This window comes from Pseudomonas sp. RA_15y_Pfl2_54 (assembly GCF_963971015.1).
Taxonomy (GTDB): domain Bacteria; phylum Pseudomonadota; class Gammaproteobacteria; order Pseudomonadales; family Pseudomonadaceae; genus Aquipseudomonas; species Aquipseudomonas baetica_A.
Genome location: NZ_CAXAPN010000024.1, coordinates 57,672 through 107,661, shown reverse-complemented (window position 1 = coordinate 107,661; position 49,990 = coordinate 57,672). Strand labels below are relative to the sequence as shown.

Genomic DNA, 49,990 nt, shown 5'->3' with positions numbered 1-49,990 from the left:
CCTGGATCCCGTAGCGCCGTTGAGCCTCTTTATAACTCAACTCGCCTTTTTCTACTTGGTCGACAACTGACAATTTAAAAGTCAGCGTGTAATCGCGCTGACTACGTTTTGCGCCCGTATCCATTGCACCCTCCTGATAAGAAGCCAGAAGGTGTAAACCTTATTCAGGACGAGACAGCTGCCAGTGAAAAGCCCTGTCCTTTGTGACGGGGCTTTTTGCAATCTGACGTGAGGAACATGGCGGTTCAGATGCCTTCGCGAGCAAGCCCGCCCCCACAGGGGAGCGCATTGAACCTGTAGCGCGCCGCAACGAAATCAGCGCTCAGGAAAATAGTTAGCCTGCTTTCTTTTGTTCTGCGCCCACGCCATGATGCGAACTCTCCCACCGCCGCCCGCGAACGAGTCCTCATGTCTGCTCCGCAAAGCTCTATGGCGATCACCCTGCAGATCGTATCCATCGTTTTCTATACCTTTATTGCCTTTCTCTGCATCGGACTGCCGATTGCGGTGCTGCCCGGTTATGTTCACGAACAATTGGGTTTCAGCGCCATCATTGCCGGGCTGGTGATCGGCTCGCAGTACCTGGCCACGCTGCTCAGTCGGCCGATGGCCGGACGCGTGTCGGACACCATCGGCACCAAACGGGCGATTGTTTATGGGCTGCTGGGGATTGTGTTCAGCGGTGTGCTGACGCTGGTGTCGACGCTGCTGCAAAGCTTTGCGCTGCCGAGCCTGCTGATTCTGATTGCCGGGCGTTTGCTGCTGGGCATCGCCCAAGGCTTGATCGGGGTGGGCACCATCAGTTGGTGCATGGGCCAGGTCGGGGTCGAACATACGGCCCGATCAATCGGCTGGAATGGCATCGCCTCTTACGGCGCGATTGCCATCGGCGCGCCGCTGGGTGTGGTGATGGTCGCCGATTACGGTTTTGCCAGTCTCGGCATCGCACTGTCGGTGCTGGCCATCGGTGCGCTGCTGTTGATCCGCAATAAACCTTCAGTGCCGGTGGTGCGCGGCGAACGGCTGCCTTTTTGGGCTGTGTTCGGACGCATTGCACCGTTTGGCGCCAGCTTGAGTCTGGCTTCGATCGGATACGGCACGCTGACCACCTTTATCACCCTCTATTACCTTAATCGTGGCTGGAGCGGCGCCGCGTATTGCCTGACCGTTTTCGGCGTGTGTTTCATCCTGTCGCGCCTGTTGTTCATCTCTGCCATCAGTCGCTTCGGCGGTTTCAATTCGGCCATTGCCTGCATGACCATTGAAACCGTTGGCTTGGTCATGCTTTGGCTGGCGCCCTCCACGGCGTACGCGTTGATGGGGGCAGGCATGGCCGGGTTCGGCCTGTCGCTGGTGTATCCGGCACTGGGGGTCGAGGCGATCAAACAGGTGCCCAACTCCAGCCGTGGTGCCGGGTTGAGTGCTTATGCGGTGTTTTTTGATCTGGCGCTGGCGATTGCCGGGCCGTTGATGGGCGCGGTGGCGTTGAATCTGGGGTATTCGTGGATTTTCTTCAGTGCGGCGCTGTTGTCGGTGACCGGGCTGGGGTTGACGCTGCTGCTCAAGCGGCGGGCAGAATCTCAGGTCTGAAGTGCTTCGATCGTGATGAACCGACGATATTTATTGATCCGCTGTCTGCATCCCCGCTCGGCTCGGTTTGCCCAAGGTATGGGCGAAGAATCGTCCGGCCTCGGAAATCAGGTTGCGGTGGATGTCTTCACGATCCACGCCATCAGCATCGGTACACAGCGCCGGCATGGCGAGAATCTGCTCTTCGCTGCACGGCGCCATGAACACAAAGTGCCCTGCTCCGGCCAGTAGCTTGAAGTCCGGTGCAGTCGGCAGTTTACGCGCCAGCGCCGCCGCGTTTTTATCGAATGCGACGAGTTTGTCGCCATCGCCGCTGTACAGCAGCACGGGTACATGCACGTCGGCCAACGTTTGACGACCGAACTTCAGACTCAACGGCGCCATCAGCAACAAGGCATGAACACGCGGGTCGGCCACCGGTTGCAAGTCGTCACGATCAACAATGAGCTCGCCCTTGGTGTTGCAGGCGTCCCGATCATCCGGGCGCTCCTGGCAATAGCGGCGCAGGCGATCCAGATCCGGTTGTGCGCCAGAGAGAATCAACGCTGTCTCACCACCCGCCGAATATCCGATGACTCCGACCTGATCCGCATTGACGAACGGCGCCAGCATGCGGTCGCCAAGGGTGGCGGTGATCGCTTCGGAAATCTGGATAGGCCGCCCATAGAGATTGCTCAGGGTGCCCAGTCGGCTGTGATCCTTGGAGTTGTCACCGGGGTGGATCACCGCGACCACCACAAACCCTTTGCGGGCCAGCGAGGTGGCAAGATCGTGCAGCGCCAAGGGGGTGCCGGTGTTGCCGTGGGACAGCATCAGCATCGGAAAACGGCCCATGGCGACCTTGGTGTCTTCGCCGGCTTCAATCGAGTAGCCCTCAAGCAGGCTCATGTGCTTGCGCTCACTGGAGGGATAGAACGCGATGGCGCGCATCGGTTGCAGATCCAGCGGATCGAGGAATGTCATCTCGTGGTAGCCAACGCTCCAGACCGGGTGAACCCCAGGCGCAGCTTGCACTGAGTTCAGGCCGCCCAGCAGGCAAATCAGTAACGCTGCACTAAGACGCATCATGGGGTGCCCCACCCTGTTGTTACTCAATCGAAAGATCCGTTGCTTTGTGAGGCCGGTACGCCGGGAATTCGACGAACTGTGACGACAATGCATCCAGACGCTGATCGTTTGACTGCATAACCTGGGCCAGATTATGTAACAGTCAGAAACAAAAAACTCCGTATTCGGCCCTTGCAGAACCAGAATACAGAGTTTTCGGGGGATTGCCTGAACTTGAGCAGTTCTTTATGCAAGCCTTACGCGGCGGCGAAAAGTTGCTCGCTGATCTTCGCTTGAGCAGCAGTCATGGCGTTGTTGCGCACTTCTTCACCATACGCCAGGCCTTCGGCACGGACGATCTCGATGTCTGTGATACCAAGGAAACCCAACACCAGTTTGAGATATTCCTCGTGGGCAATGCCGCTCGCCTGGCCGGCATGGATACCGCCAGACGTGGAGACGATGACCACCTTCTTGCCACCGCACAGGCCTTCTGGGCCGGCTTCGGTGTAACGGAAGGTCTGGCCGGCAACCGCAACGCGGTCGATCCAGGCCTTGAGTTGGGTCGGCACGGTGAAGTTGTACATCGGCGCGGCGATCACGATAGCATCGGCGGCGATGAACTCGGCCAGCGTCGAAGCGCTCAGATCGGCTTCATGCTGTTGTGCGGCGTCGCGCAGTTCAGCGGTCGTACCGGCAGCAACCAGCGTGGTCGACGAGAAGTGGCTGATGGCGTCAGCGGCCAGGTCGCGATAGGTCACTACGGCGCTTGGCTCTGCAGCTTGCCAGGCGTTGACGACTTGGCTGCTCAACTGACGGGAAGCCGAGTTGTCGCCCAGAATGCTCGAATCGATATGCAGCAGTTTCATGTGGAATCTCCTGGAATGAATCGCCGGTGGCGACGGAATGGAGACAATCCTACGCAACAAACCAATAGCTGATTAGCCGCCAACAATGCGATAGTTCGTCCCACTGATAGAACAGTCGGATCTCAACCATGCAAGACCTCAACGATCTCTACTACTTCGCCAAAGTCGTCGAGGCTGGCGGCTTCGCGGCGGCCGGGCGTTTGCTGGGCATTCCCAAGTCAAGGCTGTCGCGGCGCATTGCTGAACTGGAAGAGCGTCTCGGTGCGCGCTTGCTGCAACGCACCACCCGCCAACTCAATTTGACGGCCGTCGGCGAACGATATCTGCGCCACTGCCAGGCAATGCTGCTGGAAGCAGAAATGGCTGACGAAGCCGTGGCCAGCATGTCCAGCGAGCCGCGCGGCCGTTTGCGGGTGTCATGCCCAACCGGTCTGGCGCGGGAAATGCTGCCGTCGGTCATCAGTGAGTTTCTTGGCAAATTCCCTAAGGTCCAACTGGAAATAGTCCTGCTCAACCGCCGTGTGGACCTGGTCGCCGAGGGTTTCGACGTTGCCCTGCGTGTGCGTGAACCGGGTGATGAAGACCCGCTGTTGGTGACCCGACGCTTGCGCCAGGCGCAAACGGTGTTGGTGGCCAGCCCGGCGTTTATCCAGGGGCAAACAATCAACCACCCGCAGGACTTGAGAAACCTGCCGGTGCTGGGGGCGCTTGAGGCTGATCGCCTGGTGCATGTGCGACTGTTCGATCAGGATGGCGGAAGTTTCGAGTTGAACATGGAGGCGCGCCTGGGCATTGATGACTTTATCGTGCGCAAGACCTGTGTCCTGGCGGGCCAAGGCTTCACCTTGCTGCCAATGATGTACTGCGAAAACGAGTTGCAAAACGGCACGCTGGTGCAGTTGCTGCCCGAATGGTCGCTGACCGGCGGCTGGCTGCAAGCGGTGTATCCGCATCGGCGCGGCGTGATGCCGGCCGTGCGCGCGTGGATCGATCATCTGGTCGAATCGTTCAGTGCCTGTGGGGAGCGGTTGTTATGAAACAAGGAAAGATGAGCGAAGCCGACGTGGCCGCGTTCTGTCTGGCATTGCCGGGCGCGCACGAAGACTACAAGTGGGGTGGCGTTCGGGTGTTTTCGATTGCTGGCAACAAGATGTTTGCCTTGCAAGGGCTTCGCGGCGATTCGCTGGCGTTCAAGGTAGACAAGGATCTGTTTCTGGGCCATTGCGACCGACCGGGGATTCATCCGGCGCCCTATCTGGCAAGGGCCCAGTGGATCATCATGCACCCGCCCTACCCTTTGGCCGCTGAGGAGTTGCGGGGTTTGCTGCAACGTTCGCATCAATTGGTGGTGAGCAAGCTGCCGAAGAAAACTCAAGTCGGCCTGCGGTTGTAACCGAATCCGGCTGAAAACAACCCTTCGAAACTGTGGGGGCGAGCAAGCCGCTCCCACACGACTTCAACGTGTTGTTTAGAGCAGTGCCAAAAGGTTGGAGCCGAGGAAGATCTGGCCGATCCAGAACACCTGGTGCAACAGGACGATCACCCAGAACAAAATCTGATACGAGACCTTGCGTGTCTTGTGCCTGAACACCTGCTGGGCGATCAACGCACCGGGCCAGCCACCGGCCAGTTCAACCGCATGAAGAATGTTCTCCGGCGTGCGCCACGCATCGGCGCGGGCCTTGCGCTTGTCAGCCCAATACATGAAGAACGCCAGCACGCTGACGACGCCATAAGCCGCCAACGGCACCAGCGATATCCCGCGCCCCCCCATCGACAGCGAGCCGTACAACGGCAACGCACAGACGACAGCCAGAACAACCAGTTTCAGTTTCAGGTTCTGAATACCGCCGCCCGAAGGTCGACCTTCGGGGCGGCGTGCGCGGGTATCACTCACGGCTTGGCCGCCGACCAGTCCACCCAACCAAACTGCCACGTTGCCAGAATCACCAGACCAAAGACGATTCGATACCAGGCAAACGCTGCATAACTGTGGCTGGCAATGAACTTGAGCAAACCGCGTACCGCAATCATCGCGAAGATAAACGCAGTGACGAAACCGATGGCGAACACCGGAAAGTCGGCCGGCACAAACAGATGGCGGTACTTGAAACCGGAGTAAACCGCAGCACCGACCATGGTTGGCATGGCGAGGAAGAACGAGAACTCGGTGGCGGTTTTGCGTGACAGGCCGAACAGCAGGCCGCCAATGATCGTCGAGCCGGAGCGCGAAGTGCCGGGGATCATTGCCAGGCATTGCGCAAAACCGATTTTCAGCGCGTCGGTCCAGCGAATCTCATCGACCGTTTGCGCGTGCACTTCATGCTGTCGCTGTTCAGCCCACAACATGATGACGCCCCCCACCACCAACGCCGTAGCCACGGTGATCGGGTTGAACAGATACTGATGGATCAGATCGGCAAAGATCACGCCCAGCACAACGGCGGGCATGAAAGCGATCAGCAGGTTGGCGGTAAAGCGCCGCGCGCGGGGCTGAGTCGGCAAACCGACCACCACGTCGAGGATCTTGCGACGAAATTCCCAGACCACTGCGAGGATAGCGCCAAGCTGAATAATGATGTTGAACGCCATGGCCCGCTCGCCGCCAAAATTGAGCAGGTCGGCAACGATGATCTGGTGTCCGGTACTGGAAATGGGCAAAAACTCCGTCAGCCCTTCTACAACGCCTAGTATCAGTGCCTGCAAGGCAGTCCAAAGATCCATCAATCCCCCAAAGAGCGATGCGCTCAGGCATGCTCCGATAGTATTTTCTAACGTTCACTGCGATCAGCGTGGCCGGATATTGCGGTACCGATTCCGCGCGCTCAGGATCCACACGAAAGGGTCAAAATTCCGTGAAATATTAATTTGGATTCAGGTTTTCACGCGCGGGGCCGAAATCCTAACAGACAAGCCTTATTAGCGCTGCCGCGTTATACGACTTGGGTCGCGTATGCCCGCTCACGAAATCGTGGTTGGATGCTGGCGGTCGTTTATTACAAGAAAAAGAATCAGGAGTGACAGCGTTATGAACAGCTTGCGCAGTGTGTCGATCAGCCGACGCTTGTGGCTCATCTTGATTGTGGCCGTGGTCATGTTGCTAACCTTGGGCGTGTTGATGCTCAAGCAGATTCACGATGACCTGTATCACGCCAAAGCCCAGAAAACCCAGCATGTGGTACAGACCGCCAGCGGATTGCTGACCTATTACCATGACCTGGAAACCGCCGGCACTCTGACCAGAGAAGCCGCGCAAAAACAGGCAGTCACCGCCATCCGTGGCCTGCGCTACGACCAGAGTGACTATTTCTGGATCAACGACCTCACGCCCGTGATGGTCATGCACCCCACCAACCCCAAGCTTGAAGGCCAGAATCTCTCGGCGATCCGCGATCCGGACGGTTTTGCAGTGTTCAACGAAATGGTCGCCATCGCCAAAGCCAAGGGCGCCGGCATGGTCGATTACCGTTGGCCAAAACCCGGTGCCACCGAGCCTGTTGCCAAAACGTCCTACATCAAGTTGTTTGAGCCTTGGGGCTGGGTGATTGGCTCTGGCGTGTATGTCGACGATGTGCAGGTCGAGTTCCAGGGGCAAGTCATCAAGGCGTCGGTCGTCGGCCTGGCGATTTCGCTGATCATGGCCCTGCTGGTGATTCTGATTGCCCGCAGTATCGTGCGGCCATTGCAGGAAACCGTAAGCGCCATGGCCAACATCGCCAGCGGCGAAAGCGACCTGACCCGCAGCCTCGATACCCACGGCAAGGATGAGGTCACGGAGCTGGCTCGTCATTTCAACGCGTTCACTGCCAAATTGCGCCGGGTCATCGGTGACTTGCAGGTATCGGCCAGCGCCCTCGGCCAGTCGTCCTGCGAACTGGGCAACGATGCCTCGCAGGCCCAGGAACGCAGCCAGCAACAATCGCAACAGATGGAACTGGTCGCCACCGCGATCAACGAGGTGACTTACGGTGTGCAGGATGTGGCTAAGAACGCGGAGCATGCCGCCGCCGAAATGCGCGACGCCGAGGCGCAGGCACAACAGGGCCAGATCAATATCGACGGTAGCCTGCAACAGATCGACAAGTTGTCCGGCACCATTGATCAAGCCGTTGAAGTGATTCGTACCCTGGCTGACGAAAGTACCCAGATCGGCAGCGTGCTGGAAGTGATTCGTTCGATTGCCGAGCAAACCAACTTGCTCGCGCTCAACGCGGCCATCGAAGCGGCGCGCGCTGGCGAACAGGGCCGCGGATTCGCCGTGGTGGCGGATGAAGTGCGCTTGCTGGCGCAGCGTACGCAGAAGTCGACAGCGGAGATCCAATCGATGATCGAGCGACTGCAAAATCACTCCGAAGCGGCGGTCAAGGTGATCGGCGACAGTAGCAAGGCTTCGCAACTGACCATCGAACAGGCCGGGCTGGCCGGTGCCAGCCTGAACGCCATTGGCCAGGCATTGCGCAATCTCAATGGCCTGAACGCGTCGATTGCCAGTGCGACACTGCAACAGGCGCATGTGGTTGAGGACATCAACCAGAACGTCACGCAAGCAGCCGGGTTGTCTCACAGCACCGCAATGGCGGCAGAGCAGTCGAGTGCGGCGAGTGCGCGGCTGGGGCAATTGAGCGAACAACTGAACAGCCTGCTGCGCCAGTTCCGCGTCTGACAACCATGCCCCTGAGGGAGTGAGCTCGCTCCCTCAGGTCAGGCGGCGCAGCGCTTAATGCCTCGGTCGTGTTTTTGGGTACAATCCGCCCCCCTTCAACTCCCCCAAAGGAACCTACATGTCCGGGCTTGAACTGTTTGCTGCCGCCCTCGGTGTGATCGCCGTTTGGCTGACGGTCAAACAGAACCCGTGGTGCTGGCCCATCGGTTTGGTCATGGTGTTGCTCTATAGCTGGATCTTCTTTGAAGTGAAGCTGTATTCGGACATGTTGCTGCAAGTGATCTACGCCGCCCTTCAGATCTACGGCTGGTGGCAATGGACGCGTGCCGGGACGATGCATGACGGGCGCGAAGTGACCCGCCTCGACACCCGCTCGATTTTCCTTGGCCTGTGCGCTGGCGCGGTTGGCAGTGTGTTGCTCGGTGCGGCCATGGCCCACTGGACCGACGCTGCACAACCGTGGCTGGACGCAGCACTCACCGGTTTCAGCCTGGTGGCACAGCTGTGGATGGCGCAAAAACGCCTGCAATGCTGGGCTCTGTGGTTCGTGCTTGATGTGATCTTTGTCGGATTGTTTATCTACAAAGGGCTTTACCTCACCGCCGCGTTGTACGGCTTGTTCACCCTGCTGGCGGTACAAGGCTGGCGTGAATGGCGGGCTGATCCGGCGTTGCGCACATGAAAGTCGTGGTTCTGACCGGCCCCGAGTCCACCGGCAAGAGCTGGCTGGCGGCCGGCCTTCAGCAGCATTTCGGTGGCCTGCGCGTCGACGAATACGTACGCTTTTTCATCGAACAGAACCCTCGGGAGACGTGTCTGGCCGATATCCCCGAGATCGCCCGCGGCCAACTGCAATGGGAGGATCAGGCGCGGGCGCAGCAACCGCCACTGCTGATTCTCGACACCCACCTGTTGAGCAACATCCTGTGGAGCCAGACCCTGTTCGGCGATTGCCCACCCTGGCTGGAGCCGCAGTTGCTGGCCCGGCATTACGACTTGCACCTGCTGTTGTGCCCGGAGCAGATCGACTGGACCGATGACGGGCAACGCTGCCAGCCGGATCTTGGCGAGCGTTTAGGGTTTTACCAGGCTACCCACGACTGGCTTGAGCAGCACCGGCAACCGTTTCAGATCATTCAAGGCCATTGGACCGAGCGCCAGGCGCAAGCCTTTGCTGCGGTCGAGCGATTGCTGGCCGAATCAGCCGACTCATAGGGACGCCGGCCTCATTGCCACCGTCTCGCGGGCCAAGGTGTCCGTTTCTGAAACACTTGCCTGAGTGCAAAGCGCCCGTCTCAGTGGCCTTCACCGCGTTGTCATCCCAGTTGTTAAGCGGCTGAAACACATTGGCGCAAACCCTTCTTCCAGAGCTTTGTATCGACTTTGGTCGGATACTTGCCAGCCGGCCTGTTTCAACGCTGAAACAGTTCCTGTGTCAGCGTCGCATCCATTCCCAGTAACCCATTGAAATTCCAGAACAATCATAAAGCGGCACAGGATTCGCTATCTCCTTCACAACGCTGACTAGGGCCAGCCCACTGAAGAAGGAATTGCAGCCGTGGGGAATTTCAAAAAAAGCTTGACCTGCCTTCTGCTGATCGGATCAGCCGCCAGCACCATCCTCAGTTTCAACGTTCAGGCCGAAGGCAATGGCGTGATCGTCCTCAATCGCGATGTCCAGCCGATTCCTATCGGGCGCAATGGTGGCAAAGACCCCTACCCGACCACCGTCAACGCCAACCCATCGGCGCGAATCAACCAGACTCTGAGCAATACCGAACTGAGCGACGGTGACTTTGCCAGCGTCGCCAGCGGCTCGTCGATTCGCGGCAACATCACCGCACCCAATTCGAATCTGCCCGGCATGAACACCCTGACCAACCCCAGCGGTATGCCAGGCATGAGTGCCGGCCATGGCGGCGGTGCCGGCGGCTCGATCTCCAACACGGTCAACCGTGCGATGAGCACTGGACTGGCTCCTTTGACCCGCATGGCTGGAGGCCAATGAGATGAATCGCTCCCTGCTCCTGCTCGCCTTCATCGGCTGCACCAGCGCTATGGCGGCCGACCCTGGCTCGGTAAACAACGCCAACATCCAGGATTCTGGTGTGCAGTACCGCGGCAACTTCAACGTCAACCAGGCAGCCGGTGACCAGATGCAGCAAGCCAATACCAAAGCCATCGCGATTGGCACCGACGCCAGCGCCAGCACCATCGTCAGGCAGCGAATCGACACGCCGGCCGACCGGTCGATGAATGCCAGCGCCACCATTGGCGGCACCTCTTTCAGTAATGGCAACGGAATCCTGGGAGTAAACCAGGGCGCCGGGGCCAACAACCAGATGGCCAACGTGACGCGCGTCAGCATCAGTGCTGCCCCGCAGAGCGTTGACGATAGCGCCCTTTCTCAACAGAACGTGGCGTTGTTACCGAGCTCAGGAGCAACTGGTACCTCACCCGGCAGTCGCCAGGTCACGACAAGTGATCAGGCCTTCACCGGCAGCCGAGGGGTCATCCAGGTGAACCAGAGTGCCGGGGTGGGGAACCGTATGGCTAACACCCTGAGCATCCGGGTCGCAGACTGACCCAAACAAAAAAAGCAGTGCAATTAGAAAAGTCCCAACACTTAACCAACTAATAAGCACGGAGAAACACCATGAAACCTACAATGGCTCTTAAACCACTGGTTTTCGCTCTTGCAGCAGTAATGGCAATGGCAGCTCAGGCAGGCGGTAACGATCATGGTAACAACGGCGGTCATGGTCACCAGCCTCCTCCACCAAAAGGCCCAACCCTGGAGCAGCTCCTGCAAATCACTGCCGGTGCCGGCGCCGCTGTACTGGATACACAGAACAGCGACGGCAACGTGGTGAAAAACCAGGGCACCAAAAACAACGCCACCACCGACAACTCGCTCAACGGTTCCAACGGCAACATGGGTGCCAACACCGCAGCAGGCGACGGTAACCAACAAGACAACGCTGCCGCTCTGGCGACCGCCGACGAAAGCTTCATCTTCGGCACTGCTGTTGCTGCCTCGAGTGCAACTCAGGTCAACAACAACAACTACGTAAAAAATTCGTCGACCGTCAACAACGCCACACTTAACAATGCAGGCAACAACGGCTCCGGCAACATCGGCGTCAACGTGACGGCTGGCAACTTCAACCAACAGAAAAACAACCTGGCTATCGCTGTATCGGGCGGTCGTGTCGCTCAGGCCGCAGCCGCGGCCAACCAGTCTTCCACTGGCCTGGTGGTCGAAAACAAAGGTGTGCAAACCTACAAAAAAGACACCCTCACCGGCACTTTTGCAGCCGCTGGTGTGTTTAAAGCCAAAGGCACTGCAACCATCGAAGGCGATGACAGCCACCACGGTGGGTACGGCAACAAAGGTGGTCACGGTGGTGGCAATGACGATCAAAAAGCCAAGTTCGAAGCCGTGGGTACTTTTGGCCTCGCTGGCGTAACCACTCAGCAAGTGTTGACCAAAGATGGCTGGAAAAACCCAGTCACCAACACTGCCAACATGACTGGTTCGATGAACAACTTCTCCGGCAACGGTGGAGCCAACGTCTCGGCCGGTGTGGGCAACCAACAAAGCAACTCGCTGTCCATCGCTGCAGGTTGCAAAGCCTGCATGTAATCGCGATCGAAACGAAAGCCCCGGCAACGGGGCTTTTCCTCAGTCCGCAAAGGCGTATCGATCATGCGTAAGACTGCCCTTATCGCTCTGCTTTGCCTGTCCGGCCTGTCCCAGGCTGCCCAGATGCCTGTGGCTGCCCTTCCCGGCGGCACACTCGTCTACAAGAACGTGCAAAGCATTCGTGAGCGCAAGTTTTCCGACATCGTCGAACAGAAAACCGATTTCAGTTGCGGCGCCGCCGCACTGGCCACGGTGTTACGCCAGGCCTATTGGCTCGACGTCGATGAGGAGCACATCATCAAAGGCATGCTGGTCAATTCCGACCCGGACCTTGTTCGCACTCAAGGTTTTTCCATGCTGGACATGAAGCGCTACGTTGAAAGCATCGGCATGCGTGCCAGGGGTTACCGGATTCCGCCCGAGAAACTCGAAGCGGTGACCATTCCGGTGGTGGTACTGATGGAGATTCGCGGCTACAAGCATTTCGTGGTGTTGCAGCGTGCGGACAAGGATTGGGTTTACATCGCAGACCCGGTTTTAGGCCATAAACGCTACGGCCACGATGACTTTGTCAAAGGTTGGAACGGCATTGTCTTCGCCATCGTCGGTCCCGGATATGACAAAACCAATGCGTTACGAAGCCCTCCGACACCGCTGACCGCCAAGAACAAACTCGATGGTTTCAACCCTGTCCGAGACGCCGAGTTGATGGATTTCGGATTCATACAGAGCGACTTCTTTTAATCGCCGATAAAAGAATGGGACTGGACGTCCCGGGAGCAGCAGATGAAAACCTCATACTGGCTGGCCGCTGCCTGCCTGGCAGCGAGCGTTTCAGGCTACGCCAATGCAGGATTCAAACCCATCGAAGTCAAGGACCAGGAGCTCGCCGAGCTGCGCGGTCGTTATGTCATGCCGGGGCGAATCATCAGCTTCGGTATTGTCATGAGCAGTACCTGGCGCAATGCCAGTGGTGACCTGATCGGGGCATCGACCTCAATGCAACTTCAAGCAGCAACCGTTAAACCCGAATTCTATGTTCAGACCATCAAGGAGCACGGCAACGGCAGCCCCCTGACAGCCGGCACCGGCACGATTACCGGTGGCGCCGCCCTCAACAGCAGCCAGGGCGTGACGCAAAGCGTGCGCGCCGCTGGCGACAGCAACACGGCCTACAATAACGTCGCAATCAATGTCTCAGAGGCTTCCAGGGCTCCAGCGCTGGTACCCGCTCAAGGGCAGGCGTTGATGGCCGGACAAACCATCACCGGTGGTAATGCTGCCGGGAATGTGGCCGTTTCGGCCACCGGCAGTGGCATTCAAATGGCTATTCAGGCCTCCGGAAATCAGGGTACATCCCTGCAACAGGTCGCCCAGGGTGGTTTGCTGCAAAACACCCGCTTGCTCGGCAGTGCCAACGTGGTCAACAACATGACCCAACTCAACGTAGTTCTGAACAACAACGGCATGAGCGCCGGCGCATTGGACTGTAACCTGAGTCAACTCAGGGCCCTACGCAATATCGGATATTGAACTACGCTTGGTCTCGATCATTGGGTTTAAAGGGACGGCTTATTCATGTATCGATCAGTATCACTGCGTACAGCGGTTTGTTTGAGTACGCTTCTTCCCGCCGCCATGCTGCAAGCAGCACCCGACGCGGACGTCGCGACACTCAAGCAAGAACTTCTGGAACTCAAACAACGATACGAAGTACAACAAAAGGCCCTGGCGGTGCTCGAACAACGAGTCCGCCAGGTTGAGGAGCAACCCGTAGCCCCACCTCCCAAGCGCCTGGTCAAATCGCCTGCAGACATGAAACGCAATGCCGTTGCAAACCGCACTGGCTCTGCCACTGCATCCGGAGGCGCTGCAGGTGGCAGTGGTTACGGGCAGTCGCTGGCCGACGATTCACAACCGGCGCAAAGCGTATCCAACCTGTATGACGAAGCCAGTGGCTTTTTTGGCGGCGGTAAATTCAGTCTCGAAACCGGCATTACCTACTCGCGCTATGACACCCGTCAGTTGATCCTGAATGGTTTTCTCGCACTGGATTCGATTTTTCTGGGCAACATCAACCTTGACCGTATCAAGGCCGATACCTGGACGCTGGACGTCACCGGCCGCTACAACTTCAACAATCGCTGGCAGTTTGATCTGAACGTGCCAGTGGTGTACCGCGAATCGACCTATCAGTCCGGTGGCGGCAATCAGGGGGCTGCCGGCGTAACAACCGAGCAGGACGTTACGCGAGATCCCACCATTGGCGACGTCAACTTCGGTATCGCCTATAAATTCATGGACGAGTCCGTCAACACCCCGGACGCCGTGGTCACCTTGCGCGTGAAGGCGCCGACCGGCAAGGACCCGTTCGGCATCAAGTTGCGCCAGACCGACGCCAACACCAACCTGTTCGTGCCTGACACCCTGCCGACCGGCAACGGCGTCTGGTCGATTACGCCAGGCATCTCGCTGGTCAAAACCTTCGACCCGGCGGTGTTGTTCGGCAGCTTGTCCTACACACATAACCTTGAGGAGTCGTTCGACGACATCAGCTCGACCGTCAACCAGAAAACCCCGGGCAAAGTGCGAATCGGCGACAGCTTCCAGATCGGCGCCGGTGTAGCCTTCGCCTTGAACGAAAAGATGAGCATGTCGTTCTCGGTATCTGATCTGGTGCAACGTCAAAGCAAGCTCAAACAAGACGGTGGGGATTGGCAGTCGGTGGTGTCCAGTGATGCCAACGCCGGCTACTTCAACATCGGCATGACCGTTGCGGCCACCGATAACCTGACCATCGTTCCCAACCTGTCTATCGGCTTGACTGATGATGCCCCGGACTTTTCCTTCAGCCTGAAATTCCCGTACTACTTCTGACCGCTCGACCACGAACAAGGCCCGCTGCGATTACGTCGCAGCGGGCCTTGTTCGTTTCCCCCGCCCTAGCGGATCTGATGCTTGTGCAACAAGCGATAAAAAGTCGGCCGCGAAACGCCAAGCACCTTGGCCGCGATACTGAGGTTGTCGCTGTGCCGGTTCAACACATCGCACAGCGCCTGGCGTTCGGCACGGGTTTTGTAGTCTTCCAGCGTCCCCATCGGAGTGGCGATTGCGTGCTGGCTGATCAAACCCAGGTCGCGCGCTTCGATCTGCCGACCTTCAGCCAATACCAGGCCTCGACGCACGCGGTTGGCCAGTTCGCGAACGTTGCCCGGCCAGTCGTGTTTGCCCATGGCAATCAGCGCATCTTCACTGAAGCTGCGCGGCCGGCGTCCGGTTTCGTGACTGTAGAAGTGGGAAAAGTGGTTGGCCAGCATCGACAGATCGCCGTGGCGCTCACGCAGGGGCGCGGTGGCGACTTGCAGAACGTTGAGACGGTAATACAGGTCTTCGCGAAAGAGCTTCTTGTCGATGGCGGCTTCGAGATCGACGTGAGTCGCCGCCAGAACGCGCACATCAACCGGGATCGGTTGACTGCCGCCAACCCGTTCAATGTGTTTTTCCTGAAGAAAGCGCAGCAGATTGGCTTGCAGTTCCAGCGGCAGATCACCGATTTCATCAAGAAACAGCGTGCCACCATTGGCCGCTTCGATGCGCCCGACCTTTCGCTGATGAGCGCCGGTAAACGCACCTTTTTCGTGTCCGAACAGTTCGGACTGGATCAAATGTTCAGGAATTGCACCGCAGTTGATCGCCACGAACGGCTTGTTGTTACGCTGGGATTGACGATGCAGCGTGCGTGCAACCAGCTCTTTACCGGTGCCGCTTTCGCCGCGGATCAATACGGGCGACTCGGTGGGCGCCAGTTTGCTGAGGAGTTTGCGTAGTTCGCGTATCGGTTTGCTGTCGCCGAGCAGTTCGTGTTCCGGCTGATCGATGTGGACCGTGCCCTGCCCGCGCAAGCGCGCCATGCCGAACGCGCGGCCGAGGGTGACCTGCACCCGCGACACGTCAAACGGCAAGGTATGGAAATCGAAAAACCATTCACAGACGAAGTCACCGACGTTCTGCAAGCGCAGGACTTCCTGATTGAGCACAGCGATCCATTCAGTGCCGCTGCGACTGATCAGTTCCTTGACGGCTTCGGGACGTTCCAGGTGAAAAGGCTGCAAACGCAGCAAGCCGACATCACAGCTACGGTCGGCGGCGTTTTCCAGGCTGCAGCTGTCGACATCCCAGCCTGCCGCGCGCAAACCGGGTAGTAAGCGGTGACAGTCGTCGCAGGGATCGACCACCAATAAACGTCGTAATGCGGGCGCTTCACTCATGACTGTTCCTTGGCGCCAAATTTAAGGAATTTATTTTAAAAACAGTCATTTGGCAGACCTGGCTGTAACACTAGCAAGAATTTGACGGCGCCTTGTATCGATTGCTTATAGATCTACCGGCAAATACGTTATAAGAAATGTAATTATTAGCTAGCTATCGACTTGGTCTCTTTCAGCAAACTTTCAAGTTCTCCAGAAAATCCGAGTGCATAAAAGAAATTTGAAATTTCTTTGTTTCAAGTGTGACCTGCTCCCCGGTTGCGTGCATCAGTACAAGTAACCAGCCGATCGGTGAGCCCAACCGACGGCCTATCACTTGACTGGGCACTAAAGAGAGAAAACCCCATGACCGCCCCGCTCCGTATCAACGAAGCTCTTTTGATTGCCAACCACGCGTTTCAACCTTTCCAGTGCGTGGCCTGGGCCCCACAAGACGGCAATGGCGAATTGAGCCTGACTGTTATCGACCGCACCAATTCACGTATCGGCCGTAAACAGATTCCGAGCACCGCCTACTCCGACCCGGCACAGCTGGAACAGTTGCTGCAGCAGGCTCGCGCCGAACTGAGCGAAGAAGGTTACGCGTTACAATCGTGGTCGATGCCACATTGATAGCCGGGTAAGGCGGATGACTTTGAGGTCATCCGCTCTCCTGTTCTTAGTTGCTGTTTCTATTTTACTCCCCATACTTCTGTACAACTTTCAGCCACGCGCGGCAACGTAACTGCTTGGCAGGCTTGCCATTGGTTCAAAAAGACACTGTTCTGGCACAGTGTGACCCTCTACCTGTTAGTTCTTACAGTTGTACTTCCCTCTGTTCAGGGATTGAATGTTCCGCTCATGCAGTTACCCGACCGGCACCCGGTTCTGGTCAACTCGCAAGGAGATGCGTGCATGTCAACGTTGAATACTTATCTGCTCCCGACGCCATTTAATAATGCCGGTCAACTCGACAGGACATTTGCCGCCAACGGAGTCGCCCAGGTTTATTTTCCCGACAGTGTGTCCAGCCTGACTCAAGAGGTTGCCCTGGATGCGCAAGGGCGGATTCTTGTGGCAGCCAAAGTCGGCCTTGCACAAGGCAGCCGTTTCGGCCTTGCTCGGTTGCTCGCCGATGGTTCCACCGATCTATCATTCGGTGATCAAGGCTGCGTGATCGGCACCTTTGCACCTGGTTTCGAGGCCATGGGCGGCAAAGTGCAGGCGTTGCCCGATGGACGCATCCTGCTGGCCGGCCTGCACTATGAAAACACCCATCGCACACTGCCCGCCGTCGCTCTGTTCGACGCTCAAGGCAGACCGGATCAAACGTTTGGGGATAATGGCCGCAAAGTTGTATGCCTGCCGGGCGATTTGTCCATGGGCTCCCGTGACCCCTGGCTGCCTCCGGGCGTACCGGGTGCTGAGGCCTGCGATTTAGCGGTACAGGCCGACGGGCATATTCTGCTGATCGCCAACCACCATTTCGAACTTGCTGACCATGCCGGCATGCTGATTCGACTCAAACCCGACGCCAGCCTGGATGAAACCTTCAACGGTCGCGGCTTCGTGATGATCCGCCATCTGTTGCTCAATACCTGGCTCAGTAGTCTGCTGCTGCAGGAAGACGGGCGGATCGTGGTGGGCGGTTCAATCGATTTCCCTCAGCAAGGCCTGTTGGCGCGCTATCTGCCCGATGGTCGTCTTGACGAGCGTTTTGCAGTAGACGGCTTCATGACCATCAAGGCTGATGGGCGAAGCGCTCAGATCAGTCGGGTCCTTGATTCCGAAGACGCCCTGCACTGTTTCGGCAGCAGTTTCGACCCGCTCCGCTGCCTGGCTTTCAGCCTTCACCCCAATGGTCGCCCCGACCTGCATCGCAATAACGGCCAGCCGCAACTGCTGGACATCGGTCCCAGCGGCTGCCAATGGAGCGCCGCCCAGCGCATGGCAGATGGCCGAATCATCGCCGCAGGTGCAACCATTGGCGGGATCGAAGCAGATTTCATCGTGGCCCGCTACCACGCCGATGGCCGCCTGGACCCAAGCTTCGGCCATGGCAATGGCTGGCTGCGCACCCGTCTGGGACACAGTCTCGACACGGCAAACTCACTGGCTGTGCAAGCGGATGGCGCTATCCTCGTCGGTGGTTATTCGCTGAATGGCCGTTACCGGGCCGTGATCGCGCGGTATCTGAACGCCTAAGAGCTTGATCTTCGTTCTCACATCCGGCAACTTGCGCGCTTCTCAAGACAAGGAGCAACCGATGTCCGGTTCAATGGCCCAGGCGTTCGCGCATAACTTTCTAGGGCATTCACCACGCTGGTATAAAGCGACCATCGTTGGATTCCTGATCCTTAATGCTGTCGTGCTGTTCACTGCCGGCCCCGTCGCGGCTGGCTGGCTGCTGGTGATCGAGTTTATCTTCACCCTGGCCATGGCCCTCAAGTGCTATCCGTTGATGCCCGGCGGTCTGTTGCTGATTGAAGCTCTGCTGCTGAAGATGACCACGCCGCAGGCACTTTATGATGAGCTGGTGCACAACTTTCCGGTGATCCTGCTGCTGATGTTCATGGTGGCCGGCATTTACTTCATGAAGGATCTGCTGCTGTTTCTGTTTTCGCGGCTGTTATTGGGCGTACGTTCAAAAGCGCTGCTGTCCCTGATGTTCTGCTTCCTGTCGGCGTTTCTTTCAGCGTTTCTCGATGCATTGACCGTCACAGCAGTGATCATAAGCGCGGGTGTCGGTTTCTACGCGGTCTACCACCGCGTTGCCTCGGGGAACGATCCACGGCAGGACAGTGAAATCAGTGATGACCAACACCTGCCCCCCCTGCAACATGACGATCTGGAACAGTTCCGCGAGTTCCTGCGCAGTCTGTTGATGCACGGCGCGGTGGGCACGGCGCTGGGTGGCGTCTGCACATTGGTCGGCGAGCCACAGAACCTGCTGATCGGCCATGAAATGGGCTGGCACTTCACCGAGTTCTTCTTGAAAGTCGCCCCGGTATCCGTGCCAGTGCTGGTGGCAGGTCTTGTGACCTGCGTTTTGCTGGAGAAGCTGCGCTGGTTCGGTTACGGCACACTGCTGCCGGAGAACGTGCGCGCCGTCCTCGCCAACTATGCCGCCGAGGACAACGCCAAGCGCACGAATCGTCAACGCGCCGCCCTGCTGGTGCAAGGCGCCGCCGCGCTGATCCTGATTGCCGGGCTGGCTTTCCATGTCGCGGAAGTCGGCCTGATCGGCCTGATGGTGATCGTGTTGATCACCGCGTTTACCGGGATCACCGACGAGCATCGTCTGGGCAGCGCGTTCAAGGACGCCATGCCGTTCACTGCCTTGCTGGTGGTGTTCTTTGCCGTGGTGGCGGTGATTCACGATCAACACTTGTTTGCGCCGCTGATCGAGTGGGTGCTGGCGCTGCCGGCTGACCAGCAACCGGGCATGTTGTTCATTGCCAATGGCGTGCTTTCGGCGATCAGTGACAACGTGTTCGTGGCAACCATTTACATCACCGAAGTGAAACAGGCATTCCTGGCTGGGCACATGACCCGCGAGCACTTTGAGACGCTGGCGATTGCGATCAACACCGGCACCAATTTGCCGAGTGTTGCGACACCGAATGGTCAGGCGGCGTTTCTGTTCCTGCTGACCTCGGCAATTGCACCGCTGGTGCGTCTGTCTTATGGCCGAATGGTGTGGATGGCAGTGCCTTACACCGTTGTGATGGGTTCCCTGGGCTGGTACGCCGTCAGCTACTGGCTGTAAACACATAACTGTTGTGGGAGCGGGCTTGCTCGCGAACGCGGTGTGTCATTCGACGATACGTTGACTGAAACGCCGCGTTCGCGAGCAAGTCCGCTCCCGCTTTTTTATGCGTGAATCAGCGAGGCAGGATGTATTTTTCGATCGCTTGGGCGACGCCATCTTCGGTGTTTGGCGCAGTGACCACATCAGCCTGACGCCGCACCGCCTCCTCCGCCTGCCCCATGGCAATCGACAATCCTGCGCAATGGAACATCGCCGGATCATTCCCACCATCCCCGATCGCGGCTGTCTGTTCCAACGGGATGCCAAGATGCGCGGCGATCGTCGCCAGCGCAGTCCCCTTGTGGGCTTCCAGCGCCGTGACGTCCAGATACACCGGTTGCGAACGCGACACCTGTGCCTGACCTTCAACCCTGGGCAGCAAACGCGCCTCCAGTTCGATCAGCAGTTCGGTGTTATTGCTGGTGGCAACGATCTTGTCGATACGCTCCAGATACGGCTCGAAACTCTCGACCACGACCGGCGGATAGCCCAGGCCATGCTGTTCGCGCGGGACCATCGGGCCGTGCGGATCCTTGAGTAACCAGTCGCCACCACTGAACACCCAGATTTCGACATCGGGCTGATCGGCGAACGTTGCCAGTGCCTGCAGCGCAGCGGTGGCCGGAAGATAATGCGCCACCAGCAGGCTGCCGTCAGGATTGACGATGGTGCCGCCATTGAAGGCCGCCGTCGGCAGATCGACGCCCAACGCCTCGATTTGCTGCAACATGGCTTTGGGTGGGCGCCCGGTGGCGAGACTGAACAGTACGCCTGCTTCGCGCAATGAACGAACGGCCTCGATGGTGCGCTGGCTCAATGTGTGATCGGGCAGCAACAGTGTGCCGTCCATGTCACTGAGCAAAAAACGGATGGGTTGTTGCCGCGCGTCGTTCATCCGAGACCGTGCCAGACGCGACCATCGCGAGTCAGTAGATCTTCGGCGGCGGTCGGGCCGTCTTCACCGGCGGCATACGTCTGCACGCTGGCGTCCTGTTGCCAGGCATCGAGGAACGGCTGCACGGCGCGCCAGCCGTTCTCGATGTTGTCGGCGCGCTGGAACAGCGTCTGGTCGCCGGTCAGGCAGTCGTAGATCAGCGTTTCGTAGCCGGTCGACGGTTGCATCTCGAAGAAGTCCTTGTAAGCAAACCCCAACTCGATGTTGGCCATGTTGAGGGCCGGGCCCGGGCGCTTGGCCAGCAGGTCGAACCACATGCCTTCGTTGGGCTGGATCTGGATGCGCAGGTAGGTCGGTTGCAACTCGTCAACCTCTGTATCGCGAAACTGCGCATACGGCGCTGGCTTGAAGCAGATGACGATCTCAGTGTCGCGCACGCTCATGCGTTTGCCGGTGCGCAGGTAGAACGGCACGCCGACCCAGCGCCAGTTGTCGATCATGACCTTCAGCGCGACGTAGGTTTCAGTGCTGCTGTCGGGTGACACGTTGGCTTCCTGGCGATAACCGGCCAGCGGCTTCCCTGCGACTTCACCGGCGCTGTACTGCCCACGCACCGAGTTTGCCCTAGCCTCTTCAACCGTCCATGGCCGAATGGCACCGACCACTTTGGCCTTCTCGCCACGCACCGCATCGGCGCCGAACGCCGCCGGGGGTTCCATGGCGACCATCGCCAGCAACTGGAACAGGTGATTGGGCACCATGTCCCGCAAGGCGCCGGTGTGTTCATAAAAACTGCCACGGGTTTCGACACCAACCGTTTCGGCGGCGGTGATTTGTACGTGGTCGATGTAATGATTATTCCAGAAGGCCTCAAACAGGCTGTTGGAAAACCGGCTGACCAGAATGTTCTGCACGGTTTCCTTGCCCAGGTAATGATCGATCCGAAAGATCTGTTTCTCGGACATCACCTTGAGCAAGCAGGCGTTCAACGCTTCGGCCGTTTGCAGATCGGAGCCAAACGGCTTCTCGATCACCACCCTTCTGAATGCTTCGGGGGTTTCTTCAAGCAATTTGGCGACACCCAGGCGGCGCACCACTTCACTGAAGAAACGTGGCGCGGTGGCCAGGTAGAACACCGCATTGCCGGTGCCGCTGTCGGCAATTTTTGCCGCCAGCGCGCTATAAGTGCTGTCGTCCAGGAAATCGCCCTGAACGTAGCTGATACCTTTGGCGAGCTTGGCCCACAAGGCCGGATCAAGCATCTGATCGCCCTTGCCGACTTTCGCCGCCACTTCGGTACGGATGAAGTCTTCGAGCTTTTGCGCGAAGGCTTCATCGGTAATGGCGTTGTGGTCAACACCGACGATCCGCAGACCCTCATCAAGCAAACCGTCGCGACTGAGGTTATACAGCGCCGGCATCAGCAAGCGCTTGACCAGGTCGCCGTGAGCACCGAACAAAAACAGCGTGGTCGGTGGTGCGGGTTCTGCCTTGGATTTTCTGCGGATCGTATGGGTCATTTCTTTGGAGTCTCCACATGGCCGCCGAAGCCGAAGCGTTGGGCCGACAGGATCTTGTCGCCAAAGGTGCCCTGACCGCGCGAGCGGTAGCGCGAGAACAGCGAGTTCGACAGCACGGGCACCGGCACCGCTTGTTCCATGGCCGCTTCGATGGTCCATTGACCTTCGCCGCTGTCTGCGACGGAACCGGAGAACCCGTCGAGTTTCGGGTCACCGGCCAAGGCGTCGGCGGTCAAGTCCAGCAGCCAGGACGACACCACACTGCCACGACGCCAGACTTCGGCGATGTCGGCCACGTTGAGGTCGAAACGCTGATCTTGCGGCAGACGCTCGCTCGACTTGGTCTTGAGGATGTCGAAGCCTTCGGCAAAGGCCGCCATCATGCCGTACTCGATACCGTTGTGAATCATCTTCACGAAGTGCCCGGCACCGGCCGGACCGGCGTGAATGTAGCCGTGCTCGGCACGCTGATCGTCGGACTTGCGATCCTTGGTGCGCGCAATATCGCCCATGCCCGGCGCCAGGGCGGCGAACAATGGATCGAGACGCGTCACGGTTTCGGCGTCGCCGCCGATCATCATGCAGTAGCCGCGCTCCAGGCCCCAGACGCCACCGGAGGTGCCCACGTCGATGTAATGCAAGCCTTTCTCGGCCAGGGTCTTCGCCCGGCGAATGTCATCCTTATAGTTGGTGTTGCCGCCGTCGATGATGGTATCGCCGGCCTCAAGCAGGGTGCTCAGGGTTTCGATAGTGTCTTCGGTCGGCGCACCGGCCGGCAGCATGACCCAAACCGCACGCGGCTTGGCCAGGCCGGCGACCAGTGCCGGCAAATCGGCAACGCCCGTAGAGCCCTCGGCGGCCAGGGTGTCGACAAAGGCGGTATTGCGGTCGTAAACAACGGTGGTGTGACCGTTGAGCATCAGGCGCCGCGCAATATTGCCGCCCATGCGGCCCAGTCCAATAATCCCGAGTTGCATGTGCTGATGCTCCTTACTGCAAATAAATGTGTGTCATTGGTTATAGCCCAACGCGACTGATGGAGGTTAGTCCAGAGCGTTGCGATGAAGTTTCCGGGCATTGTGCCCGATCCAGACTGATAACGCCTTGAATCGTGGCGAAGACACACCGACCATGAAAAATAAAAAAGTTCCATTCACCGACAAAAGAAACCAAAATTGGCGCCGATAGTAAGTCAGCACCCCGAATCGGGGACGACTTACAGTTGAGACACGCCATTTGCGAGGTGAGCAATGGGCACAGTACACACAGCAATGCCGCCACAAACCCTGTACGTGACAATCCGTCGCGATGAACTGCGTCAATTGAAAAACGAACGCGACCAATTGAAGCAGGAGTTGGCGCAGTTGCGCCTGCTGACCCAAGGTGCCCAGCCGCAACCTTTGCCGGTCGTTCAGCGTAACCCCCAGGCCTGAATCCCCGCCCCCGCCAGCCCCCCGGGAACGGCAGACGCTGTTCCCGAAACGACCTGCCCCGCACCACGCCAGATCCTCACAAACTTTTCACATTCCCTTGGTAATACTGCGCCCGTTCTGGCCGTACGTACGCGTGCGGCCTTCGTTCGTCGGCTACAGGGATGCTCCGGCGGTGGTTGTCACGAGTGAGCTGGAGCGCCGAATGGCATTGTTCAAACGCAGCAAAACGACTGCGACAGGTTTTGATTGGGCCGGACTTCTCTGGCTGTTCGTGTTTTTCTGGTACTTCTCGGGTATCACCCAACTGCTGATCCAGTTGACCGGCACATCCGGTTTCTCCGGGTTCCGCCAGGCCTTCTTCATGAGCGCGCTGTGGCTGGCGCCAATGCTGATGTTCCCCAAGCGCACAAAAATGCTCGCTGCCATTATTGGCGTAGTGTTGTGGGCCTGCTCGATGGCGAGTCTGGGCTACTTCTTCATCTATCAGCAGGAATTCTCGCAGAGCGTCATCTTCATCATGTTCGAGTCGAACGTGTCCGAAGCCGGCGAGTACATGACCCAGTACTTTGCCTGGTGGATGGTTCCGGCGTTCCTCGCTCACACCGCATTTGCCTATTTCCTTTGGACGCGTTTGCGTCCGGTGCACATGCCCCGTGGCCGCGCGTTCGTGGCCGCAATGGCGATTCTGATCGCCGTAGTGGGTTATCCGCTGGTCAAGCAGACCCTGCGCATGGGCAACGTTGCCCAGGGTTTCGAGAAGTTCGAATCCCGCATCGAGCCTGCCGTGCCATGGCAGATGGCGGTGGCGTATCACCGTTATCTCGACACATTGGCCGACATGCAGGACATGCTGCACAGCGCCAGCAAGATTCCTCCGCTGCACAACCTCAAGGCTGCGAATGCCGATCAGCCTTCCACGCTGGTATTGGTGATCGGTGAATCGACCAACCGTCAGCGCATGAGCCTGTACGGCTACCCACGCAATACCACGCCTGAGCTGGACAAACTCAAGGATCAACTGGCGATCTTCGACAACGTCGTCACCCCTCGCCCATATACCATCGAGGCGTTGCAGCAGGTACTGACTTTCGCTGACGAATTACATCCGGATCTGTACCTGGCCACGCCATCGCTTGTCAGCATGATGAAACAGGCGGGTTACAAGACCTTCTGGATCACCAACCAGCAAACCATGACCAAGCGCAACACCATGCTCACGACTTTCTCCGAACAGGCCGACGAGCAGGTGTACCTGAACAACAACCGCAATCAGAACGCCGCCCAGTACGACGGCGACGTGATCGAGCCATTTAACAAAGCATTGGCCGACGCTGCACCGCGCAAGCTGATCGTCGTGCATCTGCTCGGCACCCACATGAGCTACCAGTACCGCTATCCGCCGAGCTTCGACAAGTTCCAGGATCGCAACGGGGTGCCGGCCGGTGTGCGTGACGATCAGGTGCCGACCTACAACAGCTACGACAACGCCGTGCTGTACAACGACTTTGTGGTGTCGAGCCTGATCAAGGATTACGCCAAATCCGATCCGAATGGTTTCCTGCTTTACCTGTCGGACCACGGTGAAGACGTGTTCGACTCGGTGGGCCACAAGACCTTGGGACGCAACGAAAACAAGCCGACCGCGCCGATGTACACCATTCCGTTCATGGCTTGGGCCTCGCCGAAATGGCGCGAAAACCATGACTGGAACCTCGCCGGCGACCTTCAGCGCCCTTACAGCAGCTCGCATCTGATCCACACTTGGGCCGACATGGCAGGTTTGAGCTTCGATGAGCTCGACCGTAGCAAGAGCCTGGTCAGTGACAGCTTCAAACCTCGTCCACTGCTGATCGGTAACCCCTACCAGCGCCAGCAGAAGGCATTGATCGACTTCAGCCTGATGAAGCCGAAAACGCCCGAAGGTCCGACACGCGCAGTGGTTAAGCAATAAAACCGAGAAGGGGCCGAGACTGGCCCCTTTTTCATGAACGAAATATCCACAAATAATAATAATTCGCGTTTATCACTAAATAGCAGTTCCTCGCTTCGTCTTTGAACAAACGGATTTTTTCTCAAAGACAAGGAGTCGGCTGCGATGCTTGCGCCCATCACCCGTTCCATAACCCTCACTCTCGGCTTCTGTGCAACCGCTCTGAGCCCCGATCTTTTGGCTGAGCCCGAGCCCGATAAAGCCCCGCCGCCAGCGTCTGCGCTGGAACTGGCATCGACCCACGTCACCGCCCAAGGCCTGGGTCGCACCACCGAAAACACCGACGCCTACACCACCGGAGCCATGAGCACCGCGACACGGCTTAATCTGTCGATCAAGCAAACCCCACAATCGGTGTCCGTGGTCACCCGCCAGCAGATGGATGATTTCAAGCTCAGCACGTTATCCGAAGCCATGAGCCAGACCACAGGCATTGTGGTGCAACACAACGACTCGGACCGTGTCAGCTATTCGTCACGCGGTTACTCGATCAACAATTTCCAGATCGACGGGATGCTAAACACCTTTGATCGCATGAAGACCGACGCCGACACCATCATCTACGACCGCATTGAAGTTGTGCGCGGCGCCACAGGCCTGACCACCGGCGCGGGCGATCCCTCGGCGACCATCAACATGGTGCGCAAGCGCCCGACGGCGCAATGGCAGACGCTCGCGGGGGTCAGTGGCGGCAGTTACGACGATTACTACAGCTACGTGGATGTCGGCGGCCCGCTGGCCTTCGAGGGTCGCTTGCGTGGGCGCACCGTGCTGGCTTATCGCGACAGCCAATCGTTTCGCGACAAGTACGCGCTGCAACGCGAAGTCGGCTACGGGATTATTGAGGCGGATCTGAGCGAATCCACCGTGCTGGCGGTGGGTTATGACTATCAGGACAAACAGGTGCAGGGCTCGTCCTGGGGCACCGTGCCCTACTGGAACGCAGACGGTAGCAAGGCCAGGCTCGGTCGATCGACGAATATGGCGACATCCTGGAGTTCGTGGCCGCTCAAGGACAAGACCGCATTCGCCACCCTTGATCAGGAACTGGCGGGAGGATGGCACCTGAAAGCCGCTTACACTCACCGCCAAAGCGACGTAGACGGCAAGGTCTACTACGGTGGTGAAGGTTTTCCCGAGGCTGACCGCAGCGGCATGGTCGCCTATAGCTCGCACATGATCGGCACGCAGAAAATGAACGTCTATGACTTCAACGTTTCAGGCCCTTATTCGCTACTCGGTCGCGAGCACGAAATGATGTTCGGTTACGGCGAGGCCCAGCACCGCTCCTACTCCCCCAAAACCGTCAATGGTCCGCGCGTTGCGGATTACGGCAGCCTAAGCGACTGGAAATACATGGGCGATATCGCCAGGTTCCCCGATACCGTCACCGGACTGACCGGTTCCAAGGGCAGCACCCGTCAGAAGGCTGGCTACATTGCTACCCGCTTGAGCCTGACAGACGAACTGCAGGCCGTGCTCGGTAGTCGTTATGGCAGTTGGGAAGGCAAAAATGCCGATCACTACTATGACGGGAACCTGCAACTGACCAGCGTTGACACAACCCGCCAACACCAAAACGACATCTGGACGCCCTACGCCGGCCTGCTCTATGACCTGACGCCGCAATACACCGCCTACATCAGCTACACCGATATTTTCAAACCACAGAGCAACCGTGACAGCAGCCGCAATTATCTGGAACCGGTCGTTGGCAGCAACTACGAAGTGGGACTCAAAGGCAGTTTGCTCCAAGAACGCCTCAACATGGCAACGGCGCTGTTCTGGAGCAAGCAGGACAACGTTGCCGAAGTCGACAATTCGGTGCCGCCAGACCCCGTCACCCGCGAGCAGTTCTACAAATCCGGCGGCAAGGGCAACAAGGTCAATGGCTTCGAAGCCGAAGTCTCCGGCGAAATCCTCAACGGCTGGAATGTGACCGCCGGTTATACCTACACCCACTCGGCCAACGGCGAAAAAAAGCGCACCCATGAAAACCAGCCACTGCACCTGCTGCGGCTGTCCACGGCATATCGTTTGCCGGGCGAATGGCAAGCGTTGACCGTAGGCGGAGCAGTGAATTGGCAAAGCCGTATTCTCGGCGATTCGAATCGCCCGGTCAGGCGCAATGCTGCGGGTGACTTCGTCACCGAAAATGCCCGAATTCACCAGGGCGCTTACACCGTGGTCAAGCTGATGTCGCGCTATGCAATCGACAAAAACCTCTCGGCCTCGCTGAACGTCGACAACCTGTTCGACAAGAAGTACTACGAGAATGTGGGCTTCTACAACGGTGTGTTCTGGGGCGATCCGCGCACGGTGACGTTGAGTCTGGACTGGAGGCTCTGACGCTGATTGGCGGGACGAGGGGCTTGCTCCCTCACCCAAAATCTACTGTGAACAGACTGCCGCCCAAGATCTGATAGTCCCGTTCTGGCTTGGAGATGGACAGTTGGGCGCCCTCTCGAGGCGCCTTTTTTTACGACTACAGTTCCTTGATCCAATACAGCATGCGCCCATGAGCCGGGTCGAACATGCCAGGGGCGAAGCCGAATTTGCTGTAGGCGTTCTGTGCCACGGCGTTGCCTTCCAGCACTTCGAGGGTGATCTTGCAGCAGCCGCGCTGCCGGGCAATTTCCTCGACTTTGTGCAGCATCTTCTGGCTCAACCCCAAGCCGCGAAATGTGCTGATCACTGCCACATCGTGGACGTTGATCAAGGGTTTGCAGGCGAACGTGGAAAACCCTTCAAAACAGGTCACCAGCCCTGCCGGCTCGCCACCGACAAACGCCAACACGCTGAATGCGTGCGGGCGGCGCGCCAGTTCTTCGGGTAGCCGTCGCAATAATTCAGGATCGAGCGAATGGCCGCCACCCATCGGGTCTTCGGCATAGTGGTTGAGCACCACGCCGATGGCCTCGGCATGCAGTGGATTGGTGTAGCTGGCTTGAAGCACAAGAATTTCTGCGGAATCCATTTCCATCCCCGAACACACAAAAGCCCCGGCGCGCAAAGTGCGTACTGAAAGGCTGCTGCGACATTAGCGCGGGGGCCTGCGCGGCGACAACCGGCACGTCAAAAATTATTGTTCAGAGCCCCAGGATCAACTCTTGTGTCCAACCGGCTTCGGCGAAATCCTGCGCACGCAACCCGGCATCGCCCACGCAAAGGAATTCGTTCGAATGATGGATGGCGGCGGGGTCATGGTGGCGCCCTTTTCATTCAAGCGTCGGCAAAACGCTGCAACTGCATCTCCTGCAAGCGACTGAGCGTGCGGCGGAACGGGAACTGCAGATAGCCCTCGGTATACAGCGCCTCCATCGGCACCTGCGCCTCGACGTACAGCGGCACCTTGCGGTCGTAGCACTCGTCAACCAGGGCGATGAAGCGCCGTACGCCATCGTCGTGAACCGACAGCTGCGGCAATTGCCGATCGCCCGCCACTACCCGCTCGGCGCCATCTTCGGTGCCACGAGCGATACGGCCCTCGCGTTTCTGCGCGCTGAGGTTCGGCACGTCGCTCACCACAATAGCCCGGTAACGGTCGCACAGCGTGATGAAATCCATGGCGGCGAAGGGTTGCTCGCACAGATCAGCGTAACGACACCACAACACCGTTTCAGTGCTTTGCACCACGTTCAACAGCCGATGGCCGACCGTCACGGGATCAGTACGAGAGGATTGCCCCTCCGTCAGCACTTCAAAGACTTGTTTCAAGGCGCTGGCCTCGCCTTGTATAGCGACAAAATAACGCTGCTGGATCGCGCCCGGATGCAAGCGATGATCCTCGGCGCCGTTCACCGCCACCACTTGCATATGCGTTTTGATCGCGGCGATTGCCGGGACAAAACGGTCGCGATTGAAGCCGTCGGCGTACAAATCATCCGGCGGCAGGTTGGAGGTACAGACAATCACCACGCCTTCGTCGAACATCACCTGAAACAGCCGACCGAGAATGATCGCGTCGCCGATGTCGTTGACGAACAACTCATCGAAACACAGCACCCGCACCTCGGCGGCTAACTCTTTAGCCAGCGCCCGCAGCGGATCGGCGATCCCGGTCAATTGAAACGAGCGCTGGTGCACCCAGCCCATGAAGTGATGGAAGTGTTGACGCCGCGCCGGCACTCGCAGGCTCTGATAAAACTGATCCATCAGCCAGGTCTTGCCGCGCCCGACCGGCCCCCACAGATAGACGCCAGTGACCGAACGCGCATCGGCATGCAGGGCTTCATGGCATTTTTGCAGCGCAAAGACGGCATGTTCCTGAGCTTCATCCTGGATGAAGCCCTTGTGTTCGATGGCATGCTGCCAGGCGCTTAGAGGGGAGTCGAAAGTCATGCGCGGGAGTATGCCACGATGGCCTTCTGCATCCTGTGGCTTTTTCTGTGGGCGCGGGCTTGCTCGCGCCCACAGGGGCCATTGATGTTTTAGAGGTCGACTTTGTGTTTGGCGGCGTACAGGCAGAGCATTTCCATGGCCAATGTCGCTGCCGCCAAGGAAGTCACTTGCGCATGATCGTAAGCCGGGGCCACTTCAACGACGTCCATGCCCGTTTCCAGCACTTCGCAAGTATCGAAGGTGTCATAGCGCACATGAATGCCGGTTTCCCGCTCAAAACGCTGCAAGGTTGCCGGCGGCACGTAATCGGCCCAACTATAGAGGTTGAGGGTCTTGTCCTCAGCGTGGGCATGGATGGCCACGGACAACAACAGCGCGGGGAAACACAGCCTGGATAGGGGAGGCATGATCAGCCAGCAAATGGCCAAACTGGAAACTCGCTTGGGTTATCGCCTGTGCAGCCGTGGCAATAGCGGGTGCAGCGTCACGCCCAAGGGCGAGCAACTGCTGATCGCCATCCGCACGTTGTTTGAATCGATTGAAGTCTTTCGTCATCAATCCAACGGTGTTGCCGGGCGCCTGATCGGTGAGGTGCGTTTGGGCATTTGCGAGGCCGTTGATCAATCGGTCTTGCAGCGGGTCGCCGAAACGATCCGACGCTTTCGCGAGCGAGATGAATCTGTGCGCATCGAGTTGATCAGCGCGATGCCCGGCGAGATGGAGCGTTTGCTGCTGTAACAGCGGCTGTGCGCAACAGGTCACCCGCTGTTTACCGACGATGCCCCCAGCGATGCGCAGATTGCCTTTGAAGAGGATTTGCTCCACGCGTTTGCTTGAATCGATTTGGCAGGCGCCCCACAAAAGCTGACCTTTCAGGCAGTTTTATTGCGTTGCCCTCGCCGCCCTCTTCCGGCATTCTGCGCCTCCATTTTCTGACCCGGCCCCGCCTCACGGCGCGCAAAACACCATGACCGCCTCTGAAAAAGCCCCGCGCAACAACGATCTGATCTACGGCCTAAACGACCGACCGAACCTCACCGCCACGGTATTTGCCGCGTTGCAACATGTGCTGGCGAGCTTCGTTGGCATCATCACGCCGACCCTGATCATGGGCGGTGCTCTCGGTCTGCAAAGCGAAATCCCCTACCTGATCAGCATGGCGCTGTTCGTCTCCGGCCTCGGCACTTTCGTGCAAGCCAAGCGATTCGGCCCGGTAGGCTCAGGTCTGTTATGCCTGCAAGGCACCAGTTTTTCTTTTATCAGCGTGATCCTCAGTGCCGGGTTCATGGTCAAGGCACGGGGCGGTGGTACTGACGAGATTCTTTCAACGATCTTCGGTGTGTGCTTTTTCGCCGCGTTCATTGAAGTGGTGCTGAGCCAATTCATCGGCAAGTTGCGCATGCTGATCACCCCGGTGGTGACCGGCACGATCATCACGCTGATGGGCCTGTCGCTGATCAAAGTGGCGATGACCGACATTGCCGGCGGCTTCGGCGCGGCGGATCTGGGCGCGGCCAGCCATCTCTTTCTGGCGGCGCTGGTACTGGGCACCATCGTGGTGCTGAACCGGGTCGATGTGCCGTTCCTGCGTTTGGGCGCGATTGTGATCGGCCTGACCTTCGGCTACGTCGTCGCGTGGCTGATGGGCACCGTCGATTTCGCCAGTTTGCCCCAAGTGCCGCTGGTTAGCGTGCCCGTGCCGTTCAAGTACGGTTTCAACTTCGATTGGGTGGCGTTCGTGCCGGTGGCGGTGATTTTCCTGGTGTCACCGCTGGAGGCGGCGGGCGATCTGACCGCCAACTCGATGATCTCCCGGCAGCCGGTCAAAGGCCCGCTGTACATCCGCCGGATCAAGTCCGGGCTGCTCGCCGACGGTCTCAACTCGGCCATGGCCGCCGTGTTCAACAGCATGCCGATGGTGACGTTCGCCCAGAACAACGGCGTGATTCAGCTCACCGGCGTGGCCAGCCGCTATGTGGCGTTCTTTATTGCCGGCCTGCTGGTGGTGTTGGGGTTATTCCCGATGATTGGCGCGGTGCTGCAACTGATGCCCAAGCCGGTACTCGGCGGCGCCGAACTGGTGATGTTCGGCACTGTGGCCGTGGCCGGGATCAAGATCCTCGCCGAGGCTGGCCTGCATCGGCGCAACATGCTGATCGTGGCGATCTCCCTCGGCATGGGCCTGGGCATCGCTGCCGTGCCGCAAGTCCTGCGCGAGTTGCCACAAGCACTGCGCAACATCTTCGAATCGCCGATCACCGTCGGTGCGTTGTGCGCTATCGTGCTGAACATCTTCCTGCCGGAAGAATTCATCGAACTGGAAGAAGATGACTTCGACCCGGAAGCCTCTATTCTTCAGGTCATGGAAAACCCGGACGTTGCGGCCAAAGGTGAACCTGCCTCACTGGCGGCTGTCGCACAGTTGAACCGCTAAACGCTACGCCTGCGAAAAAGGGCTGAGCCGGCAACGGTTCAGCCCTTTTTTGTTGAGAGACTGTTTATGCGCCGCCTCCACGCCGTCATCCTGTCCCTGCTTGTGCTTTCCCTCAGTGCCTGCGCGCTGTTCCCCAACCGCGACCCGGTGAACATCAATGTGGTCGGTATCGAACCGCTGGCCAGTCAGGATCTGGAAGTACGCTTCGCCATCAAATTGCGCGTGCAAAACCCTAACGAAACCGCGATCGACTACAACGGCATTGCCTTGGATCTGGAGGTCAACGGCCATTCACTGGCCTCCGGCGTGAGCGACCAGAGCGGCTCGATTGCGCGGTTCTCCGAAGCCATCGTCAGCGTACCGGTCAGCGTTTCGGCGTTTTCCGTTCTGCGCCAGACCCTCGGCCTGAGCCAGACGCAAACCCTCGACAACCTGCCCTACGTGCTGCGCGGCAAGCTCGCGGGCGGCTTGTTCGGCACCATGCGCTTTGTCGACAGCGGCAAACTCAGCCTGCCCAAGACCAGCGCCGCGACGTGGTAAAAATGCGTTAACCTGGCACGTTGAACAAAGACACTCATTGAGGCCGCAGTTTCATGGAAGAAACACCGACGTTAAACACCGAACGGCTGGTCCTGCGCCCACTGCAACTGGCGGATGCAGAAGCCGTGCAGCAAGCATTTGCACATTGGGAGGTGGTTCGCTACCTCAATGCCGCCGTCCCGTGGCCGTACCCCGAGGATGGCGCCCTCACCTACCTGCGCGACATTGCGTTGCCGGCAGCAGCGGCCGGCACGCAATGGCACTGGTCGATTCGGCTGAAGTCCGCCCCCGAACAATTGATCGGCAGCATCAGCCTGATGGATCAACAGGACAACAACCGAGGGCTCTGGCTGACGCCGCAGTGGCAAGGTCAGGGCTTGATGACAGAGGCCTGCGCGGTGGTCAACGATTACTGGTTCAAAACCCTTGGGCGCCCACTGATGCGTGTGCCAAAAGCGGCACCGAACATTGGCTCGCGCAAGCTCTCAGAGCGTGCCGGGATGCGCCTGATTCGTACCGATGAAGATGATTTCGTCAGCGGCCGCTTCCCCCAGGAAACCTGGGAAATCACCCGCGAAGAATGGCTGCACCCGCGATAACCCCGAACACAACACAAAACCCCTGTGGGAGCGGGCTTGCTCGCGAAGACGGCGTAACAGACAACATCAGTGTTGAACGTAAACACGCTTTCGCGAGCAAACCCGCTCACACAGGTTTTTTATCAGACGGTGAAACGCACGCCAGGTTTGGCCCGTTCGTCCACGCTCAGCTCGAAGATATCCGGCCGGGCGTAATGGCCAACCACATCGTAGTCATATCGCGCGCGCACCAACTCGTCAGTGTCGATTTCGGCAGTGAGCAACCCCGCCTCGCCGCGCAATGGCCCCGCCAACACATCGCCCATCGGGCCGACGATCACACTGCCCCCGGCAATCAACGGACGATCCGCCGGCCAGTTGGCAATCTCCACGCCCAGTTCATTCGGTGAGGCTTGCACCTGACAGGCGCTGACCACAAAGCAACGGCCCTCATGGGCGATGTGGCGCATGCTGACCTGCCACATCTCGCGCTCATCGACGGTCGGGGCGCACCAGACCTCCACGCCCTTGGCGTACATCGCCGTGCGCAGCAACGGCATCATGTTTTCCCAGCACACCAGCGCACCAAGCTTACCGACCTGACTGTCGAGCACCGGCAACGTCGAGCCATCGCCCTTGCCCCAAATCAGCCGTTCCGTGCCGGTGGGCATCAGTTTGCGGTGTTTGGCGAGCAGCCCGGCCTGCGGATCGAAGTACAGCGCCGTGCAATACAGCGTGCTGCCGGCGCGCTCGATCACGCCGATCACCAGATTGGCCCCGGTGCGCGCAGATAACCCGGCGAGCGCTTCGGTTTCCACCCCCGGCACATCGATGGCGTTGGCGAAATATCGCGCATACGCCTCGCGACCTTCGGGCAAGCGATACCCCAGTTGCGTGCCAAAAGCCTCACCTTTTGGATACCCGCCGAGCAAAGCTTCGGGCATCACCACCAGCGCCGCGCCGGATTCAGCGATCGCCGCTTCCCAACTGAGAATCTGTTCCAGGGTGTCGCCTTTGCCACCGGGCAAGGCGCCGATTTGCAGCGCAGCAACGATTGATTTAGGCATGAAGCTCACTCCATCAAGATCAGGTGTTGCTGATTCTCCAGCGCGGCGCGATCATGAATAAAGCCCCGTTTACTGCTGAATGATATGAGCCATATGAATATCACCACCGTCGACCTCAACCTGCTCAAAGTCTTCGAAGCCCTGCATGAAGAGTCGAGTGCCAGCCGCGCGGCGCTGCGTCTGGGCGTGACGCAATCGGCGGTCAGCGCGGCATTGCGCCGTTTGCGCGAGGTCTATGGCGATCAATTGTTTGTCCGCACCGGGCGCGGCCTGGCGCCGACGCTCAAGGCCAATCAACTGAAACCGGTGGTCAGCGAGGCGCTGAACAAATGCCGGCAAAGTCTGGCGATGGTCGATCCCGCAGCCAATCAGTATGAAGGCCGTTCCGTCACGGTGGGCCTGTCGGACGATTTCGAGATCGCCTACGGCCGGCGCTTGATCGAAGAAATCGCCCGAAGCGCACCGAAACTGCGACTGATCTTCCGTCAGACCCACAGCCAGATCGTCGCCCGCGCCCTGATGGAGCGCAGCATCGACCTGGCGATCACCGCTGGCGGTTTTGCCGAACGCCTGCTCAGCCGTCAGGTGTTGGGTGAAGGGGGTTATGCGTGCCTGGTCGATCCGGTGAGCCTTGCGCCCGGCCAGCAACAGATTGCTCTGCAAGAGTTTGTCGCCCGCGAGCACATTCTGGTGTCGTCCGGTGGTTTTATCGGGATCACCGATGAAGGGCTCGCGGCGCTGGGCTTGAGTCGCCGGGTGTGTGCCTCGACAACGCATTTCGCGGCGCTGCCGTACCTGCTCAAGGGCAGTCAGGCGGTGGCGACGATCCCGGCACATGCCGCCGAGCGCATCGCCGCACTCAGCGGTCTGGCGCTACTGGCCTGCCCGCTGGCCTTGCCGCGTTATCCGATTGAACTGGGCTGGCGCACCAGCACACAGATCGATCCCGTGGTGGTCAAGGTCCGCGAGGCGATTGCAGCCTGCTTCAGGTAAAACGCGTTACTTGTTGGCGGCCATCAAGCGGTTGACTTCACTGCGCACCATATTGGCAAACTCCGGCGGCGACATGCCGTCCAGCTCAGCCCGGACCCACTCGGCCCATTTGCCCTTGCGCTTGGCGCGTTCGCCGAACAAACGCGCAGCTTCGCCTTTGGCTTTGCCCAGATTGTTCTGCCAGAGTTCGAACAGACGGGATTTCTCGTCTTCCAGCGCGGCGCGCTCTGCGAGGGATTTGTCGGCCAGATTGAAACTCATGGGGAATTATCCTGCTGCGTAAAATGGCGACATCTTACACGCTCGGCGGAAATCTCCCGTGCAGGTTTTTGTCACTGAGCTAAATTCAGTGCAACTTTTTAGCTGACGCCGGACTCCATTGATCACTGTCCATTCACCTGCAAGGAGTCACCCAATGGCCCGCAAATCCGCCGCGCAAAACGCCGAGGATCAAATCAAGGATCAAGCCTTCAGCGAACTTCAGGCGCTGATCGAAGAGTCCGACAAACTGCTCAAGAGCAGTGCTTCACTGGTTGGCGAGGAAGCGGAGAACTTGCGCGGCCAAATCACTCTGAAACTGCAGCAAGCGCTGGATTCGGTATCGAGCGTGCGCGATCGCACCAAACCGGCCATCGATGCCACCGAGAACTACATCGGTGGCCATCCGTGGCAGACCGTGGCCATCTCGGCCGGTTTCGGTCTGGTGGTCGGTTTGTTGCTCGGTCGCCGCTAAGCCCCGTGCGACATGAAAAAGGCGAGTCTGGTGACTCGCCTTTTTCATGTCGGCGCAAAACTCAATAACCGGCCAGTTCCCGCAACTGCGCCAGGGTTTGCTCATCCAGCACAATGCCCTCGGCCTGCGATCTGGCACGCTGCAAATGCCGACGATCACCCGGCAATCGTTTAAGCCCGACACCGTGCATCTGGCGCACCAGTTCCTCGCTGCGTTCGGCAAATCCTTGACCGGCCGCTTTGCTCGGGTCAATCACGATCAGCAACTGCCCGGTCCACGGCGTTTTGGCGCCGGGATGGTTTGACCAGTCGAACTCGAATGAGAAATTGCCGCCGGTCAGCGCCGCTGCCAGTAGCTCCACCATCATCGACAACGCCGAACCCTTGTGGCCGCCAAACGGCAACAACGCCCCGCCTTCGAGAATCGCCCTGGGGTCCTGAGTTGGCTGACCCAGGCTGTCCACGCCCATACCTGCCGGTAGCCGTTCGCCTTTGCGCGCAGCGATCTGCACGTCGCCATGAGCAATTGCGCTGGTGGCCAGGTCGAAGACAATCGGGGCAGCGCCGGCCCGTGGCGCGGCAAAGGCAATCGGGTTGGTGCCGAACAGTGGCCGATCAGCGCCGTGGGGCACCACACAGGTCATGCTGTTGACCACGCTCAGTGCCACCAGACCTTCTTCAGCGAAGGGTTCGACATCCGGCCACAGGGCTGCAAAGTGATGCGAGTTGCGAATCGCCAACACTGCGATCCCCGCGCTACGGGCCTTCTCAACCAGCAACGGCCGGGCGGCTGCCAGCGCTGGCTGGGCAAAACCGTTGCCGGCATCGACGCGCACGAAACCCGAGGCGACGTCTTCGACCTGCGGTATGGCATGTCCGTTGACCCAGCCGCTTTTCAGGGTCGAGACATAGCCCGCAATCCTGAACACGCCGTGGCTGTGGGCACCATCACGTTCGGCCCCGGCGCAGTTGGCGGCCAGCACCTTGGCGACCTCCGTCGACGTGCCATGGCGCAGAAAAATCGTTTCAAGCAATTGCGTCAGCGCTTCGAAAGTTAACGAGGTCGAGGCAGCAGAAGACACAGGGTTGAGTGGCGCAGACATCTGAAGCTCCAGAATGATGATTGGAGGGAACAACAGCGTACCGACAACTTGCGAACCGATTAACCACGCCCAAGCGCCCCCCTGTCAACCCTGCAACAGCATGACCCGCGCTCGCGCTCGCAATGCGATAACTATCTACCGCCTCTGCCCGCAGCACACCGCTTAGTCTCTGGCCTCATTTTTTGCGCCCAGCGCGCCCTACCGAGACCCGATGATGCCTGAGACAGCCGCCCCACTGCTGTTCCCCGAAACCCTGAACTTTCCCGGTCTTTGGGAAAAAACAGGCAAATCCCACAACCTCAACAGCAAAGACTTCAGATGGCTGGCCCATGTGAAACTGGCCACACACGCGCTACGCAGCGAGCAATCGCCGCCGATGCTCGCCCGAGACATTCGCATCAGCGCCGGCACGGCTGCGCCCATCAGGCTGGCCGGCAGTTTCATCATCAGCGAAACCCCCGACGACAAAGGCGTAATCCTCTACACCCCTTACGATGGCATCCAGAAATACGACAGCCTTGCGACCCTAGAGGCGTTACTCGAAAAACGCTTGGAGGAAGCCAAAGAAGAGGATCAGTTGCTGGCTTTTCTCGCTTTATCCCAGCGCAGAGAAGTGGTCGAACAGAGCAGCCTTACGCTGAGCTACGAAACAATCGAGGGGGATATTTTCGATAGCCAGAAGAGCGCCATTCTGGCGTGCCAGAAATTGAACGCGGCGGCCATGCTTGGCGAATTGAAGCGTTTGCCCTCGCTCACCTCCCTGATAGAAACGATCCTCGATGATCTGTTGAAAGCCGGTTTCCCCAACCTGAAGCAGAGGCAAACCCGAGTCAATTTTTACACGGACGCCGCCGTCACCAACCCTGACACCGCCTCAGGTTCGGAACCGGCCCGGCACTGGCATGACTCAACAAGCCTGAGCGAAGCCGTGCTGATGCTTTACCGGCATCGAAGCTGGCCGCCGGATCAATTGCATGAGTTCTCCAACCCCGGGCATGTGCCGGTCAAAGGTGATCAGATAATTTGGGAAGAGGCGCTGCAACAGGCATCGGGCAAGTTGCAGATGCTGCTGTTTCACGAAATGGAAGGCTATTGGAACGCTCCCGCTACGCAGGGATCAACACGGCGTGTCTTCTTCGGTGAAGCACTGAAAGAACAGGCACGCGCCGAATTGATGATCAAGCGCGAAACCGGCACCCTCGACGCCAGTCAATTCGCCACCCTGCACCAGATGATTCAGCCGGCGGCCTTGTCGACCCCTCGCCCGATCCTCGAAAAAGTGCGCCTGTGGGAGTACGAGCCCAACTATGTCGAGTTGGCGGGCTCTTTGATGATCAGCCACACAGACGCCTGTCTTTACACACCGACCATGGGTTTGCAGGTGCTTGAGGATTACAACGACCTGAAAGATACCGTGTTGAGCAAACTGCGCGCGCCTGGGCACGAGGACGAATTCTACGGCTTGTTGAACCTTGAAGAGCGTCAACGCTTTATTGGTTTCGACCGGCCTCAGGTGAGTGGCGAAAGCATCGGCGGCGATATTTTCAATGTGTTGTTCGAGGCCATCATCACCAAACAGAGGCAAAGCATCGAATTTGCCTTGCAGGTTTACCGCCACAGCGATGGCTGCGTTGATATCCATGCCATGTTCGATAAAGCCCTGGATATCCGCTCGATGATCAATGAGCGGTTGCTGGCGCTGGATGCCGGTAAACGGTGGTCGACAAGGCCGGTGCTGGCCGGCGTGCAACAACCGTCCAGGGTGCTGGCACACAGGGCCCGGGAAGTCGCGAGAACATGCGACGGCATCGATGCCTTGCTCACGGGCTCCTTCAGGGGGCAGCCCGCCACCGCAAAGGAGCAGCGCAGTTACCTTGAGAAAATGAGATCACAGTTGGCCCACTCGCTGTTTGTCGGGGTAACCGGTGAAGCCGCGTTGCGGGTGCTCAGTGGCTCGCTTAAAACGGCCGAGCAGGCAATTGTCGATACCGTGTTCCATCCCGATCAGCCTAGCCGTGACAATAGACGTTCACTCAATGGATTTCGCCCCGACGCCTGGTCACTCAGCCTGGAAAGTCCCGGTGCGAAAGAGCCTTTGCCTTTGGCTCATTGCGTTCTGCTGACAGAACGTGGCGGGCTCGACGACCTGCACTCGGGAAGGGTGATTGTGTGGACACCCGCACTGGGGCTGGAAGTTTTGCCCAATATTGCTGTTGCGCGGCAGGCGCTGGGCCGAAGACTGAAGGACAGCGTGGCGCGTCTGGCTTTTCTGGAAAACCTTGCGCCCCAGGCACGCCAGCACCATCAGGCGTACACCCTGGGTCCCTTACGGTTGATCGAGGACAATATTCTGCACAACCGCGCACAATCTGGCATTGAGCACTTCCTTGCACGTTGCGATGCGGTACGCGAACGCCTGAAGGACCGCGCCGGACTCGCCCCAGCCCTGGCCACGCTCAAAAGAACGGCAATCGATACCAACCTGCTGCGAACGATTCACCTGGCAACGGCCATCAACCAGCAACAATCGCTACCCGCCTGGCAGGGTATGGCACCCGTGGACGAGCAACAGTTGCATCTCGAACTGCTTGAGCAATGGCGCCGCAGCGTGGTCGATCACAAAGACTACCTCAGCGGCCTGCCCTCTCTGGCCGATTACGTCAGTCAGACGTTGAAGGCATTGCTCGACGCTCGATTCAAAGGCAACCCGCTCGAGCCGCAAGACATCGAGATCATCCCCAATCTGGCCTTGGCGGGCCCTGCCCTCGCGCTCACCGATTTTGCGTTGAACCACATCAACATCGCCCAGGGCACCGGCTTCAAAGTCGCCGCAAGGACGACAAAACCGCTCCCTGCAGGCCTGGATCAAAATACCGTCCGGCAACTGTTGTTGTCGCTGGCGATTCCGACGACTTTCGCCAGAAAAATTACCGATGCGCTCTCCGGTGACCCTGCTCAGGCCCAAGCACGCAAAGAGCGCTTCATTCGGCAGACGCCCTGGCAACTGTTGCAACATGCACATGGATTGAAACTGCAACAGCAATTGTCCGCCAGCGCCTTCGATTACCTTTGCCAAGTGCTGGACATACCGGACGGCATAGCACGGGCAACCGTTGAGGGCGCTCATGCCACGGCATATCCGTTGTCGCTGGTCAAAACAGCAGGCGCAAGCGCTGTCGAAGCGCTTGGTCTTTACATCATTGGCCCGGGCGGCGGTCAGCCGGGGCCAATGGTCCTTTATGCGCCCTATGCGCAAGAGCTTTTTCGCGAATTCGCCGATGAGAAGAGCCTGATCGCGGCCGTGAACACGCCAGGCAGCTTTCAGGATCTGGTGATTCGCCGGCTGCCGATCGAACAGCAATCGGTATTTCGGGGGCTTTGGCAGGCGAGCGTCGGCGAAACCAGCGAAATGACACTGTCGGGCCGTGCCATTACCGGCAACCTGTTGCACAGGCTCTTCAGTGACAATCTCAAACTGCTGCCGCAATTGTTGAGTTGCCAGGCGCTCAGCCATGCTCAAGACGACTGGGAAGCGGCGAAAAACCTGTTCAGTCATGGCCCCCATCCGATCTCGGGGTTGCTGCCGGGCAAGCTCTCGTACGTGACATTCCTTTGGCAGGCATACAAGGATTTCAAGAATTCGGCTGAAAACCTGCAGGATCATCATTGGACGCAAGCCCTGAAATCATTTATCGACGGCGCAGTGCAGATGATCAGTCTGGGCCGCCTCACGAGCGAAAGCGCCGCCTCAGCAGAATCCGCGCTCTCCATTCTTTCCTCAACCAAAACAGAGAGCACCGCCGGTAACGTTGACGCATTGTCGAACTCGCCCGCTCTGGTGGCCCCGGCGTGGTCGCAGATCCGTTTAACGTCACCCAGGCGCACCGAGCTACAGGCGTTTGAAACCACGGCTGTGGCGCTTGAGGACCTCAAGCGTGACGCGAAAAACGGCACGTATGAGGATCCGATCACCAAGCGCACGTATACCGCTATCGACGGCAAGGTTCATCGTGTCGACCAACCCGGGGCGGTCTGGCAGATTCTTGACGATGAAAAGCCCGGTCCGTCGTTACGGTTGACCGGCTCGCGACTCTTGCTGGCGCCCGATCGCCATGCGGTGCACTACGGCAAAGCAATCTCCAGACTGCACAAGCGATACACCCTGGAGTTGGATCGCAGGGTCATGCTGAACATCGAAGCCATCGGTATGAAGGAGATACGCCGCAACCATCCCCAGAAAGCGCAAATACTGCAGCACGCTGTTGATCTTGCCCGCTTCTATGCATTCAACAGCCTGCACAATCTGGCCCAGTTGAAAGCCAACGTTCCTGGCACCCGCCTGGATGGATTTCTCAAAGTGTTTTTCGGCGTGGCCCAAGTCGATAGCGGTTTACTGAGCAAACTCAACAAGGCGATCGTGCCCATTTGCCGGGCGTTGGTGGATCCCGACGATGATCTGTTGAACACAGATCGCTTCGTTGTGGGCTCCAATGCTTTCCAGTCCTGCGTCATTGCGTTTGTGCTGAACAACGACCACCGCAAAATGGTTCACTTCACCGAAAACTTTTTCAACCCGCAGTTGAGCTGGTATGCACCGTCCCTCATCGAGCCTTTCGACATTGATGGCCACGCCCAAGCAGCGACACTGATCCACGAGTTTGCCCACCAGTATTCCAAGGCCAAGGATATTGCCACCCTGGAGGCACGGCGCCCGTTTCACGACTTGATCGAAACCCTCACGGTGTACGGCCAGACTATCGAGCAGGAGTTGGTAGACCTCCAGACCCAGGCGCTGTCGCTCACGACCCCGCGCGAAACGCTGTTTGCACGCTGGAGCAGGAAAAAAGGTTCATTTGTCAGTCTGGATAAAATCCCGGGGGCTGAGGACATCAGCAAAGACATTCTCGATCTGACCCTCACCCCGACCATGGACGAGGCGCGCGATGCGTTTCTTGATAGGCACTCAGCGGATGTGCGCATCGATGTGATTTTGCGCAACGCCGACTCCATCGCCCGCCTCGTTTGCGAGATGGGTCGGCAACTGGATCCGGTGCCGCGCCCCTGAAAAAGCACAAAAAAATGCGCAGGGATCGAAACCTGCGCACGCCTTCACAGCCATCATTCGGGTACGCGAATCAGTCCTTCTGGTTGGGTAGCCGAGAAAAAATAGTTTCCGTTTTGATGGGCAAATGCCATGACTGATGTTCTCGGCCACTTCCCGTCAAGGTTAGAATGTGCGAAATCAGGACGACTCAATGACCCAAGACACTCTCTCGGAAGCCGAATACGATGCCGTCACCGATGCCGCTGCGCACTGGTGCATGCGCCTGCACGCCGCTGACTGCACAGATGAAGAGCGTCGCGCTTTTGAGCATTGGCACGCCGCGCATCCGCTGCATGCGTTCGAGTATGAGGCCATGCTGGAGATTTGGGACGTTGCCGGACACCTGCCACGCCCCGAACCTGCCGTTGCTCCGCCGATTGCCCAGCCAGCCCGCTCGTGGCGTCAATACGTTATAGCGGCGACGGTCTGCGCGCTCACGTTGCCGCTGGCGGCCTACACCGGATGGAATCTTGGCTGGTTGCCCAACAGCTATCAGCATCTCTCAGCCACCGACAATGTCCGCCAGGTCACGCTCAGTGACGGCAGTCAGCTCGAACTGAACCTGAACACTGATCTGACCTTCAGCAATTACAAAAACGAACGGCGCGTCACCCTGAAAAAAGGTGAGGCGTACTTTGCGGTCAGTCACGACCTGTCTCGCCCGTTCATCGTACGTGCCGGCGAGGGCCGGATTCGGGTAACCGGTACGCGTTTCAACGTCTGGAAGTATGAGGATCAAGTGCGGGTCAACCTGATCGAAGGCTCGGTGCTGGTGAGCAGCAACACCGCATTACCGGGCGATGGTTTGCGTCTCGGACCGTCCATGCAGGCACGCTACAGACACGGCGACTACACGCCGCAGGTCAGCCAGACCTACCCCAACGACACATCACTGGCCTGGCGCAGCGGCAAACTGGTGCTGGACAACATGGCTCTCGATGACGCGTTGCCGCTGATCAACCGCTATCTGGCCAAGCCGTTGATGCTCGCCGACACCCACACCGGTTCGATTCGGGTGGGCGGCATTTACAACATCAAAGAACTCGACAACCTCGCCCACTCACTGCCCAAAGTCTTGCCCGTCTACCTGACGCGCAACAAGGAAGGCAACCCGGTAATCAATTCGATGCCCAAGCAACCGCCAAAAAGCTGAAGGCCGCGCCCTTGCGAGTGCGGCCTTCATGCCTGGCTCAATTAACGCTGTGCTTATTGCGCAGCCACTTCTGCGGCCTTGCCCAGCGAACCGTGAATGGTTTGCACCTGATATTGCGCATCCCCCTGAATCTGCTGTTCGGTAAACGGAAGCACACTCCACCGTTTCTTAGAGAACGCCTCGGTCTGGTCCCGCGAATACTTCGATGCCGGGTCGCTGGACAGCGAGAACGCCAACAGTCCCTGCGCGTGCGGACCTTTCTCATCGAAGGTCACGACTTGCAGATAACTGGTGCCACTGACCACTTCAAGTTTGCCGTCTTCGCGGGGCACGCTCTGGATGGCATTGTAGATTCCCAGCGTACCCGGCCCGCCATGAATCGGCGTCTGCTGCCCACCACTGCTGGCCACTTGAATATCACCCCAACGGGTTTGCGGCGTGAGGCCCATCTTGTCGACCGATGCGACCGACGCCAGCATCGCTTCACGCAGAGCCTTGGCCACTGCAGGCTGCTCGACAGCCAGACCGCGCGGTGTGTGTTGTGCGTCTTTCGGATCGAAGGCCACGCGCCAGATATCCCCTGACGTCTGCAACGCTTGCATGATGTTCTGGAAATGCACCAGACCCAGGCCCGCATCCAGATTGGCCCGACCGTCCCACGCCTTGAGGCTGGCACACAGCGGTTTCAGTGTTTGCGCATCGGCACCAAGGTCGGTGGCGCAGAACGCCAACAGATCCGGTGCAACCTGGCTCGCCAGATAGACCTGATCATCCATTACCATTTGCTGCAGATCCTGCACCGCCACCGACCCTTTTTTACTCAGGCCAGCCAGACGCTCCAGCGCAAACCGGGACCGCAAGCCCAACGGCTGGCCTTCCTGACTGATCAGCGGTGAGAAACCGGTGAGCGGTTGCGCCGGGTTGGCCAGCCAAGCGGAATCGTTGGAGTGCTGGACGAAGTCCTTGCGCAGCAATTGCGGCAATTGGCTGGACGCATAAATACCCTTTTGCGCTGATTTCGGATCAATGTCCCAGGCGCAATCGCTGTTGGCGCCGTCCAGCACGATCATCTTGGTACCGGCTCGCGGGTCGCTGCACCTGGCCAGTTTTTCACGGCTGACGTTCGGCACCACGGACAGGTTCATGTACAGCGTTTGCCCCTTGTCATCCGCTGCGAGCGTATTGACCCACGGGATTCCCTGGATCTTGTGCACCGAGTTCTGCAATTGCTCGAGCGAGGAAGCCTGGTTCATTGCATACCATTGCTTGAGCACACGATCGTTATCGAGGTTGGCATCACGCAGGCTGTAGGCAAACTGATTATCCCAGTCGAGCTTGCCCGGCCACTGCACGATCGGCCCGAACTTCGAGCTATAGACGTCACGTACGACCGGCACTACCTGCCCATCAGCCTGTTTGATCTGCACGGTCACCGTCTGCTTGCTCATCGGCACTGATTGACCGTCGAGCAAATAGTGCGTCGGGTCTTTCGGATCGAGTTGCAGCCGATACAAGGTGAAGTGCCTGGAAGCGTCGACTGTGTGAGTCCAGGCCAGGTGCTGGTTGAAGCCAATGTTGATCATCGGCAATCCCGGCAAGGCCGCGCCCATGACATCGAGCTTGCCAGGAATGGTCAGGTGCATTTGATAGAAACGCATACCGCCAACCCAGGGAAAGTGAGGGTTGGCCAACAGCATCCCGCGACCGTTGAAGGAGCGTTCACTGCCCACCGCCACGGCATTGCTGCCACGGTCCAGTGCGAAGCGCTGCAGGCGGGCGTCGGCCAACGCGTAGGCGTGACTGACGTGTTCAACCCGAGCCGTGGCAAGGGGCGGCGTGGCGCCCGCCAGGGCTTCGGCGAACTGGCCGACACCCCCCTCGACCAACAGGCGACGCGTCAGTTTCACCAGGTCTTGAGGCGTGATATCGCGCACCCACTCGCCCTGACATTGTTGCGGCAGGCCCTGCTCACGGCGCTGGGCTAGATAGCGGTTATAGCCGGCGGCATACCCCTGCACCAGATCCCGCACCTGAACAGGTTGCGCCCGCCAGAATTCGTTGACCGCTTCAGGTGTATTGAGCCAGGTGAAAAACACATCGCTGACACGGTTTTCGCGCTGTTCGACGGTGAACTGCTCCGGCCCGAAATAGCGTGAACGCTGACCATTGACCGTTACGATCTCGTTGGCCAAAAGACACAGGTTGTCCTGCGCATAGGCGTATCCGATCCCGAAACCGAGACCACGTTCGTCTTGCGCACGGATATGCGGCACGCCAAAACCGGTGCGCCGGATTTCGGCGCTGGTATCGAGGGCCGGGCTGAACGCATGGGCCGACAGGCTCAGCCCAAGAAACATACCGGCAGAGGTCAGTCTGGTTAAGTGCCTGGAAATAATCACGCTCGCTCCTGATCAAAATACCGAAGAGCGGACCCGGCGTTGCTGCGCCAGGCCTGTGAAGGGCCGAGGGTCCGTTCTGGAAACACCCATGCGTCCACGCGCGATGAGCCTGTCATGAAGACGAACCTGTAGAAAAAAATTTAGCCCTCGCAACAGCGCTTATGTGCCGTGATTACACAGAGAGGACGAATTTCCGACAAAATTTCTACATTTTTTCTTTCATGATTTGTCGCGTTGATACGTCTTGTTTGAAAGACCGTCAAAAACCTTTCCCGATCAGGCTCTGAAAAGGAGTAATCGCATGTACAACTCGCAACTACCAACGGACGGTAGCCAGGCCCCACAAGGAGCTTCCATGAGCCCCCACGCGAGCGATTTCGGGCAACGCGTCGACCGTCACGGCAATGAACGTATCCGGTTACTGCTGAAAAGCTTCGGTCTGCGCACCAGCCTGATCCGTCTGAAAGTCATCGACGCCCTGCTGGTTGCGGCCCAAAATGATCGGCATCTGGGCGTGCGCGGCGTCCACAGCCAATTGCTGGATCTGGGTATTCCGCTGTCGTTTCTCAGTGTGCGCGAAGTCCTCAAGCGTCTGTGCGCCGAGGGTGTGATCACCTTCAATGCAGACAAGAGCTACAGCCTGCATCCGCAGGCTGCTGCCGTTCTCAACAACGATTGATGCGTGCGGCGAGCGCCGTCAGGGTTTGACCTTGCGGCGCATCACGCCGTTGATCACGACCACGACCACCGCCACGCCGATGGCGATGTACTGAAATGTCTTCTCACTGATCATGCCGGCGTTTTGCAGCCAGGACAGGCCGAGCATGATTGCCAGCACGGACACGGCGATCACAATCGAAAAAATCAAGCGTTGCTTCTGGGTCATTGCGGCTTCCTGAAACTTTGGAATGTATCCGGTTTGTATCCGCTTGCATGCCATGCGCTTACCGTTTTACGGGGATGCGCCGCTGCAAACGGGGTCTCATATTACAGCCACTGAAGAGTTTTGGCTTCATGACGGCGTAACCATGAGGATTTTTGAAATGCTGCGTCGAATCACCTGGCTGATTCCCGTTCTTGCCCTGCTGACCCTGAGTGGTTGCATCATTTTCCCCCACGGCGGCTGGCATGGTGATCACCATCGCCATTACCAGGGAGGCCCTGGCTATTATCAACATCGTTAGAAGGAAGTCGTTCACCCTGCCCGTTTACCAATAATTGCGGCAGGTGGAAGCGCACAAAACCGACCCTGTAAACAATGCCCGCCATTCAGCGGGCATTGTTTTATAACAACTCGCCGACAACTTAGTGCGCCTCACAACTTTTCTGATCCATTAAATAACCTGCAAGCATTTGAAATTTAATGTCTCAGCAAAGCGCTAGGTGACAAGAGCACCTCCGCCTAGTCTCTGCAAACTTTTCCGCGACTATAAACAAGGAAGTCCATGCAGAGAACATTGATTAAAATCGCCCCACGACAAGTTATCGGATTCTGTCTGGCCCTTACGGCTTTTGAGTTACTGACTTATATGGCCAGTGACTTGATCATGCCGGCCATGTTGAACGTTACCGCGCAACTACAGGCCGATGCCCGTCATGTACCCAATGCTTTCAATCTTTATCTACTGGGGGGTGTTTGCCTGCAGTGGTTGATCGGAGCGCTATCCGATCACTGGGGACGACGGCGCGTGTTGTTGATCGGCTGCGCGCTGTTCGCCGCCGCTTGCACAGCCGCTTTCACCATCCACAGCATAGAAGCGTTCAATGTGCTGCGACTGGTGCAAGGCATGGGCGTGGGTTTTGTTGTGGCGGTCAGTTATCCGGCGCTTCAGGAAGTGTTCAGCGAGGCCGATGCTGTGCGCTTGATGGCGCTGCTCGGCAACGTTGCGCTGTTGTCGCCGCTGCTGGGGCCGATACTCGGCAGTCTATTGCTGGAATGGCTGACTTGGCGCGATCTGTTTCTGGGCCTGGGTCTGGCAGCCGCCGCCGTGTGGCTGGGGCTCTATGCCTACATGCCGGAGACCGTCGGCGTTGTGCGCCGAGATGGCAGCCTGCAAGCGCCGGTGCCCTTCTCCTTGCGCCAGATCCGCCGGCGCTACCTTACCCTGCTCGGCAACCGGAGGTTTCTCGGCGCAAGCCTCGCACTAGGGTTGATGAGTCTGCCCTTGATCGCCTGGATCGGCCTGGCACCGTTGCTGCTGATCCAGTTGCAGGGCCTGACGCCGCTTGAGTACGGACTATGGCAAATCCCGATTTTCTCTGCCGTGATCGTTGGCAACCTGATTCTCGACCGCTTGCTGGTCACTCACGCGTTACCACAGTTGATTCGTCTGGCGCTTTGGCCGTTCTGCCTGGGCCTGCTGACACTGATAGGTTGCGCACTGTCTGGCGCAGGTGTGGGGCCAGTGGTGGCCGGTCTGTCGCTGTACGCCGTTGGACTGGGTATCAGCAATGCCGCGCTGTATCGCCTGGCGCTATTCAGTACTGACGACAGCAAAGGTCTTGTCTCAGCCATGATCGGCATGCTTTCCATTGCCGTGATGGGTGTCGGCGGCTCGATCATTGCGGCGATCGGTGGCGGCACACGTCTCGAACTCTTCGCCATTTGCGCCGCGCTCAGTGGCCTGATGTGCCTGCCCTTGCTTCACGGGTTCTTGCGAGCCGCAAAGAACTGTTTCGCCCCTCCTCGATAAAGGACTATTGATGATCCACTTACCCTCAAGCGACGCGCACTGCGCGTTGACACAGCCCTATTGCCCGGACTCAGTACCCTCGGGGCTGTTTGACCGGGCCATGGCTGAAATCAGCCGGTATCACTGCCAGCAGACGCCGGGCTACGAACACTGGTTGAACGCCAACGGGATCGAGGCCAGCGATCTGGACAGCCTGGATGACTGGTCACGTCTGCCGCCGATCTTTGCCAACTTCTTCAAACAGCAAATGCTGCTCAGCCGCGCTGGGGAGCAGGCTCTGGAACTGACGTCGTCCGGCACCAGTGGCCAGAAAAGTCGCATGCGCTATGACGAACGCAGCCTGTCTGCGGCCCAATTCATGGTCGCGCAGATCTTTCGTCACTACGGCTGGGACACCCCGGACACCCCGTGCAACTACCTGCTGCTCAGTTATGAGCCGCAAGGTCGCATCACACTGGGCACCTCATTCACTGATCAGTTTCTATGCCGTTTCGCTCCAGCCAATCGCGTGGTCTACGCCCTGCGCAGCAGCGGGGACGGCCATCAGTTCGATCTGTTTGGTGTCATTGCCGCCTTGCAGGCGTTTGCCGAAGAAGGTCTGCCAGTTCGCATCCTCGGTTTCCCGGCATTTCTTTGGCAAGCCCTTCAACAGATGCAAGGCAGTGGTGCGGCAAATCTGCAACTGCCCATCGATTCGTTGGCATTTTTTGGTGGTGGCTGGAAAACCCAAGCGGCCCAAGAGATACCCAAACAGCAGTTATATGCGCGCATCCAACGGCAATTGGGCATCGCAACGTCGCGCTGTCGCGATGGTTATGGCGCTGTCGAACATGCAGTGCCTTATATCGAATGTGATCACCACCATTTCCATGTGCCGGTCTATTCAAAGGTGCTGATACGCAACCCGGCGGACTTTTCTCTTCAGCCTTATGGCCAGCAAGGTTTGCTGGGATTTGTCTCGCCCTATATCTCGTCCAGCCCCGCGCACGCAGTGGTCATGAGCGATCTGGCCACGCTGCACCCTGGCGCGAGTTGCGGCTGCTCACTGGCCACGGACTGGTTTGAATTACACGGCCGGGCAGGCACGTCGGCAAGCAGGAGCTGCGCCATGGCGGCCTCCGAATTACTGGGAAGTCACTGAT

The 49,990-nt window shown here is 58.5% G+C and carries 45 protein-coding genes and 3 pseudogenes; 31 read left to right on the top strand and 17 right to left on the bottom strand.

The window, feature by feature from the left end; translation table 11 throughout:
• Nucleotides 1-124, bottom strand: a pseudogene (locus AACY50_RS18340) (IS3 family transposase); the annotation flags it as partial.
• Between the two features lie 284 nt (nucleotides 125-408).
• Between AACY50_RS18340 and AACY50_RS18335 the strand changes: the two are divergent.
• Complete coding sequence (locus AACY50_RS18335; protein ID WP_339465695.1) at nucleotides 409-1,590, top strand: MFS transporter; 1,182 nt, start codon at nucleotides 409-411, stop codon at nucleotides 1,588-1,590.
• A 30-nt stretch (nucleotides 1,591-1,620) separates the two neighbouring features.
• Here AACY50_RS18335 and AACY50_RS18330 read toward each other — a convergent pair whose 3' ends face one another.
• Both AACY50_RS18330 and AACY50_RS18325 read right to left on the bottom strand, forming a co-directional pair.
• Nucleotides 1,621-2,658, bottom strand: a complete 1,038-nt coding sequence (locus tag AACY50_RS18330; RefSeq protein ID WP_339465697.1) for an alpha/beta hydrolase family protein — start codon at nucleotides 2,656-2,658, stop codon at nucleotides 1,621-1,623.
• A 236-nt stretch (nucleotides 2,659-2,894) separates the two neighbouring features.
• The gene (locus tag AACY50_RS18325) at nucleotides 2,895-3,506 is read right to left on the bottom strand and encodes an FMN-dependent NADH-azoreductase (protein WP_339465698.1); all 612 of its coding nucleotides are present in this window, start codon (nucleotides 3,504-3,506) and stop codon (nucleotides 2,895-2,897) included.
• A gap of 128 nt (nucleotides 3,507-3,634) precedes the next feature.
• On the opposite strand from AACY50_RS18325, the gene AACY50_RS18320 reads away from it, so the two are divergent.
• Together AACY50_RS18320 and AACY50_RS18315 are read left to right on the top strand one after the other, a co-directional pair.
• Nucleotides 3,635-4,543, top strand: coding sequence for a LysR substrate-binding domain-containing protein (locus tag AACY50_RS18320; protein WP_339465699.1), 909 nt, complete (start codon nucleotides 3,635-3,637; stop codon nucleotides 4,541-4,543).
• Nucleotides 4,540-4,899, top strand: coding sequence for an MmcQ/YjbR family DNA-binding protein (locus AACY50_RS18315; RefSeq protein ID WP_339465701.1), 360 nt, complete (start codon nucleotides 4,540-4,542; stop codon nucleotides 4,897-4,899). The genes AACY50_RS18320 and AACY50_RS18315 overlap by 4 nt, the downstream gene beginning before the upstream one ends.
• A 75-nt stretch (nucleotides 4,900-4,974) precedes the next feature.
• On the opposite strand, the gene AACY50_RS18310 is transcribed toward AACY50_RS18315, so the two are convergent.
• Entirely contained in the window at nucleotides 4,975-5,403 is a 429-nt protein-coding gene (locus tag AACY50_RS18310) for a DUF1294 domain-containing protein (protein ID WP_339538954.1), read from the bottom strand.
• Nucleotides 5,400-6,230 (bottom strand): undecaprenyl-diphosphate phosphatase, encoded by an 831-nt coding sequence (locus AACY50_RS18305; RefSeq protein WP_339465704.1) that lies wholly within the window; start codon nucleotides 6,228-6,230, stop codon nucleotides 5,400-5,402. The genes AACY50_RS18310 and AACY50_RS18305 overlap by 4 nt, the downstream gene beginning before the upstream one ends.
• Before the next feature lie 229 nt (nucleotides 6,231-6,459).
• On the opposite strand from AACY50_RS18305, the pseudogene AACY50_RS28825 reads away from it, so the two are divergent.
• The 10 genes and pseudogenes from AACY50_RS28825 to AACY50_RS18260 all read left to right on the top strand — a co-directional run.
• A pseudogene (locus AACY50_RS28825) lies at nucleotides 6,460-7,311 on the top strand (cache domain-containing protein); the annotation flags it as partial.
• 123 nt (nucleotides 7,312-7,434) lie between these two features.
• The gene (locus AACY50_RS28820; protein WP_401138962.1) at nucleotides 7,435-8,169 is read left to right on the top strand and encodes a methyl-accepting chemotaxis protein; all 735 of its coding nucleotides are present in this window, start codon (nucleotides 7,435-7,437) and stop codon (nucleotides 8,167-8,169) included.
• Between the two features lie 118 nt (nucleotides 8,170-8,287).
• Nucleotides 8,288-8,851 carry a nicotinamide riboside transporter PnuC gene (gene pnuC, locus AACY50_RS18295; RefSeq protein ID WP_339465706.1) on the top strand — a complete coding sequence of 188 codons (564 nt, stop codon included), beginning with the start codon at nucleotides 8,288-8,290 and terminating at the stop codon, nucleotides 8,849-8,851.
• Nucleotides 8,848-9,384: an AAA family ATPase gene (locus AACY50_RS18290; protein WP_339494391.1), complete on the top strand. Its 537-nt coding sequence runs from the start codon at nucleotides 8,848-8,850 to the stop codon at nucleotides 9,382-9,384. Before pnuC ends, AACY50_RS18290 begins: the two co-directional genes overlap by 4 nt.
• Before the next feature lie 343 nt (nucleotides 9,385-9,727).
• Entirely contained in the window at nucleotides 9,728-10,177 is a 450-nt protein-coding gene (locus AACY50_RS18285; RefSeq protein ID WP_339465709.1) for a hypothetical protein, read from the top strand.
• Between the two features lies 1 nt (nucleotide 10,178).
• Nucleotides 10,179-10,754 (top strand): adhesin, encoded by a 576-nt coding sequence (locus AACY50_RS18280; protein ID WP_339465711.1) that lies wholly within the window; start codon nucleotides 10,179-10,181, stop codon nucleotides 10,752-10,754.
• A gap of 71 nt (nucleotides 10,755-10,825) precedes the next feature.
• The gene (locus tag AACY50_RS18275) at nucleotides 10,826-11,815 is read left to right on the top strand and encodes a heme utilization protein (RefSeq protein WP_339465713.1); all 990 of its coding nucleotides are present in this window, start codon (nucleotides 10,826-10,828) and stop codon (nucleotides 11,813-11,815) included.
• Nucleotides 11,816-11,878: 63 nt separating this feature from the next.
• Nucleotides 11,879-12,559, top strand: a complete 681-nt coding sequence (locus AACY50_RS18270; RefSeq protein WP_339465715.1) for a C39 family peptidase — start codon at nucleotides 11,879-11,881, stop codon at nucleotides 12,557-12,559.
• Between the two features lie 42 nt (nucleotides 12,560-12,601).
• Entirely contained in the window at nucleotides 12,602-13,348 is a 747-nt protein-coding gene (locus tag AACY50_RS18265) for a hypothetical protein (protein WP_339465716.1), read from the top strand.
• Between the two features lie 45 nt (nucleotides 13,349-13,393).
• On the top strand, nucleotides 13,394-14,692 hold the full coding sequence (locus tag AACY50_RS18260; RefSeq protein WP_339465717.1) for a hypothetical protein: 1,299 nt from the start codon (nucleotides 13,394-13,396) through the stop codon (nucleotides 14,690-14,692).
• 65 nt (nucleotides 14,693-14,757) lie between these two features.
• Here AACY50_RS18260 and AACY50_RS18255 read toward each other — a convergent pair whose 3' ends face one another.
• The gene (locus AACY50_RS18255) at nucleotides 14,758-16,083 is read right to left on the bottom strand and encodes a sigma-54 dependent transcriptional regulator (RefSeq protein WP_339465718.1); all 1,326 of its coding nucleotides are present in this window, start codon (nucleotides 16,081-16,083) and stop codon (nucleotides 14,758-14,760) included.
• Nucleotides 16,084-16,428: 345 nt separating this feature from the next.
• Here AACY50_RS18255 and AACY50_RS18250 point away from each other — a divergent pair, with 345 nt between their 5' ends.
• The 3 genes from AACY50_RS18250 to nhaB all read left to right on the top strand — a co-directional run bounded on the left by AACY50_RS18250 (nucleotide 16,429) and on the right by nhaB (nucleotide 19,831).
• A complete protein-coding gene (locus AACY50_RS18250) occupies nucleotides 16,429-16,695 on the top strand; it encodes a hypothetical protein (RefSeq protein WP_221731656.1) in 267 nt (88 codons plus the stop codon).
• Between the two features lie 282 nt (nucleotides 16,696-16,977).
• Nucleotides 16,978-18,267 (top strand): hypothetical protein, encoded by a 1,290-nt coding sequence (locus AACY50_RS18245; protein WP_339538953.1) that lies wholly within the window; start codon nucleotides 16,978-16,980, stop codon nucleotides 18,265-18,267.
• Between the two features lie 61 nt (nucleotides 18,268-18,328).
• On the top strand, nucleotides 18,329-19,831 hold the full coding sequence (nhaB, locus tag AACY50_RS18240) for a sodium/proton antiporter NhaB (protein WP_339538952.1): 1,503 nt from the start codon (nucleotides 18,329-18,331) through the stop codon (nucleotides 19,829-19,831).
• A 115-nt stretch (nucleotides 19,832-19,946) separates the two neighbouring features.
• Here nhaB and AACY50_RS18235 read toward each other — a convergent pair whose 3' ends face one another.
• The 3 genes from AACY50_RS18235 to gnd are packed head-to-tail and all read right to left on the bottom strand — an operon-like array spanning nucleotide 19,947 to nucleotide 23,265.
• On the bottom strand, nucleotides 19,947-20,768 hold the full coding sequence (locus AACY50_RS18235) for an HAD family hydrolase (protein WP_339507667.1): 822 nt from the start codon (nucleotides 20,766-20,768) through the stop codon (nucleotides 19,947-19,949).
• Nucleotides 20,765-22,288 carry a glucose-6-phosphate dehydrogenase gene (gene zwf / locus AACY50_RS18230; RefSeq protein ID WP_339465722.1) on the bottom strand — a complete coding sequence of 508 codons (1,524 nt, stop codon included), beginning with the start codon at nucleotides 22,286-22,288 and terminating at the stop codon, nucleotides 20,765-20,767. Before zwf ends, AACY50_RS18235 begins: the two co-directional genes overlap by 4 nt.
• Nucleotides 22,285-23,265, bottom strand: a complete 981-nt coding sequence (gnd, locus tag AACY50_RS18225; protein WP_339465725.1) for a phosphogluconate dehydrogenase (NAD(+)-dependent, decarboxylating) — start codon at nucleotides 23,263-23,265, stop codon at nucleotides 22,285-22,287. Before gnd ends, zwf begins: the two co-directional genes overlap by 4 nt.
• Nucleotides 23,266-23,538: 273 nt before the next feature.
• Between gnd and AACY50_RS18220 the strand changes: the two genes are divergently transcribed.
• The 3 genes from AACY50_RS18220 (at nucleotide 23,539) to AACY50_RS18210 (ending at nucleotide 28,060) form a co-directional block, all read left to right on the top strand.
• Nucleotides 23,539-23,721, top strand: coding sequence for a DUF6026 family protein (locus AACY50_RS18220; RefSeq protein ID WP_221731650.1), 183 nt, complete (start codon nucleotides 23,539-23,541; stop codon nucleotides 23,719-23,721).
• 202 nt (nucleotides 23,722-23,923) lie between these two features.
• Nucleotides 23,924-25,672 (top strand): phosphoethanolamine transferase CptA, encoded by a 1,749-nt coding sequence (locus AACY50_RS18215; RefSeq protein WP_339465728.1) that lies wholly within the window; start codon nucleotides 23,924-23,926, stop codon nucleotides 25,670-25,672.
• Nucleotides 25,673-25,816: 144 nt separating this feature from the next.
• The gene (locus AACY50_RS18210) at nucleotides 25,817-28,060 is read left to right on the top strand and encodes a TonB-dependent siderophore receptor (RefSeq protein WP_339538951.1); all 2,244 of its coding nucleotides are present in this window, start codon (nucleotides 25,817-25,819) and stop codon (nucleotides 28,058-28,060) included.
• 136 nt (nucleotides 28,061-28,196) lie between these two features.
• Here the strand turns inward: AACY50_RS18210 and AACY50_RS18205 are convergent, their stop codons facing one another.
• The 3 genes from AACY50_RS18205 to AACY50_RS28815 all read right to left on the bottom strand — a co-directional run bounded on the left by AACY50_RS18205 (nucleotide 28,197) and on the right by AACY50_RS28815 (nucleotide 30,459).
• The gene (locus AACY50_RS18205) at nucleotides 28,197-28,688 is read right to left on the bottom strand and encodes a GNAT family N-acetyltransferase (protein WP_339465732.1); all 492 of its coding nucleotides are present in this window, start codon (nucleotides 28,686-28,688) and stop codon (nucleotides 28,197-28,199) included.
• A 245-nt stretch (nucleotides 28,689-28,933) separates the two neighbouring features.
• Nucleotides 28,934-30,052: a cell division protein ZapE gene (gene zapE / locus AACY50_RS18200; RefSeq protein ID WP_339538950.1), complete on the bottom strand. Its 1,119-nt coding sequence runs from the start codon at nucleotides 30,050-30,052 to the stop codon at nucleotides 28,934-28,936.
• An 89-nt stretch (nucleotides 30,053-30,141) separates the two neighbouring features.
• Nucleotides 30,142-30,459: an arginase family protein gene (locus tag AACY50_RS28815; RefSeq protein ID WP_445261493.1), complete on the bottom strand. Its 318-nt coding sequence runs from the start codon at nucleotides 30,457-30,459 to the stop codon at nucleotides 30,142-30,144.
• Nucleotide 30,460: 1 nt separating this feature from the next.
• Between AACY50_RS28815 and AACY50_RS18185 the strand changes: the two are divergent.
• From AACY50_RS18185 to AACY50_RS18170, 4 genes and pseudogenes are all read left to right on the top strand, one after another.
• Nucleotides 30,461-30,787: pseudogene (locus AACY50_RS18185) on the top strand (LysR family transcriptional regulator); the annotation flags it as partial.
• Between the two features lie 232 nt (nucleotides 30,788-31,019).
• Complete coding sequence (locus AACY50_RS18180) at nucleotides 31,020-32,486, top strand: nucleobase:cation symporter-2 family protein (RefSeq protein ID WP_339496148.1); 1,467 nt, start codon at nucleotides 31,020-31,022, stop codon at nucleotides 32,484-32,486.
• Nucleotides 32,487-32,552: 66 nt separating this feature from the next.
• A complete protein-coding gene (locus tag AACY50_RS18175; protein ID WP_339465738.1) occupies nucleotides 32,553-33,026 on the top strand; it encodes an LEA type 2 family protein in 474 nt (157 codons plus the stop codon).
• A 53-nt stretch (nucleotides 33,027-33,079) separates the two neighbouring features.
• Nucleotides 33,080-33,625, top strand: coding sequence for a GNAT family N-acetyltransferase (locus AACY50_RS18170; RefSeq protein ID WP_339465741.1), 546 nt, complete (start codon nucleotides 33,080-33,082; stop codon nucleotides 33,623-33,625).
• Nucleotides 33,626-33,747: 122 nt separating this feature from the next.
• Here the strand turns inward: AACY50_RS18170 and AACY50_RS18165 are convergent, their stop codons facing one another.
• The gene (locus tag AACY50_RS18165; RefSeq protein WP_339538949.1) at nucleotides 33,748-34,671 is read right to left on the bottom strand and encodes a carbon-nitrogen hydrolase family protein; all 924 of its coding nucleotides are present in this window, start codon (nucleotides 34,669-34,671) and stop codon (nucleotides 33,748-33,750) included.
• A gap of 84 nt (nucleotides 34,672-34,755) precedes the next feature.
• On the opposite strand from AACY50_RS18165, the gene AACY50_RS18160 reads away from it, so the two are divergent.
• Nucleotides 34,756-35,664, top strand: coding sequence for a LysR family transcriptional regulator (locus tag AACY50_RS18160; protein WP_339465745.1), 909 nt, complete (start codon nucleotides 34,756-34,758; stop codon nucleotides 35,662-35,664).
• A 6-nt stretch (nucleotides 35,665-35,670) separates the two neighbouring features.
• On the opposite strand, the gene AACY50_RS18155 is transcribed toward AACY50_RS18160, so the two are convergent.
• The gene (locus tag AACY50_RS18155; RefSeq protein ID WP_038363082.1) at nucleotides 35,671-35,925 is read right to left on the bottom strand and encodes a hypothetical protein; all 255 of its coding nucleotides are present in this window, start codon (nucleotides 35,923-35,925) and stop codon (nucleotides 35,671-35,673) included.
• 154 nt (nucleotides 35,926-36,079) lie between these two features.
• Here AACY50_RS18155 and AACY50_RS18150 point away from each other — a divergent pair, with 154 nt between their 5' ends.
• Complete coding sequence (locus AACY50_RS18150; RefSeq protein WP_339465752.1) at nucleotides 36,080-36,397, top strand: DUF883 family protein; 318 nt, start codon at nucleotides 36,080-36,082, stop codon at nucleotides 36,395-36,397.
• A 61-nt stretch (nucleotides 36,398-36,458) separates the two neighbouring features.
• Here AACY50_RS18150 and AACY50_RS18145 read toward each other — a convergent pair whose 3' ends face one another.
• Nucleotides 36,459-37,499 carry an Ldh family oxidoreductase gene (locus AACY50_RS18145; RefSeq protein WP_339465756.1) on the bottom strand — a complete coding sequence of 347 codons (1,041 nt, stop codon included), beginning with the start codon at nucleotides 37,497-37,499 and terminating at the stop codon, nucleotides 36,459-36,461.
• A gap of 214 nt (nucleotides 37,500-37,713) precedes the next feature.
• On the opposite strand from AACY50_RS18145, the gene AACY50_RS18140 reads away from it, so the two are divergent.
• Nucleotides 37,714-42,564 carry a dermonecrotic toxin domain-containing protein gene (locus AACY50_RS18140; RefSeq protein ID WP_339538948.1) on the top strand — a complete coding sequence of 1,617 codons (4,851 nt, stop codon included), beginning with the start codon at nucleotides 37,714-37,716 and terminating at the stop codon, nucleotides 42,562-42,564.
• Between the two features lie 190 nt (nucleotides 42,565-42,754).
• Nucleotides 42,755-43,756, top strand: a complete 1,002-nt coding sequence (locus AACY50_RS18135) for a FecR family protein (RefSeq protein ID WP_339465758.1) — start codon at nucleotides 42,755-42,757, stop codon at nucleotides 43,754-43,756.
• Nucleotides 43,757-43,809: 53 nt separating this feature from the next.
• On the opposite strand, the gene pvdQ is transcribed toward AACY50_RS18135, so the two are convergent.
• Nucleotides 43,810-46,155, bottom strand: a complete 2,346-nt coding sequence (gene pvdQ / locus AACY50_RS18130) for a bifunctional acylase PvdQ (RefSeq protein ID WP_339538947.1) — start codon at nucleotides 46,153-46,155, stop codon at nucleotides 43,810-43,812.
• Nucleotides 46,156-46,456: 301 nt separating this feature from the next.
• Between pvdQ and AACY50_RS18125 the strand changes: the two genes are divergently transcribed.
• Nucleotides 46,457-46,834, top strand: coding sequence for a fe2+ zn2+ uptake regulation protein (locus AACY50_RS18125; RefSeq protein ID WP_339465762.1), 378 nt, complete (start codon nucleotides 46,457-46,459; stop codon nucleotides 46,832-46,834).
• An 18-nt stretch (nucleotides 46,835-46,852) separates the two neighbouring features.
• Here the strand turns inward: AACY50_RS18125 and AACY50_RS18120 are convergent, their stop codons facing one another.
• Nucleotides 46,853-47,041: a hypothetical protein gene (locus AACY50_RS18120; protein ID WP_221731631.1), complete on the bottom strand. Its 189-nt coding sequence runs from the start codon at nucleotides 47,039-47,041 to the stop codon at nucleotides 46,853-46,855.
• A 157-nt stretch (nucleotides 47,042-47,198) separates the two neighbouring features.
• On the opposite strand from AACY50_RS18120, the gene AACY50_RS18115 reads away from it, so the two are divergent.
• From AACY50_RS18115 to AACY50_RS18105, 3 genes are all read left to right on the top strand, one after another.
• On the top strand, nucleotides 47,199-47,339 hold the full coding sequence (locus tag AACY50_RS18115; protein WP_221731630.1) for a hypothetical protein: 141 nt from the start codon (nucleotides 47,199-47,201) through the stop codon (nucleotides 47,337-47,339).
• Nucleotides 47,340-47,600: 261 nt separating this feature from the next.
• Nucleotides 47,601-48,848 carry an MFS transporter gene (locus AACY50_RS18110; RefSeq protein WP_339538946.1) on the top strand — a complete coding sequence of 416 codons (1,248 nt, stop codon included), beginning with the start codon at nucleotides 47,601-47,603 and terminating at the stop codon, nucleotides 48,846-48,848.
• A 10-nt stretch (nucleotides 48,849-48,858) separates the two neighbouring features.
• Entirely contained in the window at nucleotides 48,859-49,989 is a 1,131-nt protein-coding gene (locus tag AACY50_RS18105) for a LuxE/PaaK family acyltransferase (protein WP_339538945.1), read from the top strand.
• Nucleotide 49,990: the final 1 nt, after the last annotated feature.

Excerpts from the sequence above, each read along its gene's own strand:
- AACY50_RS18290 (WP_339494391.1), top strand. The coding sequence starts at position 8,848 with ATGAAAGTCGTGGTTCTGACCGGCCCCGAGTCCACCGGCAAGAGCTGG.
- AACY50_RS28820 (WP_401138962.1), top strand. The coding sequence starts at position 7,435 with ATGGAACTGGTCGCCACCGCGATCAACGAGGTGACTTACGGTGTGCAG.
- AACY50_RS18305 (WP_339465704.1), bottom strand. The coding sequence starts at position 6,230 with ATGGATCTTTGGACTGCCTTGCAGGCACTGATACTAGGCGTTGTAGAA.
- gnd (WP_339465725.1), bottom strand. The coding sequence starts at position 23,265 with ATGCAACTCGGGATTATTGGACTGGGCCGCATGGGCGGCAATATTGCG.
- AACY50_RS18270 (WP_339465715.1), top strand. The coding sequence starts at position 11,879 with ATGCGTAAGACTGCCCTTATCGCTCTGCTTTGCCTGTCCGGCCTGTCC.
- AACY50_RS18140 (WP_339538948.1), top strand. The coding sequence starts at position 37,714 with ATGCCTGAGACAGCCGCCCCACTGCTGTTCCCCGAAACCCTGAACTTT.
- AACY50_RS18265 (WP_339465716.1), top strand. The coding sequence starts at position 12,602 with ATGAAAACCTCATACTGGCTGGCCGCTGCCTGCCTGGCAGCGAGCGTT.
- AACY50_RS18320 (WP_339465699.1), top strand. The coding sequence starts at position 3,635 with ATGCAAGACCTCAACGATCTCTACTACTTCGCCAAAGTCGTCGAGGCT.
- AACY50_RS18275 (WP_339465713.1), top strand. The coding sequence starts at position 10,826 with ATGAAACCTACAATGGCTCTTAAACCACTGGTTTTCGCTCTTGCAGCA.
- AACY50_RS18280 (WP_339465711.1), top strand. The coding sequence starts at position 10,179 with ATGAATCGCTCCCTGCTCCTGCTCGCCTTCATCGGCTGCACCAGCGCT.
- AACY50_RS18180 (WP_339496148.1), top strand. The coding sequence starts at position 31,020 with ATGACCGCCTCTGAAAAAGCCCCGCGCAACAACGATCTGATCTACGGC.
- AACY50_RS18105 (WP_339538945.1), top strand. The coding sequence starts at position 48,859 with ATGATCCACTTACCCTCAAGCGACGCGCACTGCGCGTTGACACAGCCC.
- AACY50_RS18250 (WP_221731656.1), top strand. The coding sequence starts at position 16,429 with ATGACCGCCCCGCTCCGTATCAACGAAGCTCTTTTGATTGCCAACCAC.
- AACY50_RS18315 (WP_339465701.1), top strand. The coding sequence starts at position 4,540 with ATGAAACAAGGAAAGATGAGCGAAGCCGACGTGGCCGCGTTCTGTCTG.
- pnuC (WP_339465706.1), top strand. The coding sequence starts at position 8,288 with ATGTCCGGGCTTGAACTGTTTGCTGCCGCCCTCGGTGTGATCGCCGTT.
- AACY50_RS18115 (WP_221731630.1), top strand. The coding sequence starts at position 47,199 with ATGCTGCGTCGAATCACCTGGCTGATTCCCGTTCTTGCCCTGCTGACC.
- AACY50_RS18150 (WP_339465752.1), top strand. The coding sequence starts at position 36,080 with ATGGCCCGCAAATCCGCCGCGCAAAACGCCGAGGATCAAATCAAGGAT.
- AACY50_RS18335 (WP_339465695.1), top strand. The coding sequence starts at position 409 with ATGTCTGCTCCGCAAAGCTCTATGGCGATCACCCTGCAGATCGTATCC.
- AACY50_RS18205 (WP_339465732.1), bottom strand. The coding sequence starts at position 28,688 with ATGGATTCCGCAGAAATTCTTGTGCTTCAAGCCAGCTACACCAATCCA.
- AACY50_RS18175 (WP_339465738.1), top strand. The coding sequence starts at position 32,553 with ATGCGCCGCCTCCACGCCGTCATCCTGTCCCTGCTTGTGCTTTCCCTC.
- AACY50_RS18235 (WP_339507667.1), bottom strand. The coding sequence starts at position 20,768 with ATGAACGACGCGCGGCAACAACCCATCCGTTTTTTGCTCAGTGACATG.
- zapE (WP_339538950.1), bottom strand. The coding sequence starts at position 30,052 with ATGACTTTCGACTCCCCTCTAAGCGCCTGGCAGCATGCCATCGAACAC.
- AACY50_RS18325 (WP_339465698.1), bottom strand. The coding sequence starts at position 3,506 with ATGAAACTGCTGCATATCGATTCGAGCATTCTGGGCGACAACTCGGCT.
- AACY50_RS18145 (WP_339465756.1), bottom strand. The coding sequence starts at position 37,499 with ATGTCTGCGCCACTCAACCCTGTGTCTTCTGCTGCCTCGACCTCGTTA.
- AACY50_RS18110 (WP_339538946.1), top strand. The coding sequence starts at position 47,601 with ATGCAGAGAACATTGATTAAAATCGCCCCACGACAAGTTATCGGATTC.
- AACY50_RS18160 (WP_339465745.1), top strand. The coding sequence starts at position 34,756 with ATGAGCCATATGAATATCACCACCGTCGACCTCAACCTGCTCAAAGTC.
- AACY50_RS18165 (WP_339538949.1), bottom strand. The coding sequence starts at position 34,671 with ATGCCTAAATCAATCGTTGCTGCGCTGCAAATCGGCGCCTTGCCCGGT.
- AACY50_RS18260 (WP_339465717.1), top strand. The coding sequence starts at position 13,394 with ATGTATCGATCAGTATCACTGCGTACAGCGGTTTGTTTGAGTACGCTT.
- AACY50_RS18255 (WP_339465718.1), bottom strand. The coding sequence starts at position 16,083 with ATGAGTGAAGCGCCCGCATTACGACGTTTATTGGTGGTCGATCCCTGC.
- AACY50_RS18210 (WP_339538951.1), top strand. The coding sequence starts at position 25,817 with ATGCTTGCGCCCATCACCCGTTCCATAACCCTCACTCTCGGCTTCTGT.
- AACY50_RS18215 (WP_339465728.1), top strand. The coding sequence starts at position 23,924 with ATGGCATTGTTCAAACGCAGCAAAACGACTGCGACAGGTTTTGATTGG.
- AACY50_RS18220 (WP_221731650.1), top strand. The coding sequence starts at position 23,539 with ATGGGCACAGTACACACAGCAATGCCGCCACAAACCCTGTACGTGACA.
- AACY50_RS18245 (WP_339538953.1), top strand. The coding sequence starts at position 16,978 with ATGTCAACGTTGAATACTTATCTGCTCCCGACGCCATTTAATAATGCC.
- AACY50_RS18330 (WP_339465697.1), bottom strand. The coding sequence starts at position 2,658 with ATGATGCGTCTTAGTGCAGCGTTACTGATTTGCCTGCTGGGCGGCCTG.
- AACY50_RS18155 (WP_038363082.1), bottom strand. The coding sequence starts at position 35,925 with ATGAGTTTCAATCTGGCCGACAAATCCCTCGCAGAGCGCGCCGCGCTG.
- AACY50_RS18170 (WP_339465741.1), top strand. The coding sequence starts at position 33,080 with ATGGAAGAAACACCGACGTTAAACACCGAACGGCTGGTCCTGCGCCCA.
- AACY50_RS28815 (WP_445261493.1), bottom strand. The coding sequence starts at position 30,459 with ATGCCTCCCCTATCCAGGCTGTGTTTCCCCGCGCTGTTGTTGTCCGTG.
- AACY50_RS18120 (WP_221731631.1), bottom strand. The coding sequence starts at position 47,041 with ATGACCCAGAAGCAACGCTTGATTTTTTCGATTGTGATCGCCGTGTCC.
- nhaB (WP_339538952.1), top strand. The coding sequence starts at position 18,329 with ATGTCCGGTTCAATGGCCCAGGCGTTCGCGCATAACTTTCTAGGGCAT.
- AACY50_RS18125 (WP_339465762.1), top strand. The coding sequence starts at position 46,457 with ATGTACAACTCGCAACTACCAACGGACGGTAGCCAGGCCCCACAAGGA.
- zwf (WP_339465722.1), bottom strand. The coding sequence starts at position 22,288 with ATGACCCATACGATCCGCAGAAAATCCAAGGCAGAACCCGCACCACCG.
- AACY50_RS18135 (WP_339465758.1), top strand. The coding sequence starts at position 42,755 with ATGACCCAAGACACTCTCTCGGAAGCCGAATACGATGCCGTCACCGAT.